This is a genomic window from Micromonospora sp. NPDC007271, assembly GCF_040634005.1.
Lineage (GTDB): Bacteria > Actinomycetota > Actinomycetes > Mycobacteriales > Micromonosporaceae > Micromonospora.
On sequence record NZ_JBEYER010000057.1, the window covers coordinates 1 to 47,216 of the forward strand.

Annotated in this window: 34 protein-coding genes and 1 pseudogene; 20 read left to right on the forward strand and 15 right to left on the reverse strand. The window is 69.6% G+C overall.

Annotated features, from left to right (window positions below):
- Positions 1-51 precede the first annotated feature (51 nt).
- Entirely contained in the window at positions 52-477 is a 426-nt protein-coding gene (locus ABZ570_RS20690) for a hypothetical protein (protein WP_358065807.1), read from the reverse strand.
- Between the two features lie 263 nt (positions 478-740).
- On the opposite strand from ABZ570_RS20690, the gene ABZ570_RS20695 reads away from it, so the two are divergent.
- From ABZ570_RS20695 to ABZ570_RS20720, 6 genes are all read left to right on the forward strand, one after another.
- Positions 741-1,298 carry a maleylpyruvate isomerase N-terminal domain-containing protein gene (locus ABZ570_RS20695; RefSeq protein WP_358065810.1) on the forward strand — a complete coding sequence of 186 codons (558 nt, stop codon included), beginning with the start codon at positions 741-743 and terminating at the stop codon, positions 1,296-1,298.
- A 230-nt stretch (positions 1,299-1,528) separates the two neighbouring features.
- Positions 1,529-2,152 carry a hypothetical protein gene (locus ABZ570_RS20700; RefSeq protein ID WP_358065813.1) on the forward strand — a complete coding sequence of 208 codons (624 nt, stop codon included), beginning with the start codon at positions 1,529-1,531 and terminating at the stop codon, positions 2,150-2,152.
- Positions 2,149-4,659, forward strand: coding sequence for a hypothetical protein (locus ABZ570_RS20705; RefSeq protein WP_358065816.1), 2,511 nt, complete (start codon positions 2,149-2,151; stop codon positions 4,657-4,659). Before ABZ570_RS20700 ends, ABZ570_RS20705 begins: the two co-directional genes overlap by 4 nt.
- A 46-nt stretch (positions 4,660-4,705) precedes the next feature.
- Positions 4,706-5,281: a hypothetical protein gene (locus ABZ570_RS20710; protein WP_358065819.1), complete on the forward strand. Its 576-nt coding sequence runs from the start codon at positions 4,706-4,708 to the stop codon at positions 5,279-5,281.
- Between the two features lie 165 nt (positions 5,282-5,446).
- Complete coding sequence (locus ABZ570_RS20715; RefSeq protein ID WP_358065822.1) at positions 5,447-7,201, forward strand: DHA2 family efflux MFS transporter permease subunit; 1,755 nt, start codon at positions 5,447-5,449, stop codon at positions 7,199-7,201.
- Between the two features lie 382 nt (positions 7,202-7,583).
- Entirely contained in the window at positions 7,584-8,813 is a 1,230-nt protein-coding gene (locus ABZ570_RS20720; RefSeq protein ID WP_358065825.1) for an SGNH/GDSL hydrolase family protein, read from the forward strand.
- Here the strand turns inward: ABZ570_RS20720 and ABZ570_RS20725 are convergent.
- The 5 genes and pseudogenes from ABZ570_RS20725 to tnpA form a co-directional block, all read right to left on the reverse strand.
- Entirely contained in the window at positions 8,759-10,249 is a 1,491-nt protein-coding gene (locus tag ABZ570_RS20725; RefSeq protein ID WP_358065828.1) for a PQQ-binding-like beta-propeller repeat protein, read from the reverse strand. The two genes, ABZ570_RS20720 and ABZ570_RS20725, sit on opposite strands and share 55 nt — an antisense overlap.
- Before the next feature lie 212 nt (positions 10,250-10,461).
- Complete coding sequence (locus tag ABZ570_RS20730; RefSeq protein WP_358065831.1) at positions 10,462-11,259, reverse strand: SAM-dependent methyltransferase; 798 nt, start codon at positions 11,257-11,259, stop codon at positions 10,462-10,464.
- Positions 11,260-11,484: 225 nt separating this feature from the next.
- Entirely contained in the window at positions 11,485-12,168 is a 684-nt protein-coding gene (locus ABZ570_RS20735) for a HEAT repeat domain-containing protein (RefSeq protein WP_358065834.1), read from the reverse strand.
- Positions 12,169-12,225: 57 nt separating this feature from the next.
- Entirely contained in the window at positions 12,226-13,443 is a 1,218-nt protein-coding gene (locus ABZ570_RS20740) for an RNA-guided endonuclease TnpB family protein (RefSeq protein WP_358065837.1), read from the reverse strand.
- Positions 13,444-13,842: pseudogene (gene tnpA, locus ABZ570_RS20745) on the reverse strand (IS200/IS605 family transposase). It lies immediately after the preceding gene.
- A 233-nt stretch (positions 13,843-14,075) separates the two neighbouring features.
- Between tnpA and ABZ570_RS20750 the strand changes: the two are divergent.
- From ABZ570_RS20750 to ABZ570_RS20760, 3 genes are all read left to right on the forward strand, one after another.
- Entirely contained in the window at positions 14,076-14,291 is a 216-nt protein-coding gene (locus ABZ570_RS20750) for a hypothetical protein (RefSeq protein ID WP_358065840.1), read from the forward strand.
- A 397-nt stretch (positions 14,292-14,688) separates the two neighbouring features.
- On the forward strand, positions 14,689-16,323 hold the full coding sequence (gene abc-f, locus ABZ570_RS20755; protein WP_358065843.1) for a ribosomal protection-like ABC-F family protein: 1,635 nt from the start codon (positions 14,689-14,691) through the stop codon (positions 16,321-16,323).
- Positions 16,324-16,402: 79 nt separating this feature from the next.
- On the forward strand, positions 16,403-18,046 hold the full coding sequence (locus ABZ570_RS20760; protein ID WP_358065846.1) for an ABC-F family ATP-binding cassette domain-containing protein: 1,644 nt from the start codon (positions 16,403-16,405) through the stop codon (positions 18,044-18,046).
- Between the two features lie 276 nt (positions 18,047-18,322).
- Here ABZ570_RS20760 and ABZ570_RS20765 read toward each other — a convergent pair whose 3' ends face one another.
- The 7 genes from ABZ570_RS20765 to ABZ570_RS20795 form a co-directional block, all read right to left on the reverse strand.
- Positions 18,323-24,334: a ThuA domain-containing protein gene (locus ABZ570_RS20765; RefSeq protein WP_358065849.1), complete on the reverse strand. Its 6,012-nt coding sequence runs from the start codon at positions 24,332-24,334 to the stop codon at positions 18,323-18,325.
- Positions 24,335-24,432: 98 nt separating this feature from the next.
- Positions 24,433-25,284 (reverse strand): sugar phosphate isomerase/epimerase family protein, encoded by an 852-nt coding sequence (locus ABZ570_RS20770; RefSeq protein WP_358065852.1) that lies wholly within the window; start codon positions 25,282-25,284, stop codon positions 24,433-24,435.
- Positions 25,281-26,456: a substrate-binding domain-containing protein gene (locus ABZ570_RS20775; protein ID WP_358065855.1), complete on the reverse strand. Its 1,176-nt coding sequence runs from the start codon at positions 26,454-26,456 to the stop codon at positions 25,281-25,283. The genes ABZ570_RS20770 and ABZ570_RS20775 overlap by 4 nt, the downstream gene beginning before the upstream one ends.
- 32 nt (positions 26,457-26,488) lie before the next feature.
- Positions 26,489-27,496: an ABC transporter permease gene (locus ABZ570_RS20780; protein ID WP_358065858.1), complete on the reverse strand. Its 1,008-nt coding sequence runs from the start codon at positions 27,494-27,496 to the stop codon at positions 26,489-26,491.
- Positions 27,493-28,518, reverse strand: a complete 1,026-nt coding sequence (locus tag ABZ570_RS20785) for an ABC transporter permease (RefSeq protein WP_358065861.1) — start codon at positions 28,516-28,518, stop codon at positions 27,493-27,495. Before ABZ570_RS20785 ends, ABZ570_RS20780 begins: the two co-directional genes overlap by 4 nt.
- Complete coding sequence (locus ABZ570_RS20790) at positions 28,515-30,017, reverse strand: sugar ABC transporter ATP-binding protein (protein ID WP_358065864.1); 1,503 nt, start codon at positions 30,015-30,017, stop codon at positions 28,515-28,517. Before ABZ570_RS20790 ends, ABZ570_RS20785 begins: the two co-directional genes overlap by 4 nt.
- The gene (locus ABZ570_RS20795) at positions 30,014-31,141 is read right to left on the reverse strand and encodes a Gfo/Idh/MocA family oxidoreductase (RefSeq protein ID WP_358065867.1); all 1,128 of its coding nucleotides are present in this window, start codon (positions 31,139-31,141) and stop codon (positions 30,014-30,016) included. Before ABZ570_RS20795 ends, ABZ570_RS20790 begins: the two co-directional genes overlap by 4 nt.
- Before the next feature lie 132 nt (positions 31,142-31,273).
- On the opposite strand from ABZ570_RS20795, the gene ABZ570_RS20800 reads away from it, so the two are divergent.
- The 3 genes from ABZ570_RS20800 to ABZ570_RS20810 all read left to right on the forward strand — a co-directional run bounded on the left by ABZ570_RS20800 (position 31,274) and on the right by ABZ570_RS20810 (position 36,383).
- The gene (locus ABZ570_RS20800) at positions 31,274-32,446 is read left to right on the forward strand and encodes an ROK family transcriptional regulator (protein WP_358065870.1); all 1,173 of its coding nucleotides are present in this window, start codon (positions 31,274-31,276) and stop codon (positions 32,444-32,446) included.
- 224 nt (positions 32,447-32,670) lie between these two features.
- On the forward strand, positions 32,671-34,149 hold the full coding sequence (locus tag ABZ570_RS20805) for a hypothetical protein (protein ID WP_358065873.1): 1,479 nt from the start codon (positions 32,671-32,673) through the stop codon (positions 34,147-34,149).
- Positions 34,050-36,383, forward strand: a complete 2,334-nt coding sequence (locus tag ABZ570_RS20810) for an NPCBM/NEW2 domain-containing protein (protein WP_358065903.1) — start codon at positions 34,050-34,052, stop codon at positions 36,381-36,383. The genes ABZ570_RS20805 and ABZ570_RS20810 overlap by 100 nt, the downstream gene beginning before the upstream one ends.
- A 146-nt stretch (positions 36,384-36,529) precedes the next feature.
- On the opposite strand, the gene ABZ570_RS20815 is transcribed toward ABZ570_RS20810, so the two are convergent.
- Positions 36,530-37,969, reverse strand: coding sequence for a Gfo/Idh/MocA family oxidoreductase (locus ABZ570_RS20815; RefSeq protein WP_358065876.1), 1,440 nt, complete (start codon positions 37,967-37,969; stop codon positions 36,530-36,532).
- A 237-nt stretch (positions 37,970-38,206) separates the two neighbouring features.
- On the opposite strand from ABZ570_RS20815, the gene ABZ570_RS20820 reads away from it, so the two are divergent.
- The 7 genes from ABZ570_RS20820 to ABZ570_RS20850 all read left to right on the forward strand — a co-directional run bounded on the left by ABZ570_RS20820 (position 38,207) and on the right by ABZ570_RS20850 (position 45,026).
- Positions 38,207-39,085 (forward strand): sugar isomerase, encoded by an 879-nt coding sequence (locus ABZ570_RS20820; protein ID WP_358065879.1) that lies wholly within the window; start codon positions 38,207-38,209, stop codon positions 39,083-39,085.
- Positions 39,082-40,041: a hexose kinase gene (locus tag ABZ570_RS20825; RefSeq protein WP_358065882.1), complete on the forward strand. Its 960-nt coding sequence runs from the start codon at positions 39,082-39,084 to the stop codon at positions 40,039-40,041. The genes ABZ570_RS20820 and ABZ570_RS20825 overlap by 4 nt, the downstream gene beginning before the upstream one ends.
- Complete coding sequence (locus tag ABZ570_RS20830) at positions 40,041-40,937, forward strand: class II fructose-bisphosphate aldolase (RefSeq protein ID WP_358065885.1); 897 nt, start codon at positions 40,041-40,043, stop codon at positions 40,935-40,937. Before ABZ570_RS20825 ends, ABZ570_RS20830 begins: the two co-directional genes overlap by 1 nt.
- A gap of 20 nt (positions 40,938-40,957) precedes the next feature.
- The gene (locus ABZ570_RS20835; RefSeq protein WP_358065888.1) at positions 40,958-42,322 is read left to right on the forward strand and encodes an extracellular solute-binding protein; all 1,365 of its coding nucleotides are present in this window, start codon (positions 40,958-40,960) and stop codon (positions 42,320-42,322) included.
- A 36-nt stretch (positions 42,323-42,358) separates the two neighbouring features.
- Entirely contained in the window at positions 42,359-43,285 is a 927-nt protein-coding gene (locus tag ABZ570_RS20840; RefSeq protein ID WP_358065891.1) for a sugar ABC transporter permease, read from the forward strand.
- Positions 43,286-43,407: 122 nt separating this feature from the next.
- Positions 43,408-44,196, forward strand: a complete 789-nt coding sequence (locus tag ABZ570_RS20845; protein ID WP_358065894.1) for a carbohydrate ABC transporter permease — start codon at positions 43,408-43,410, stop codon at positions 44,194-44,196.
- 41 nt (positions 44,197-44,237) lie between these two features.
- A complete protein-coding gene (locus tag ABZ570_RS20850) occupies positions 44,238-45,026 on the forward strand; it encodes a DeoR/GlpR family DNA-binding transcription regulator (protein ID WP_358065906.1) in 789 nt (262 codons plus the stop codon).
- Positions 45,027-45,035: 9 nt separating this feature from the next.
- Here the strand turns inward: ABZ570_RS20850 and ABZ570_RS20855 are convergent, their stop codons facing one another.
- Entirely contained in the window at positions 45,036-45,224 is a 189-nt protein-coding gene (locus ABZ570_RS20855) for a hypothetical protein (protein ID WP_358065897.1), read from the reverse strand.
- Between the two features lie 297 nt (positions 45,225-45,521).
- Here ABZ570_RS20855 and ABZ570_RS20860 point away from each other — a divergent pair, with 297 nt between their 5' ends.
- Positions 45,522-46,862, forward strand: coding sequence for a phytase (locus tag ABZ570_RS20860; protein WP_358065900.1), 1,341 nt, complete (start codon positions 45,522-45,524; stop codon positions 46,860-46,862).
- The last annotated feature ends 354 nt before the right edge of the window (positions 46,863-47,216 follow it).

The following is a 47,216-nucleotide window of genomic DNA, read 5'->3' on the forward strand; positions in this document are numbered from 1 at the left end:
AAAACCCGAGGGCGACCAAGGGAATCCCCGTCCTTTAGGGCGGGGAGGATGTCAAACGGGTACCAGTGCAGTCTGGGACGTGTAGGGCTCGAAGACCTCGAGGTTCGTCATGGCCCCGATCTCGGGCGGGATGCGAACCAGATTTGTACCGTAGAGCACCAGATGCTTGACGGCGGTCAGCTGCGCGATCGTCGGCGGTAGCGTGACAATCTGCCGCCGCTCGGGAGCGCTCAGCTCCACGAATGGCTTGAATACCGTCCGCCCATCCGCGGCCGCCTCGTCGATCAGCGCAAGCAGATGCTGCCAGCCCGCCGCCTCGGTGTCCTGCCGGTCCCCGTGGAAGGAGACGGTCGCAGGCCGGGTCGCCGCCGAATAGCCGACGCACCGGCAATGATCGCGGGCAGGCCCGCCCGGGCCAGGCCCGACCGCATCCGCAATACGGTTCGGAAACAGCTGCGGTGTGATCTCGTCTGCCACGCGCCGAGCCTATCGAGATTCCTCGACCTGCTGCACACGCTCATCAACAGAGTCGCTCGTCGTCATCGTCACGGTCTGGAGGCCAGGTCCGCGGCGAGGAAATAGTTGGGATGCCGGTCGAGGTTCTTGCGGGCGCGGTAGCGGTCGACCACCACGGACCGGCGGCGGGAGGCGGCCGAGGGCTGGAAGCCGGCGTACGTCCTGCAGCCAGCGCACGTACCGCTCGATGTCTGCGCGCCTGCCCGGCTGCCACAATCCGGGGCGTGGATGCTGATGATCTGGAGCGGGCCGTACGGCTGATGAGCGAGGCTCTCAGGCCGCTGGTGGCCCACGACTGGTCCGCCGTCGCGGGCACCCTCGACTGGAGCTGCCGGGAGACACTCGCCCACATCGGCCATGACCTGCTCGCCTACGCGGCTCAACTGGCCGGCCGGGCACAGGACGCATACCTGCCACTGGATTTGGTGATCCGCGACGACGCCGCAGTGCCGGCGGTGCTGATGGTCGTAGAAGCATGCGGCGGACTCCTCGCCGCGGCGCTGCGAGCCGCAGGGCCGGATACCCGAGCGTGGCACTTCGGGCCGTGCGACGTCAGCGGCTTTGCAGCGCTTGGCGTCGCCGAGATTTTGATCCACACCTACGACATCACCCAGGGCCTGAAAGCGAAGTGGTGGCCGCCCGCGGAGCTGAGTGCGGCGGTTCTGGCTCGGCTGGCTCCGGACGCTCAGACGGAGCGGCGGCATCCCACGGGTGTTCTGCTACGGCACACCGGGCGGTTCGGCGATGTGGGCCCGTGGCGGTGGCGCATCAGGCCGGAGTAGCCAGACCGGCGCCGGCCTTGAGGTTCTTGGCAGCAGCGGGCGTTTCGGCCAGTTCGCGACGTCGATGTCCGCGTTCGCGATGGAGTGGCCGAGTTGTTCGGAGGCGACCTTGATGTCGACGCCGGCGTCGAGGAGGCTCGCGGCGTAGGTCGTGGTGCCGGATCGGGGGCAGCTCGGGTTTGCGGCTGATCTTGTGGAAGTGCTGGGTGACCAGGGCAGCAGGCGGCGGAGTGCTGGCGCTGCCCGACGGTCCGCGATCGCACGACACCTTTGTCGCGTCCGGGACCCGTCCCGGTCAGTCGACGTGGCCAAAGTTCTCCTGGCACCCAACTGAACGGCTGTACCCGGAGCGTGAGCATCCGACTACCTTCGAGACCCACCCTCGAGGAGGTGCCGGTATGCCGCAGCTGCGCCGTCACGTGCTCGTCGCGATCATCGGTGCCGTCCTCGCGGCAGCCCTGGGCGTCGGGGTGTGGCTGCTGTGGCCGGCCACCGCGGCACCGCCGGCCCCGACGAACGCAGTGGTGGTCCGCAAGCCGGCCGACCCCGGTGAGCAGGCGCGCATCGCCGCCGTCGCCGAGCTCGCCGAACGTCTGCCTGCGGCGGTGGCGCGCGGCGATACGAGCGTCTGGTCCGCCGCGACCCGGGAACGGTTCGCGGATCTGTCCGCAACGCTGCCAACGGGTAGCACGGTCACGGTCGACCGCGCGACGTGGCGGCGGACCGGGGCGGTTGCATCTGTGGAGGTCACCGTGGCCGGCGGGGATCAGGCTCCTCGCCGGTACACGCTGGTGGTCGTCCATGAGGACGGCACCTGGCGGGTGTCCGGGACGTTCCGGTTGGAGCAGCCGTGAGCCGCCCGGCCGCGGCATCCGCGGCGCTCCTGCTCGTCGCCGCGTTGGCCGCGCCGCCGGCGGCACATGCGGCAGCGGACGCGGCCCCGCCGAGAGAGTGCGGCACGGCGCGCCTGGCGGATCCGGAGCGGGGCAGAGACGGGTCGATACCGGGGCTGCGTCCGCACGCCGACGGCCGGTTCACCCCGGTGCTGCTCGTCCACGGCTGGAACGGCAGCCCGGAGACGTGGTCGCAGCCGATCACCTACTCCACCCTGCCGAACAAGCCGTCGGTCAACCACAGTCTGCTCGGCAACCTGCAGGGGCTCGCCGGCGCCGCCGTCTACACCCTGGACTACCACGACGTGGCTCACCGCTGGTTCGCGCTTCCCGGCGCAGGGGGTGAACTGTTCGTGGAGGCGGAGAACTGCCTGGCCGGGCAGGAGGCGTTCCAGGGCCACAAGACCATCGTGATTGCCCACTCGATGGGCGGCCTGGTCACCCGTTGGGCGGTCAGCGACGCGGCACCGGACGGCGCCCAGCGGCGGGGCCGGATCGGGCTCGTCGTGACGCTCGGCACGCCCTACGAAGGGTCCTGGCTCGCCGAGCTGGGCACCAGCCTGCTCGACACGGCGACGGACATCGGGGCTCTGCGGGACAAGCGGGTCGCCGCGCTGCTCGAGGTGATCCATCTGTTGCTGGTGCAGTGCGAGGGCGTGGATCTGCCGGGTTGCCGGGAGTTGACAAAGCTGGCCGACCAGCTGGCCACGGTCCGCGCCTTCGTTCCCGGCAGCCCCGAGCTGGCCGCCCTGAGCGGCTGGCCGGCCGGCATGCGAGTGCACACGCTGACATCGCGGACGGTGCTGGAGGATGCCGCCGGCGGGCTCTTCGCGCTACGGTCCCCCGGCGAGCTCGATCTGGGCGACGTGGTCGTCGGCACCGACTCGGCAACGGCGGGCGACTTTCCCGAGCGGATCGGCGAGTGTCGGCTCACGATGTCGCTACTGCGCAACTGGGTGAACGACCGCCTCGTCGACACCGGCCGGCTTGCGAAGATCGACGCGCCGTCGCACATGTTCCTCGGGCTGTTCGCCGACTGCTTCCACGTCAACGAGGCGCGCATCATTCAGCTCACCAACGAGGCACTCGGCATTGTCGCCGACGAACTGGCCGCACAGGGCCCGCTGTACGCGTACCGCGCCGTCGGCGAGCTCGGCATTGTGCGAATGGACCGGGTCGCGCACCGCGTACGCGGCACTTTCGTCGACGCCCAGTTCACCGACGATGGCCGTTACCTCGCGGCGGTGGAGAGGGCCGGGCGGCCGAACGCGCGTGTCGTCACGATCTCCGTTGCCGATGGTCACCGCGCTGACCTGCCCTGCGGCGGCTGCACTTCGGTAGCGCCTGCCGGGCAGGACCGCGTCGCCTGGCTGGACCGCGCCGGAAAGCTCGTGCAGGCCAACGCTGCCGGCGGTCCCGGGTCAGCGCCGGTCGCGCTGCGCCTGCCGAAGACGGCCGAGTTCACCGAGCACCAGCGGCAGGGCATCACCGCGTCGACGGTGCGCATCCACGCCGGCGTCCATGGCCGGTTCCTGGTCAGCCGCCAGTACCACGAGGCGACCGACACCACGGAAACCTTCCTCGTCGACGCGGACGGCTCCGCTGAGGCGCTCGACGACAACGGCTTCGTGGGTGCCACGGCGGTCACCCCCGGGGGCACCAAACTGGCATACGCGCGTGGCTACCAGTACGAGGCCGCGTCAGCCGACATCGACGTGGCGGTCGTCGATCCAGACAAGGCCACGCGGACGGTCGTGGACTCCCAGCAACTCGCCGCCGGGATCTACCACGCCGGGTACGGCCCGGCCGGTGAGGTGGTCGCGGTCCACGACCTGTGGTGGGGCTACGACGGCAAGCTCTACGCCACGATCGGGTCGCAGAGCTTCCTGCCGTGGACGCAGGACATGGAGACGGTAATACCGAAGAGCCTGTGGCGGCTCGACGGCCAGCGCTGGGTGAGCGTGGACGCCGGCCCGCTCCTCGCCGTCCGCCAGCTCACCCGCTCCACGAAGGCCGTCGTGACTGCGGACGGCACCCTCTACACCGAGACGGACGGCCGGGGCGTGAAGGTTGCCACCAAGGTTGAGGCGATCCTCGTGCCGCCACGGGCCGGTGATCCCCAAGCCGCACCGAGCGGGAAAAAGCTCACTAGACCGAAGGAGCCGTGCCTGTCCAAGGCCGACTTCAACCGGACCGCGAGCCGGCTCGGCAGTGGCATCTTCGAGGGCTCGAAGGTGACGGTCACCGCCGACCGGGCGGGCGTCACCTGCCAGGGCGGCTGGGCGGGCGCGTGGACGACCATCGCATACGGCAGCACAGGCGTCGGACGCGAAAGCTATGTGATCCTGCGGTACGGCAACGGTAGATGGAGCTGGGGCGTCGACACCTACTGGCAGCAGCTCGGTGAGCCGACCGAGATGTGCCAGCAGATCCCGCCGAAACTCAAACCGACGGTGCACTGCCCCTGACGCAGTCACCTTCCTCGTTCATGATCGAATGAGACAGGAGAGACCCATGGCGCACGATGTCGAAAGCCAAGGGACGAAGACGTCGGTGAGCACGGGCGGTCGTAAGCCTCGGGCCTTACGTATCGCTCTGGCGCTCGCGCTGGTCGGGTCGGGCATCGCGGCCGGCATCGGCGGCACAGTAGCCGCACGGCACTTGACTCAACAGTCCATTAGCGAGATCGCTGTCGGTACGTGGACGTGCAACAGATCCGGAGGCACGGACAGCGACAGGCCCATCAGGGCCAAAGTCTTCGTCGGCAGCGACAGCTGGGCCCTGGTAGAACTCGGCGACAACCAGACCAGCCCGGGGGGACGCGAGTTCCCTGTTGGCATGCGGGAGGGCGGAACCTGGCGGTTGACAAACGGCAGGCTGGAGGTTCACTCGTCGGGAGCGAACTTCACCATCGAAGAGCTACCGAAGGATCTGAGTAGCAACAGGGCCCTGGTCGCCAAGGAAGCCTTCCCCTTCACGAGAAGCGGCGACGGCGAACGGCGTGACAGTTCCGTGTCCTACAACGATGGAACCCTGACCCTGCACTGGGAGGAATACACTTTCCACTGCAGCAAGGACAGGGCCGAATGATTGCCGCTCTTCATCGCCATCGAGCGTCGTTTGAGGCCCGCGACGCGGGCCACGGACCAGTGCTGCTTGCGGACAGCGTGCCAGCAGGACTGGGCGTAACACCCGAATCGGTTAAATGCTCATCAAGATGCATATAACGCTACACGTATCGGTACTCTCCTGGCTATGACCGAGCCAAGCCGGACCGGCGCCGGGTCGCCACATGCAGGAGCCGACCCGAAATGGTGGACCCTCACGGCGGTCTGCGTGGGCACGTTCATGCTGTTGATCGACCTGACGATCGTGAACGTGGCGCTGCCCGACATCCAGGCGTCGCTGCGAGCGTCCTTCTCCGACGTACAGTGGGTCGTCGACGCGTACGCGCTCACCCTGGCCGCTCTCCTGCTGACCGCGGGGTCGCTGGCGGACCTTTACGGCCGCCGCCGCATCTACCTGGTCGGCCTGGTCGTCTTCACCGCCGCGTCCGCGCTCTGCGGCATCGCGCAGTCCCCGCTCATGCTCGAACTGTCCCGTGGCCTGCAGGGCATCGGTGGGGCCATCATGTTCTCCGTCTCACTGGCCCTGCTGGCCAACGCGTTCCGTGGTGCCGAGCGCGGCGTGGCCTTCGGCGTCTGGGGCGCCCTGGCCGGGCTCGCCGCGGCCGTCGGTCCCATCATCGGCGGCGCGCTGGTGTCGGGCCTGTCGTGGCGGTGGATCTTCTTCGTCAACGTGCCCGTGGGTGTCGTCGCGCTGGTCCTGACCATGCTGAGGGTTGTCGAGTCGCGCGACGAGCAGGCCAAGCGGCCGGACTGGCCGGGCTTTGTGATCTTCTCCGGGGCACTGGCCGCCTTGATCTACGCCCTGATCGAAGCGGGACGCAGTAGTTTCACGGCGAGGGTTGTCATCGCATGCTTCGCCGCGGCCGCTGTGCTGCTCATCGCCTTCCTGCTGGTCGAGATCCGCAGTACGCACCCGATGTTCGAGCTACGGCTGTTCCGGGTGCCCACCTTCGTCGGTGGCGACATCGCCGCGTTCGGCCTTTCCTTCAGCATCTTCGCCATGCTGCTCTACGTGGTCCTCTACCTGCAGAACGTGCTCGGTTACAGTGCGCTGCAGACCGGCGTGCGGCTGCTCGTCCTCTCCGGCGGCGTCCTGGTCGCCAGCGCGGTGGCGGGGTGGCTGAGCAAGAAGGTGCCGATCCGCACCATCGTCGGCCCAGGGCTGGTGCTGGTCGGCGTCGGGCTGCTGCTCATGCGCGGCCTGACCGCAGCCTCGTCGTGGACACACCTGATCCCGGGGCTGATCTTGGCCGGCGTGGGCGTCGGGTTCGTCAACCCACCGCTGGCCTCCACCGCGGTCGGGGTCGTGGAGCCGCGGCGATCCGGGATGGCCTCGGGCATCAACCTGACGTTCCGGCAGGTCGGGCTTGCCACCGGCGTCGGACTGTTGGGCACCCTGTTCGCCAACCGGCTGACCACCGTGGTGCAGACCCAGACCGCTGGAACGCCGTTGGCCGGGCACAGCGCCGACATCGCGGCGGCCCTGCGCAACGGCAGCGTGAGCCGACTGTTCGCCACCGTCCCGCCACAGCAGCGCGGCCTGCTCGTCGAAATCGCGCGCGGCAGTTTTGCCAGCGCCCTGAACGAGATCCTGTTACTCGCGGCGATCGTCACCATCGTCGCCGGGGTGCTGTCCTTCGTCCTGATCCGCTCCAAGGACTTCGTTTCACCCCCCACAGGGGTGATCCGCCGGCTATGGATGACGGCACCCATTGTCGGGCCGGTGAGACCGGAGAACTCAAGGCCACCTGGTAGCCGGGAAGGTCGCGCCCGCCACTTCTTGTCCGGTCAGCCGCGGAGGTACCGCTCGAACACCATCCGCTGCTCGCGGACGTACTCCGTATCCTTCAGGTACTGGAGATGGTGCCCTGCGGCGAGGTGACCGGCGAACGCCTCGTTGCCGGCAGCGGCCTGAGCGCGCATGAAGTCGACGACTGCGGTCAGCCGCGCGGCAACGGCGTCGATCAAGTCGCCGCGCCCACCGACGAGGATCCGGCTGCGGCCACTTGTCGGCACGCGAGAACCGCTCATCGTCCAGTAGGAGCCGTTCACCTCAATTGCAAGACCAGATGGCTGTGCGTTATCACTCGAGCACTTAGCGTGGCCCATGCGTTGGCAACAGACTAACGACCGGCGATCCCGGCGCCTGACTGCCGAACGCACGGTCCCAGCTCGACCGGTCGCCTCGGGGACCCTTTCTGCCCGGCCAAATGCCGTCACGTAGAACAACACTGAGGGAGTCATTCCTGATGAAGCAGCCACGCATGCCCATAGTCACCACCGGGCTTGCCATCGCCAGCGGCCTGGCAACGGTCGCCGCCCTCGTCGGACCAGTCGCCGCCGAGCCGAACTCCGACGCCTCCACACAGGCAACTTCGGTCACCACCGACCAGGTCGTGACCTGGGGCGCCAGCGCGGACCGTGTCGGCGGGTCGTTCACCGACCAGACAGTCCGCAACATCATCCATACCAGCATCGGTGGCAGCAACCTGCGCATCTCATTGTCGAACGCGTTCGGTGACCGCATCGTGACCTTCGACTCCGTCTACGTTGGCGTGCAAAGCGAGGGCGCCGGGGTCGTACCGGGCACCAACCGGCAAGTCACCTTCGCCGGCAGCAAGACGGTGACTGTTCCGAACGGCGCCGAGGTCCTCAGCGACCCGCTGCCAGGCGACGTGCCGGCCGACACCAATCTCACGGTCAGCATCCACGTCAAGGGCGCCAGCGGCAGCCTGACAGGGCACAACCTGGCCATGCAGACCAACTTCATCTCCGGGGCCGGTGATCACGCCGCGGACACCGACGGCACGGCCTTCACCCAGCAAGCGACGCGCTGGTACTGGGTCGATGCGCTGGTCGTCGACACCCGGCAGCAGGTCGACACCGTGGCCACGCTCGGCGACTCCATCACCGACGGCTACGGGTCCACCCGCGACGCCAACCACCGGTGGCCGGACTACCTCGCCCGCCGCATCGCGGAACAGCCCCCGGCGCACCAGTTCGGCATAATGAACGAAGGCATCTCCGGCAACAGGGTTCTCACCGACGGCGCCGGAGTGAACGTCCAGGCCAGATTCGACCGAGACGTGCTGTCCCAGCCCGACGTGCGCACCATCATCCTCATGGAGGGCATCAACGACATCGGCGGCGGTGTCGCGACATCAGCCGACCAGCTGATCTCGGCCTACCGGATCCTGATCGCCCGCGCCCACACCAACCACACCTGCATCCTCGGTGCCACGCTGACCCCGTTCGAGGGCGCCGGCTACTACAGCCCCGCCAAGGAGGTCATCCGCGAGCAGGTCAACACCTGGATCCGGACCAGCGGCGAGTTCGACGGGGTCATCGACTTCGACCAGGTCACCCGCGACCCCGCGAACCCCAAGCGGTTCCTACCGGCCTACGACGTCGGCGACCACCTGCACCCCAGCGACGCCGGCTACCAGGCGATGGCCAACGCCGTCAACCTCAGCCAGCTCGAGTGCAACCGGTAGCAGCACCAGTCCTCCAACTCGGGCAGCTCTTCGCACCCAGCCCAGCGCTGAGGGACGACCATTGCAGGGCCCGCGCCAGTCGGCGCGGGCCCTGCAAGCGGGCCCCGGCGCCTGACTGCCATGCCCCCGCAATCGCACAGCGACCCGCGCGGTCGCCCTCCGACGGGTTTAGCGGCCCGTGGCGACGAGGAGCACCGGGCGGGCGTCCCGCGGAAGGGACCAAGCTGCGTTACGGTCGGTGAAGTCGAAGTTCGACCGGTCGACGACAACGTATCCGCCGCTTGCGTAGACATGGAACGAATCGTGTGCGCCGGGGGCAGTACAACGCTGGAGATCAGATTTCCGGACCGCGGATCCAGCCGGAGAAGCTGATCAGTACGCGTGATCGCGTACACACCGTGCTCGTCTGCGGCGAGGTCGACGATCTCCTCCGCCGAAGGCCACTGCCAAAGTTGCCTGCCATCGTGGACGGATACGGCACGAATCGCGCGCCTACCGTCGTCAACTCGTACGACGGCCTGTTCGACCAGGACCGATGGCCAGCCGACATCGGATACGGCAACGACTTGTCCGTCCCCGTCGAGCAGCCAGGAACCGCCGTCGTCGCTGATGACGAAGCCAGCGCATTCGGACAGAGCCACCCGGCAGCCCACACGCCAGATCACGATCCACGAATCCTGGGACGCCGTCGTATCCGCGTCCGGACGCCAGGTGCCGACCACCCGCCCCGTCCCGGCGTCGTAGAGATGGATGCTCTTGGGCTGATCGCAGGCCACCACCACGGCGAAGACCCTCTTGCCAGTCCACTGCACTCCCGTGCAACCGGGCAGCTCGACGCGCCACAGTGATTGCCCGGTCGCCGGATGGAATGCCTCGACACTTCGCTCACCCGCGCTGACAATAACCGGCTCCGCCTGCGCATTCTCAGCGGTGAACAGCCCGAGAAGAGAGTCCCCGTAGAGCGTGGCAACGCCGGTAGGTCCGCCAATCCAGTGGTCCCCACCCAGATGCTTCTCGACCATGCGGCGCCAGGCAACCCGACCCGTCCGGGCGTCAATGCCGATCAGGCTTCCCGTGGACCACTTGACCGCGATGACCGGCGGCTGCTGGCCATACGCCGATGCCACCACCACTCCGGTGACCGTCGCCGGGAACCGGTGAAACGACCAGAGTGGCTTCGTCCCGGCCGGTGCCGTCAGCGGCTCGGCCCAGACGTCGTGCTCGCTGGCGAAGACCCGCAGCCGCCCATCGACGATCAAGGGAGCGGCCGACAGTTCGGCCACGACACCGGGAGACGCGGCGTCCAGTGAAGGATAGGGACCGGACGCCACGCTGATCCACTCACCGGGCCGCACCCACCGGTAGACGCCTACTCCGGCTGCAACCACGAGCGCTGCTACCAAGACCAGCGGCAAGACGATCTTCCACCAGCGCACCAGGCCTCCCACCACGCGCAAGTGCCGGACACCCTACCGCTGCCGATGGTGCTCTGGCGGACCAAGGCGCCAGCTGCAAAGCCACCGCTGGGAAGCCCTGGGCCGAAGGCGCCGAGCTTGGGGTCGCCCCTCCCGCCGAGGCCGAGCGGCTGCCCGTTCGGCATCCGGCAGGCGACCATTTGGGAGGGGAAGAGCCAGCCGTGCCGCAATGATCAGGGCTTGCGGGCTACTGCACCGTACGCGTCGATGCCCTTGGCGTTGGCGTCGTCCGGACGCCACAGCGGAATGGGAACCAGGCCGGGCTCCACCATCGTGAGCCCCGCAAAGCAGGTGGCGAGGTCCTTCGGGCTGCGCAGGATGTACGGGACGCCGCCGTTCTCGGTCAGCCGCTCGGCGCCGTCGACCACGGCTGGGCTGGTGTCAGTGCCGTCCCACAGCACCAGGTGGCTGCCGGACGTGGTTGCGTTCATCGTCCGCTGGACGATCGAGCGCACGATGTCCAGGTCGGGTTCGTAGCCCATCACGCCCATGAACATCACGGCGATGGGCTGGTCGAAGTCCAGCGTTTGCGCCGCCTCCGCGAGAATCTTCTCCGGGTCGTGGTAGTCGGCGGGCACGTACGTGGTGACGCCTTCAGCGGTCGTGCTGGTCAGCAGGGCCCGGGCGTGCACGAGGACCATCGGATCGTTGTCCACGTAGACGATCCGCGACTCGGGCGCGACCTCCTGGGCGACCGCGTGAGTGTTCTGCATGGTGGGCAGGCCGGTGCCGATGTCCAGGAACTGCCGGATGCCGGCCTCGGCTGCCAGGAAACGCACGGCCCGCACCAGGAACCGGCGGGACTGCTGCGCCATGACGACAATCTCCGGGTAGACCTCGGCGACCGCGTCACCGGCCGCCCGGTCGGCCTGAAAGTTGTCCTTGCCGCCCATCCAGTAGTTCCAGATCCGCGCCGCGTGCGGCACATCGGACTGGATCTCCGCGGCGAGTTCGGCATTCGGGCCAGCCATGCCAGGCTCCTATCGAGGGGATCGTCGAACTGTGGGCCACCTCTGCGGCACGAGGGGCATCGTACCCGGCAGCGTCCACTGTCGACGTCCCCCGACGAGGGCGGTCGCGGTGCCAGCGCGACCGGGCGAAACCAATGGAGAGCCCGACGCGGTGGTCGCGATATCCAAGCAGGCACCGCGCTCGAAACGGACGTCCGGGCCATCCCACCTACCGCACGAACGCGGTCACGCCGGCCCATCGTTCTGTTCCCGCAGCCAATGGGCGGCGACCTCACGGACGTCTGCGGCGGGGTCGTTGAGCGCCTCGCGCACCACGTTCCCATACCGCTGGGAGTCCTTGCGCCACCACAGCAGGGACAAGATTGCCAGCCGCCGCACGGTGACGTCCGGATCCTGGCTGACGATCTGCGCGAGTACCGGCAGGGCTCGTCGGGCGACGGCGGCACCGAGACGTCGCTCGCCGAGAACGCAGACCGCATGCCGGCGGATGACGACGTGCGGCGAGGCCAGCCCCCGGATCGCATCGTCTACCTCGTCGACGGTGACGTCGCAGTACCCCCGCCCGGGCTGGAGTTCCTGGGCCAGCGCCGTCGCGTACGCCGGCCGGCGCTCGATGACGTCCTGCAGCGGCCGGTAGTCCAGCCGCGGTGCGGTGACCGCCTGGTTGCGGAAGCTGGTGTACGGAGCGGCGACCGCACCGACCACGACCTCCCGCGGAAGACGATCGATCTGGGCGAGCACAAGGTCCAGCCGGCCCAGCCGCGACAGCGCACGAGCCACCCACGACTGGTCCGGCCCCGAGGAGCGGGTCAGCGCCGCGTGCAGCGCCTGCACGACGTCGTCGTCGGGTCGGCCGATGTCAGCCAGCAGTTTGGCGGCCTTCCACGCCTGGCCCTTGACAGCCAGCACGGGGTTGACTTCCTTTCCACGCCTGAAGGGCGGGGGATTCCCGTGGCTGGGGCGTATTCACGCCGCGAGCCTTGCGGGTGGTTGGCGCTTCACGGACCGCCCTACGGCGAGGTCTCCACGCCCGGTTACCGCCAGCCCGGCGGCGAGGATGTTCTTGGCCGCGTTCACGTCAGCGTGGTCCTCATGCCCGCAGGCCACGCACCGGAAGACCGCTTGGCTCTCGCGGGATTCCGGGGCGATGTGCTTGCAGGCGTGGCAGGTTTGCGACGTGTACGCGGGGTTGACCTTCTCGATCTTGGCTCCGTGGTAGCGGGCGGCATGCTCCAGCTTGCGCAGGAACCCACCCCAGCCCTTGGACAGGATGGCCCGATTCAGGGCAGCCTTCTGACGCACGTTACGGCCGGGCTGCTCAAGCGTGCCCTTCGCGCTGGCAGTCATGTTCTTGATCCGCAGACCCTCGACGACGACCATGCCGTGCTCGCGGACCAGGCGCACGGCGGTCTGCGCGGCGAAGTCAGCCCTCCGGTGCCGGATACGGGCGTTGAGCCGGCCGAGTTGCGCGCGGGTAGCGTCGCGGCGCTTCGACCCGCGGTTGCGGCCATGGACCCGTAGTGACCGCGACAGGCGTTGCTGTAGCCGCTTGAGCCTGGCCGCCTCGCCCGGGGTGACGAAGTTCTGGTCATCCAGGCCGCCGTCAGATGTCGCGATCGCCACGGCCACACCCCGATCCACACCAATCGGCGGCTTACCGTTCGGGGCCACCTCGGCCACGCCGTCCTCGACACAGAACGAGATGTACCAGCGCCCACCGTCACGGCAGACCGTGGCGTTACGGACAGCGCCACCCAACGGCCGGGTCCACCGGAACCTGACCGGCCCGAACTTCGGCAGCCGCACCTCACCCCACCGCCGGTTCAACCGACGCACCGCAATCTGCTTCGCGTCCGGAAACCGGAACGACGGCGCAGTGCGCGTCTTGGACCGCCACCGCACCTTCCACGTCCCATGCGTCTTACACGCCCGCTCCAGATCCTGCAGGGTCTGCTGCAGCACGTGCGACGGAGCATCGGCCAGCCACGCGCAAACCGGGTCCTTCTTCGCCTCCGCCACCTGCCGGGCCTGCTCGTTGTAGCCCATGAACGAGCCGCGGCGACGGTACTCACGACGCTGCTCCAACCCCGTGTTCCACACCGCCCGACAGATCGCCCCCACCGTCCCGGCGTAGACAGCCTGCTCCGGTGTAAAGGCGAGCAGATAGCGGCGACCGGTCAGCACTCAACGGCCCTTCTGCTGCTCGACATACTCCTTCACCGCCGCCAACGGAGCGCCGCCAGTGGTCGCCACGAAATACGAGTTCGTCCACAACGTCGGCAGCCGCGACCGCAGCGACGGAAACTCCTCACGCAACACCCGAGACGTCCGTCCCTTGATCGCCTTGACGAGCTTGTGAACGCCGAACTGCGGGTCCACCTCGACCAGCAGATGCACCTGGTCGGGCATGACCTCCAACGCCACCAGCCACGCCCCCTTCTCCTCCACCACCTCGCCGATGAGCTGCCTCAACCGCTCCTCGATCCGGCCGCCGAGCACCCGTCGCCGGTACTTCGGGCACCACACGACATGGAAAGCGCACTAAAACACAACGTTGCTGTTCGACCGCAAGGCAACGAACACCCGCGCAATACACAGCACCGAGCTATCTACTGTCCGTCCGACATTGACACGCTAACCCCACAGCTAAAGCCGGGGTCTACGCGCTACGCATTTCGATCAAGCAGATCGACCGCGACCAGTGGCACAACCACCCCTGGGACGCCGCGCCGCTCGGCAGACACCTGACCATCCTCGAGGGCGAGCCGGCCAGGGATCTGGTCTCAAAGCTTGCGCAGTTGCCCGAGGGCGACCGGATGCGCTGCTTCTTGCCCCGGTACGCGATGCGCGCCTGGGACCAGGAGGGCGACCTCACCGATGTCGCACTGTGTTTCCGCTGCCGCTGGATCAGCTACCGCCAGCGGGGCAAGGAGGTCAGCTTCGGCTTCGACGCCTACGCGACGGCCAGCAAGGCCCTCCTTGGCGCGCTGCGCGAGCACGACGACTCGGCGCATGGCGCGCATTCATCGTAGGAATGACGAGCGCGTCGAACATGAGGAGAATCTGCCCCGCTGGGTCCAGGGCGGCGTGATGATCTTCTTGTCGACCGGCGGCATGGAACTCCTGGAGGCCCCCTGGACCGGGGCGTCGCACACCTGCGCAGGCGGCTGGCCGAGATCCTGACCGGGTGGCCGGTCATGTCTCCGGTCCACGGTTCCCCTGCTGTTAGACTGGTACGACGTTGATCGTTTGTTGAGGAGACCAGACATGGTGGTGGACGACGACATCTCCGGGTGATACCCGGACCGACAGGCCACCGGCCGGTGCGTGGAAGCGCCGCCGACGTGGCCTCGCTGTCGTCCCCTCTTTCCCTTGTCTTCTGCCGGGGCAGAAGTGTCTTTCCTGCCCCCTCCTCACGAGGTTGCCTCCATGTCCGATGCCTGCATCGTCTGCTCGAACCTGTCCTTCTCCTGGCCCGACGACACTCCCGTCTTCCAGGACCTGTCCTTCACGGTCGGCTCCGGCCGTACCGGCCTCGTCGCGCCGAACGGCACGGGCAAGAGCACGCTGCTCAAGCTCATTGCCGGTGAACTGCGGCCCGGCACGGGGTCGGTCTCCGTGGCGGGCACCCTCGGCTATCTCCCGCAGAGCCTGCCCCTGGCCGGTGACCTGACGGTCGCCGAGGTGCTGGGCGTCGCCGCGATCATCCAGGCCATCGACGCCGTGGAGTCCGGGGACGTCGACGAGAAACATTTCACCACCATCGGCGACGACTGGGACATCGAGGAACGCACCCGGGCCGAGCTCGACCGCCTGGGCCTGGGCGACCTCACCCTGGATCGCAGCCTGAGCACCCTCAGCGGCGGCCAGGTCATCTCCCTCGGTCTCGCCGCCCAGTTGCTGAAGCGGCCCGACGTGCTGCTGCTGGACGAGCCCACCAACAACCTCGACCTCGAGGCGCGGCACAAGCTCTACGACGTGCTGGAGGACTTCACCGGCTGTCTGCTCCTGGTCAGCCACGACCGCGCGCTGCTCGACCGGATGGAACGCATCGCCGAACTCGACCGCAGCGAAGTGCGGTTCTACGGCGGCAACTTCACGGAGTACGAGGAGGCCGTGCGGGCCGAGCAGGAGGTCGCCGAGAAGAACGTCCGCAACGCCGAGCAGGAGCTGAAGCGGGAGAAGCGGGAGATGCAGCAGGCCCGCGAGCGCGCCGACCGCCGGCAGAGCAACGCCGCCCGCAACCTGAAGAACGCCGGTCTGCCCCGTATCGTCGCCGGCGCCATGAAGCGGGGCGCGCAGGAGTCCGCGGGCCGGGCGGGCCAGATGCACGCCGGCCGGGTCAGCGAGGCGAAGGCCCGGCTGGACGAGGCCGGGCGTGCGCTGCGCGAGGAGCAGCGCATCACGCTGGACCTGCCGGACACCAAGGTGCCCGCCGGACGCAACCTGGTCCTCGGCGAGCGGCTGCGCGTCCGTCTCGGCGACAAGGAGGTGTTCGCCGGCCAGGGCGTCAACCTGACCGTGCGGGGCCCGGAGCGCATCGCGCTGGCCGGTCCCAACGGCGCCGGCAAGAGCACGCTGCTGCGTCTGCTCAGCGGCGACCTGACACCGGAGAGCGGCGAGATCAAGCGGGCGGACGGCCGCATCGCCTACCTCTCGCAGCGCCTCGACCTGCTGGATCCGGACCGTACGGTCGCCGAGAACCTCGCCGACTACGCCCCGGACCGGCCGGAGGCCGAGCGGATGAACCTGCTCGCCCGCTTCCTCTTCCGGGGGGCTCGCGCCCATCTGCCTGTCGGGGTGCTCTCCGGAGGCGAGCGGCTGCGCGCCACCCTGGCCTGTGTGCTGTGCGCGGAACCAGCTCCGCACCTGCTGCTGCTGGACGAGCCGACGAACAACCTCGACCTGGTCAGCGCGGGCCAGTTGGAGAGTGCCCTGAACTCCTACCAGGGGGCGTTCGTGGTGGTCAGCCACGACGAGCGGTTTCTGCGCGAGATCGGCGTGAACCGGTGGCTGCGGCTGGCCGACGGCGTGCTGAAGGAGACGGGGGCGCCCGAGGTGTGAGCCGCCGGCGTGTCGACCTGGCCCGTGTCCGAGGCATGTCGCCCCGCGGGCCCAACACCGATCACGTTGGACGGATTCCATGCCTCAGCCCGCTCTGCTCGCCCACGACCTCGTTCACACCCTCGGCGACCGACGGGTGCTCGACGGTGTCTCCCTGACCGCCTCGCCCGGGCACCGCATCGGGCTGATCGGGGAGAACGGCGTCGGCAAGTCGACCCTGCTGCGCCTGCTGGCCGGGATGGACGAGCCCGACGGCGGCAGCGTCACCCGCCCGCCCGACCTGGGTTTTCTTCAGCAGGAGATGCCGTACGACGCCGATGCGACGATCGCCGACGTGCTCGACGGCGCCCTGCGCGAGGCCAGGGAGGACCTCGCCGAGCTGGAACGGCTCACCGAGCAGCTCGCGCGGACCGCGCAGGACGCGCCCGCGTACGGCGGCCTGCTCGACGCGTACGGCGTCCGGCTCGAACAGGCCCAGGAACGGGAGGCCTGGGACGCCGACCGGCGTGCGGCGCTCGTGGTCGACGGCCTCGGCCTTGGCGCCGTCGGACGTGACCGGGCGCTCGGGTCGCTGTCCGGCGGGCAGCGCGGCCGGCTCGCGCTGGCCGCGCTGCTGGTCCGGCGGCCCTCCGCGCTGCTGCTGGACGAACCGACCAACCATCTCGACGACGGTGCCGCGGCCTTCGTCGAGGAGCAGGTGCGCAGCCTGCCCGGGGTCGTCGTGGTGGCCAGCCACGACCGGGCTTTCCTGGACGCCGTGTGCACGGATCTGATCGACCTCGATCCCGCGCTGGACGGGCCGGTCCGCTACGGCGGCAACTACAGCGCCTACCTGGCCGAGAAACGTGCCGAGCGGGAGCGCTGGGAGCGACGCTGGGCCGAGGAACAGGAGGAACTGGGGGCGCTGCGGGTCTCCGCCGGGGTCACCGCGCACCGCGTCGCACCGGACCGGGGGCCGCGCGACAACGAGAAGATGGGCTACGGCCATCGCGCTGGCCGGGTGCAGAGTCAGATCTCCCGGCGGGTGCGCAACGCCACCCGCCGTCTGGAGGAGCTGGAGCGTTTCCAGGTCGGCGAGCCGCCGAGGCCGCTGCGGTTCGAGAGTACGGCGCTCGCCGCACCGGCGGCGGAGGCCGACGGTCCGCTGGTGTCGCTGGCTGACGTACGGGTGCCGGGCCGGCTCGCACCGGTGAGCGTGGACGTGTCGGCGACCGACCGTCTGCTGATCACCGGTGGGAACGGGGCCGGGAAGTCGACTCTGCTGGCCGTGCTCGCCGGGCGGCTCGCACCCGAGGGCGAGGTGCGGCGGCGGCGTGGACTGACCGTGGGACTGCTCGCCCAGGACACCGTCTTCGACCAGCCGGACCGGTCCGTCCGCGACACCTACCAGCTGGCGCTGGGTGCCGAGCGGGCCGAGGCGGTGCCGCTGAGCTCACTGGGTCTGCTGCACGAGGCGGACCTGGACAAGCCGGTCGGCCGGCTCTCGGTCGGGCAGCGCCGGCGGCTCGCGTTGGCGCTGCTGGTGGCGCGACCGCCGCAGTTGCTGCTGCTCGACGAACCCACCAATCACCTGTCGCCGCGTCTGTGTGACGAACTGGAGGCGGCGCTGGGTAGCGGCCCCGGCGCGATCGTGCTGGCCAGCCACGACCGCTGGCTGCGGGAACGCTGGCAGGGCCGGGAGATCCGGCTCGGCTCCGACCAGGCGCGACAGGTAACGCCGTGATCATCGAGGTACACGGCGAGCGTGTTCTCCACCGCGGTCGTTGAGTCGAACCGGTGCTGGCCACCGTCGGGTGGGGCCGGCCACGTGCCAGAGGAACTCGACGTCCACGGTGGTCGATGTGAACCGGAACCGCCAGTCGACGGTCACCGGTTCGTCGCCGAGCGGGATCCTGGTGAGGGTCAGGTCCGAGCCGTCCGCAGACCGAGTGCCGGAGCACGCGTGATGTGCTCCGGCACCGGTTGGGAGCCGGCCGGCACGGGCTCCCCGACTATCGGGTCACAGCTTCGCCTTGAGGTAGCCGGCTACCGCGAGCAGCTGCGTGCGGGCTGACTCGTCGGTGGCGGTCCTGGCCGCCGCCGCGAACCGGTCCAGAGCAGCCTCGGCCTGCTCCGGTCGGCTTGCCGCCGCCGTGCGCTTGGCCGCCTCGAGCTGGCCGAACAGGCGGTCGGCGAGCTCGTCGCTGAGCAGACCCGCCGCCTGGTACCGCCGCACCAGCGCCTGGGCGTTGTCGTAGGTGGCGACGATCTCGAAGGCGATCTTCACCTCCTTGACGTTGCCGGCCAGATCGGTCGCGACCACGGTCAACTCGTGGCCGCCCGCCGTGGGCTCGACGCCCGCACCGCTCTCGATCGCCACGGCGTCCAAGCGGAGGGCAACGGAGTCGACGCCGGACGCGGCGTCCCGTGCCGTGGCGGCGACCGGCAGCGACTTGCCGAGGTCGTACTTGCCGCCGTCCGCTACACCGTCGACGGTCACGACCGGAGCCGTGGTGTCGACGGGCAGGGACGCCGCTTTCAGCGCGGAGACGTTGCCGGCCTCGTCGATCGCCCGGAACCGCAGCTCCCGCCGGCCGTCCTCGGTGACCTGGATCGGCTCGCGGTACTGCGTCCAGTCGCCGTCGCCCTCGACGAACTCGATCCGGACCGGGCCGCCACGGTCATCCTTCGCGGAGGCGGTGACCGTCGGTGGCGAGGTGTACCAGCCGTGCTGCCCGTTCGGCTTCGCCGGATCGATCGACACGGTCAGGCTCGGCGCCGTGGTGTCGAGAATCCGGAAGTGGTCGAACGCGACGGTGACCGGCTGCGCCTGCTCCGGACCCAACGCCATCAGGCCGAACGAGGTCATCACGGCGTCGTTGGTGACCGGCTGGCCGAGCGAGGTCCAGTTGACCCCGCCGTCGCTGATCTGGGCCGAGTAGGTGTTCCCACTGCGGCTCAGCCGCAGGTGGTACCAGCCGCTCTCGGACGAGTCGGCGATGTCGATCGACCGGTTGCCGCCGTTGCCGAACTGCGCGTTGCGTTCCGAGACGAGCTCGGCGCGCAGGTTGGTCGGCGTTCCGGCGTTGTTGTTCGCCACGACGTCGAACTTCACGTAGTTGTCGTCGTTGTTGTAGACCAGGAAGCCGGCCAGCTGCCACTTGTGCAGCATCGACGGGGTCAGCCTGGTCTCGATCGTCCAGTCGCCGGCCGCGACGTCCGCGGGGATCTTCTGCAGGATGAAGTTCCGCGGCGAGTCGTTGTTGGTGCCGTTGATGTCGCCCGGCTGGGTCTCGATGCGCAGCGCACCGCCGCTCACCGCAGCCTTGGTCGGGTCGTACCGCACCACCGAGTTCCACCGGCAGCCGTCGAGCGTGCTGCCGTCGAACTCGTCGCTGGGTGCGCGGACCCCGTCGTCCGTGCCGTCCGGCGTGATGGTGAAGTGGTCGAACACCGCGTTGACCCGTGCCGCCCCGGTGTCGCCAGCGGCCATGGGGCCGACGGTCGCGTTCGGGATGACGGTGGCGGAGCCGGCGAGCGCCGTCCAGCTCTGACCGTCGGCGGAGTACGCCGCGGTCAGCTTCTGACCGTCGTTGACCAGTCGCAGGTGCGCGGTGGCCGGGAAGTTCGCCGGCAGACCGACGTTGGCGTGCCAGGTCCGCGTCCCGCCGGCCTCGGTCTGGAACTCCAGGATCCGACCGCCGGACGAGGAGCGGGTGAAGGCCAGTTTGACGTAGTCGTTGTCGGTGCCGTGCATGAGCAGACCGGCGTGCTGCCATTCGCGGTCGTGCGGGATGGTCACCTTCGTGGTGATCGTCCACGGTCCGACCTTGGCGCGTTGGCCGGCGTAGCTGATCGGTCCGGTGTTCGCCTCGTTGATGTCGCCGTTGGTGACCGGCAGCACCAGCCCGCCGTTGGTGACCCGCACCGGCAGGTTCGGGGCGTTGCGCACGGTGGTCCACCGGTTGGTGTTCAGCGTGTCACCGTCGAAGGTGTCCGAGCCGCGGATCGCGCAGCCCGGAGCGGTCTCCGGCGGTGCCGGGTGGATGGCCTTGTCGACCAGGGTGAAGCCGGTGAACTTCACCTCGCTGGTGGCCGACGCGTTGTGCGCGGTGACCGCGAGGCCGATGTCCTGCGGGCTGGCCGCGCCGGGCAGCGTCACCGGGTCGCCGACCAGGGTGAACGACTTCCCGTCCTTGCTCCAGTACCCGTAGTACTTCCCGCCGTCGCGCACGATCCGCACCCAGGACGGGTAGCTCGTGTTGCTGGCGCCGGTGCTGGCGTCGAGCTGGCCGTTGCCGTCGGTGTCGCGCAGCCACTCGAAGCCGAGGCCCGCCCGCATCGTCATCGCCGCGTACCCGGGCGACCTGCCGGGCTGGGTGGCGTCGTTCCGGACGATCAGGCCGGCCTTGGCGGAGTTGTTCGTGTTCGTCTGGCTCTCGATCTTCACCGTGGCGGTCCAGGTGTTGCCGGCCGCCGCCGGCAGATACACCGAGCCGTACTGGTCGGTGCCCTGCCACATGTTCTCGCCGCCGGCGTTGATGATCCAGGTGTCCTGGTCCGGCCGGTCGAACGCGGCGGTGGTGTTGCTGTAGGTCTGCCAGGCTCCGTAGAGGTCACCGACCTCGACCTGCACGACGCGGGACTTGGCGTGGTAGCCCTTGTCGTTGGTCGCGACCGCGGTCAGCTGGTAGCGCTTCTGGGTGGACGCGTTCCACTTCATCGCGTACGGCGCCGTGGTGTCGACGCCGATCGACGTGCCGTCGACGAAGAACTCGACCTTGGTGATCGTGTTCTCCGCGTCGCTCGCGGCCGCGGTCACCTGGATCTCGCCCGGCTCCAGCTCGTCGGTCGGCGTCGGGGAGGTCACCGCGACCTTCGGCTTGCTCGTCGGCGAGACGCCCTTGCCGTCGGCCTCGATGAAGTTCAGGCGCCGCTCACCGGCACCCGGGAACACCGCGTACAGGGTGAACGTCTCGCCGGGGTCGGCCACCTCGACCGGGACGTCCACGTAGCCGCCGCCGCTGGTCGCCGGCACCTGCGCGGTGCCCAGCAGTGCACCGTCCGGCGCGCCCCGCCGCAGCTCGATCCGGCCCGCACTGGCGGCCGACGCGCGCAGGATCAACCGGTCGACGTTGTGCAGGTTGACCGGGTCGTACGACGCCCAGGCGCCGTTCTGGCCGGCGATGGAGTTCCCGTGGCCCTCGACGTCCCGCGACGAGCCGACCGTCACGTTCGACGAGTTGTCGAAGAACTCCGCCTCCCGCTGCTTCGGGAACATCAGGGTGGTGTCCGAGCCGGTCAGGCTGGGGATGCCCCCCGCGCCGCCCGAGTCGGCGTAGCGGCCGTCGAGCGCGTAGAAGACATTCATGTCCTCGCCGTGCCCGCCGCCGAGGTCGGCGACCACCTTGCCGGTGCGCCCGTGCAACGGTTCGGCCGGGTGCGCGTGCTCGTCGTGGCCCATCGCCGGCTGGATCACCACGTCGGCGTCGTCGATCTGGGTGTCCTCGGCGTCGCTGACCGACAGGTCCCAGCTCACCTCGTCGCCGAAGTCGAAGAACGCGCCGTTGGGCGGCAGGTTGAACTTCACCTTCGGCCGGGTGTTGCCGACCGTGATCGGCACCGTCGCCGTCCCGGTCTTGCCGGCCGGATCGGTCACCGTGAGGCGGGCGTTGTAGACGCCGTTCGCGGTGTAGGTGAAGGTCGGCTTCGGCTCGGTGGAGTCGGCGGATCCGTCACCGGTGAAGTCCCACTCGTAGCGCAGCTGCTCGTTCTCCGGGTCGGTGCTGCCCGAGCCGTCGAAGCGGACCTGCAGCGGCGCCTGGCCGGAGTCGGGCGACGCGCTGATCTTCGCCGTCGGCGAGCGCGAGCCGGAGATGTAGTCGACCCGGTACAGCCCCGAGTTCGGGTTGTCGCGGCCGAAGCCGCCGCCCCAGTCCAGCACGTACATCGAGCCCTCAGGACCGAACTTGGAGTCGATCGGCGCGAGGAACTGCTGCTGCGGCAGGAACGGATTGACCTTCTCGACCCCGCCCTGCCCGTTCGGGATGATCGAGTACATCTTGTTCCGCGACCACTCGTAGAAGAACGGCTTGCCGTCGTAGGACGCGGGGAACTTGGTGTCCGACTGCAGGTTCGGGTCGTACTGGTAGAAGGGCCCGCCCATCGGCGCCAGGCCGCCACCCTGCGGGATTACCGACGGCACCGAGGAGCGCTTGTAGCCGTACCACATCTTGGCCGGCTTGGCGGCCGGCAGCTCGGTCAGGCCGGTGTTGCGCACCGAGTCGTTGATCGGGTGGGCGCAGTCGAAGGGCGCGCCGACCGTCACCGGATTCGTCCGGTAGTCCACGTCCCGGAATGGCTCGTTGTTGCCCATGCACAGCGGCCAGCCGTAGAAGCCGGGCTCGGTGATGAGGTTCCACTCGGCGATGCCGGCGGGTCCGCGGTCCGGGTTGTCGTTGCTGTTGTCCGGCGAGTAGTCCGCCAGCCCGATGGCCCCGGTCTTGGGGTCGATCGAGAACCGGAACGGGTTGCGGAAGCCCATCGCGTAGATTTCCGGCCGGGTCTTCGCTGTGCCCGGCGGGAACATGTTGCCCGCGGGGATGGAGTAGGTGCCGTCGGCCTCGGGGCGGATCCGCAGCAGCTTGCCGCGCAGGTCGTTGGTGTTGGCCGAGGTGGCCCGCGCGTCGTGGAACGTGCCGTCCCGTTCGGACAGCGGCGCGTAGCCGCCGGACGGCTCGGAGTGCGGGTTCACGTCGTCGCCGACGCTCAGGTAGAGGTTTCCGTCCGGACCGAACGCGAGGCCGCCGCCGGTGTGGCCGGGCTCGTCGGGCAGCCGCCGCGCCGGCACGTCGAGCAGGACCTTCTCGGTGGCGCGGTCGATCTGGGAGCCCGGCCCGACGGTGAGCCGGGACAGGCGGTTGACGAAGTTCGCCGGGTCGCTGTCGTTCGTGCTGGCCGGTGAGTAGTAGACGTAGAGGTGGCCGTTCTCGGCGAACTTCGGGTCGAGCGCGATGCCGAGCAGGCCGTCCTCACCACCGGAGTACACCGGGATCGTGATCGCGGTGGAGGTGGTCTTCGTCCGCGGGTCGTACACCCGGATCTGGCCGCGTACCAGCTCGGTGAAGAAGACCCGGCCGTCCGGTGCGACGTCCATGGCGAACGGTGCGCTGGTGTTCTGGTCCAGCGGGACCCGTTCGAACTGGTCCCACACCGTGCCGCCGCAGTCACCCTCGACCATGCCGGCCGCCCACTTCACACCACCCACGATGTGCTGCACCAGGGCCGGCTCGCCGGTGTAGTGCGCCCCGAAGTGGCCCATGCCGGTCATCCAGGCGCGGCCGCCGTCGTACGGCTTGCACCAGGAGATCGGGTGGTCGTAGCCCATCGCGTTGTTGCCCGGGTTGTACGTCGTCTCGTCCATCGTGGCGAGCACGTGCGCGTCGCCGCGGACGTTGAGCGCGTAGTTGTACCACTCGTCGGCGCGGTTCCACCGCTGCGGCAGGTGCTTGGTCGACGGGTGGGAGTGGTCCTCGACGCGGACGGTGCCCGGCAGGCCGGGGCTCGTGCCGGTGGCGGCGTGGCCGGGCATCAGCGTGCCGATCATGTTGTCCCACCACGCGTAGTTCCCGCGCATGTCGGTCGCGTTGTGGATGGCGACGATGCCGTGCCCGGCCTTCATGTAGCGCTCCATCGCCGCCTTCTGGTCGGCGGTCCACGGGTCGCCGGAGGCCTGGAACATCACCAGGGCGTCGAAGTGCGCGAGGTCCTCGTCGTTGAAGATCGACGAGTCCTCGGTGTGCTGCGAGGTGATGCCGGCGTCGGCGAAGGCGGCCTGCAGCACGGGTACGCCCTGCTCGATCGCCTCGGTGTGCCGGAACTGGGTGGTCTTGGTGAAGATCAGCACGTGGGCTTGGCCGTGGTCGCCCGGGTGTGCGGCCGCCGGCGCTGGGCTGATCATGGACAGCGCGAGCGCGCCGACGACGGGTATCGCGAGCAATCGTCCCCAGCGGGGACGCCAGGTCACGTTCATGAGATGCGGAACCTCTCTGGGACGCGAGGAACTACTGGGGTGGTCATGACCGTGCGGCGTGCCGGCGCCGTCGGACTGGCGTGGAGGTGGCGGTCGTCCTAGGGCATCACCGCCCGCAGGAACTTCAGGCCGTCCACGGCGATCGCGTCCTGGGTGGGGGCGAGTGGACGCCAGATGGAGGCGGCGGTCGCGATCGTGGCGTTCTGCGCGGTGAACGACTCGATGCACAGCGGGCCGGTGTAGCCCGCCTCGTCGATCGCGGCGATGATCGCCGGCCAGTCCAGGTGGTCGGCGCCGGGCGTGCCACGGTCGTTGCCGCACACCTGGACGTGTGCCACCCGGCCGGCGGCCGAGCGGATCGCCGCCGGGATGTCCGCCTCCTCGATGTTCTGGTGGTAGAGGTCGAGCGCGACCCCGCAGTGCGGCAGGTCACCGATCGCCTGGAGGGTCTGGCCGATGGTGTTGAGCAGGCTCGTCTCGTAGCGGTTGAGCGGCTCGACGGCCACCGTGACGCCGGCCGCGCCGGCGTACTCCACCACGGGAGTGAGGTTGTCCCGCAGCTGCGCGTACGCCGCGGCCCGCTCGGCCGGTGACAGCCGCCAGGTCCGGCCGACCGAGGCGTACGCGGGCCCGGCGATCACCGGCGACCCGACCTCCGCCGCGGCGTCCACCACGCCGTACAGGTAGTCCTGGGTGGACCGCACGGTGGCGGAATCCGCCGCGACCAGCTCCCGCCCGGGCGGCATCACCAGGCACACGGTGGCGCCGAGACCGTGGTCGGCGAGCACCTGGGCGGCCTGTCCCGGCTTCCAGTCGCCCGGGTTCTCCACCGGGAGCTCCAGTACGTCGAAGCCCCACCCCGCGACCTTGGCCGCGAGGGCGGCCAAGGTCGCGTCGGTCAGCGGCGAGGCCCACACCCAGGTGTTGACCCCGAGCGGGTGTCTGCTCACCGCCACGGCCCCGGGTAACCCGGCATGGTCTCGCAGCCGCACATCGCGTAGTGCAGTGGCGGCATGTCCTGCTTGACGTAGTCCTTGACGTTGTCGCCGGTGATCCGGGGCTGCGGCAGCACCCACTCCTTCGGCACCTGCTCGCCCTTGAGGATCTTCAGCGCGGCGATGATCGGGGTACGCCACTGGTAGGTGGGATAGGTCGGGGCGACCGCGGTCAGGCCCTCGTCGACCCACAGCCGCAGGAAGTCCTGCTGGTCCTCGCCGACGATGGCGGGCACGTCGACGCCGGCGTCCTGGAACGCCTCGGCCGCGGCGACGGCGGTCGCGCCGGCGTCCATCCACACGCCGTCGATCTTGCCCTCGCGCTGGATGTAGTCGGCCACGATGCTCTTGGTCTTGGCCGCGTCGCCGTCGGTGAACTCCACCCCGACGACCTTGAGCCCGCTGCCGGCGAAGATCTCGTTGGCGGCGGCCCAGCGCTGTTCGAGGACGTCCACGCCGGGCAGGATGCGCAGGGCGAGGACCTTGCCGCCCGGCTTGACCTTCTCCTTCAGGAACTCCGCGCCGTCCGCGCCGAAGGCGAAGCCGCCGATGGGGTGGATGAAGGTGACCGGGCAGTTGGTGTTGACGCCCCGGTCGAACACGATCACCGGCACGCCCGTCGCGCACGCCTGCTCGACGGCCGGCGTCAGCGTGGCGGTGGTGTTCGGCGAGACGATGATCGCGGCACAGTTCTTGCCGGTCAGCGACTGGATGTCACTGATCTGCTTGTCGTCCTTGGCCTCCGCGTCCAGCACCGTGAACGTGGTGATCTCGGGGTGCAGCTTCACCTCCTGCTGCATGGTCTTGTAGCCCACCTGCCGCCACGGGTTGTTCACGGCGGCGTTGGAGAAGCAGAGGGTGTAGTTTCCGCCGGGCTTGGCGAACTTCGCGGTGTCGACCAGTTCCGGCTCGAGCATCTGCTCCCACGGCTTGCCGTCCGGGCCTTGCGGTGTGGCACTGCGGAACGCCAGCTGGCGGTTGTACTCGGCCTGGTCGAAGAACGTCGACTTGCCTGCGTCGGAACTGGGTGATCCGCCGGCGGTGGCCTTGTCGTCGGGCAGGTCGCTCGAGCATCCGGCGAGCGCCAGCGCGCCCGCCACGACCACCGTGGCCCATCTCTTGGTCATTATCGTTGTTCTCCTTACTAACCTTGGGGACTTCAGGAGGAGGCGGGTTGCGCGGGGGCCGCGCTGTTCCGCTGTCTCGGCCACCACCGCAGCCGCACGCCGCTGCCGAGGGAGGCGTAGGCGACGGCGGCGATGATGATCACACCCTGCACGGCCGACTCGAGGGCGCCGCTCACGCCGAGCAGGTTCAGCAGCGTGAACAGGGCCTCCAGGGACAGTGCGCCAGCGACGGCCGCGACCACCGATCCGCGCCCGCCGCCGAGGAGCACGCCGCCCAGTACGACGGCAGTGATCGCCCGGAACTCCAGGCCGTTGCCGACCTGCGCCGAGACGCCGGCGAACCCGCCGAGCAGGATCGCGGCGACCGCGGCGAGCAGCCCGGAGAGGACGAACGCGAGCAGGCGGAGCCGGTCGACCTGGCCGCCGGACAGTCGTACGGCGGCCTCGTTGTCGCCGGCCGCGACCAGCGCCCGGCCCGTGCCACCGCGCATGAACAGCGTCGCGGCCACCAGGATCGCCAGCAGAATGAACACCGACCAGGGGACCTCGCCAAGCACCGGGACGTCCACGGCACCGCGCCCGAACGTCCGGAACCCGGCGGAGAGCGCGCCCCGCGGGGCGCCGCCGGTCCACAGGAAGATCGCGCCGTCGAGCACGAGCAGCATGCCGAGCGTGACGATGAACGACGGCACCAGGAGCTTCGTCGTGACCAGCCCGTTGACCAGGCCGACCAGCAGGCCGAACCCGAGCACGAGCAGAATCACCCGCGCCGTTGCGGACTCACTGCCGTTGATGAGCCGAGCCGCGATGACCACCCCGGCGGTCACCAGCGCGCCGACCGACAGGTCGAACCCGCCGGAGACGATGACAAAGAACTGCCCGATCGCGAGGATCATCAGCGGCGCGGCCCGCTTGAGCAGCGCCAGGTAGCCGGACGGCTGGTCGTAGGCCGGGCCGGCGATCGCGAGGCCGATGAGCAGCAGGAGTAGGACGACGAGCACCGGCGCGGTACCCTCGGCCAAGCGGGGCCGCCAGGTCATGTCAACCTCCGTCGAGCGCGGTTGGCCATCATGTGCCGGGCGTAGAGTGCGACCGCGGCCACGAGTACGACACCCCGCACCACGTCCTTGAAGAACGGGACGACCTCGAGGTCGTCGAAGATCGTGTCCAGAGTGGCCAGGATGAGGACGCCGCCGATGGTGCCGACGACGCCGCCCCGGCCACCGGCGAGCAGCGTCCCGCCGAGCACGACGGCGGCGATCGACTCCAGGTCGTACCCGGCGTCGGTGCCGACATACGGGGCACCCGAGCCGAGTCGGCTGGCGAGGTAGATCCCGGTGAGGCCGGCGGCGACCGAGCACAGCACGTGCGCGGTGACGATGATCCGACGCGCCGGCACCCCAGACAGCCGGGCCACCTCGATGTCGCCACCGACGGCGTACATGTGGTAGCCGGGACGGGTCCGCGACAGATACCACCAGGCCAGCGCGGCGACCGCCAGCATGAGCAGCGCCGCGACCGGCACCGGGCCGATCCGGTCGTAGCCGAGATGCTGGAAGCCGCGCGGTACGTCGCCGGCCGGGCCGGTGTAGTTGTCCTCGAGGTAGCCACGCAGGATCAGCGCCACGCCGAGCGTCGCGATGAACGCGTTGGCCTTGAGGACGGTGATGACCAGCCCGTTGACCAGGCCGACCCCGGCGGCCACGGCGAGCGCGAGCAGCACGCCGGGCACGACCATGCCGTCTCGCCCGGCCATCGTCTCGGCCGCGATCAGCGAGGTGAGGCCGACCAGGTAGGCGACGGACAGGTCGAGGGATCCGGTGAGGATCACCATCGTCTGTCCGATTGCGACGACACCGAGCGCGGTGGCCCGGGTGAGGATGTTGAGGATGCCAGCCTGGTCGAGCAGGACCTCGCCGCGCAGCCCGACCAGGACACTGCCGACGACGAGTAGGGCGACGAGGGCGAGGTAGACGACGGCGGCCGGGGTGAGCCGCTGGCGCAACGCCGTCCGCGCGGCCATCTGCTTGACCGGTAGGGTGTTCTGCTGAAGGGTGCTCATGCCACCTCACCGATCCCATGCCCGGTGGCCAGCGCCATCACAGCCTCCTCGCTCGCGCCAGCCGGCAGCGCACCGGCCAGCGCACCGTCGTGCATGACGAGGATCCGGTCGCTCAGCCCGATCAGCTCGGGGAGCTCGGAGGAGATCATCAGCACCGCCACGCCACGCCGCGCGAGATCACGCAGCAGCACGTGCACGGTCTGCTTCGCGCCGACGTCGATACCGCGCGTCGGCTCGTCGACGACCAGCACCCGCGGCTCGACCGCCAACCACTTGGCGAGCACGACCTTCTGCTGGTTGCCGCCGGACAGAAACCGCACCTCCTGGTGCTCGCCACGGGCCACCACGGCCACCAGGTCGAGCAACGCCGGCACGTCCGAGCTCGCGCGGGAGCGCGCGCCGCGCAGCGCGGCACGGCGCACCAGCAACACGTTGTCGCGTACGGACTGACGAAGCGCCAGCCCATCGCCCTTGCGGTCCTCCGTGACCAGCGCGATCCCGAGGCGCACGGCGGTGCGGGGCTGGTTCACCCGCTGCGCCTCCCCGTCCACCTCCAACCTGCCGCGGGTGAACGGTTCGACGCCGAACACCGCGCGCGCGACGGCCGAGCGGCCAGATCCCTGCAGCCCGGCCAGGCCGACGATCTCCCCGGCGCGTACCTCAAGGTTCACGTCGCGGAGGCGGTCGTTGCCGGCGCCGCGCAACGCGAGGCGGACCGGCCCGAGGTCGTCGGGGACCGCCCGGTCCGGGTAGTATTCGCCCAGGTCGCGGCCCACCATGTGCCGGACGAGGTCCTCGGAGGTCAGCTCACCGGTCGAGGCGCAGGTGACGAGCCGGCCGTCCTTGAGCACGGTGATCCGGTCGGAGAGGTCGAACACCTCGCGCATCCGGTGCGAGACGTAGAGGATCGCGATGCCCCGCTCGCGCAGCCGGCGCACCAGGTCGTAGAGCAGCTCGACCTCGTGATCGGCGAGCGCGGCGGTCGGCTCGTCCATGCCCAGCACCCGAGCGTCGGTCGACAGCGCCTTGACGATCTCCACGACCTGCTGCTGGGCGACCGACAGTGAGGCCACGGTGTCGGTCGGATCGATGCCGTCCTCGCCGAGCCAGGTCAGGAGCTTTCGAGTGTCGGCCACCATGCGCCGCCGGTCGACCTGCATCCGCCGCACGGGCTCGCGGCCGAGGTAGACGTTCTCGGCGACGCTGCGATGCGGCAGCAGGGTGAACTCCTGGTGGATGATCGCGATGCCGGCCCGCTGCGCGTCGGTGGGGCCGGCGAAGGACATCTCGGCGCCGTCGACCTCGATGGTGCCCCCGTCCGGCCGGTGTACCCCGGCCAGCACCTTGAGCAGTGTGGACTTGCCCGCGCCGTTCTCGCCCATCACGGCGTGCACCTCGCCGCCCCGCAGCTCCAGGTCCACACCGTGCAGCACCGGCACGCCGAGGAAGGACTTGCTGATCCCGCTCAGCCGCACACTCGTCGTTGTGCCAGGCGTCATACCGGCACCTCTGTCCACGCGCCGTCCGCCGCCGCGGAGGCCAGCACCGTTTCGGTGATCCGGACGGCGCGCAGGCCGTCCGCGAACGTGGGCAGCCCGTCCGGGACGTCCGCGCCACGCACCGCCCGGTAGGTGTCGGCGACGAACGCGTCGAAGCAGTCCTGGTAGCCCTGCGCGTGCCCGGCGGGCAGCCGGACGTAGCGCGCGGCGGAGGGGTGCAGCGTTTCAGGGTCGCGCAGCAGCGTCTGGCCGCCCTCGCGCCGGCCGACCCACAGCCGCTCGGGGTCCTCCTGGTCGAAGCCGAAGCTCGCCTCGGTGCCGGAAAGCTCCAGGTGCAACCGGTTCTTGCGGCCGGCAGCGACCTGCGACACCACCAGCGTGCCAATCATCCCGCCGGCGGTGGTGAAGTGCACGGCCGCCAGGTCCTCGGTGGGCTCACTGTTTCCGCGGACGCGCTGGTGCACGGCCGCGGTGCGCGCGGACAGCCGGGCGATCCGGTCGCCCGTGACAAACTCGAACAGGTCGCACCAGTGCGAGCCGATGTCGGCGAACGCCCGCGACGGCCCGCCGAGCGCGGCGTCGACCCGCCAGTCGTCGTCGGACGGGCGGGACAACCAGTCCTGGAGGTAGCCGCCGGTCACACTGGCGACGACGCCCGCCTCGCCCGCGGCCAGCCGGGCGCGCAACTCGCGCACCATCGGGTGGAAGCGGTAGACGAATGGCACCGTGGCCACCCGATCACCAGCCGCCACCACCAGGGCCCCGGCCTCAGCGCTCCCCGTGGCGAGCGGCTTTTCGCAGATGATGTGCACGCCAGCGGCGAGCGCGGCGGCGACGACGGGGGCGTGCGACGCGTTGGGCGTGCACACGTGCAGCACGTCGATCTCGGTGTCGTCGAGCAGGGCCGCCAGGTCCGGGTAGCCCTCGTCCGCGCCGACGGCGCGCGCCGCGGCGGCGGCCCCCTCGGGACGCGACGCCACCGCAGCCACGACGGTCGCCCCGGCGCGCCGGGCTGCCTCCGCGTGCACCCGCCCCATGAACCCGGCGCCCACAACCGCCACGCGTAGCGTCCGCTGCTCGGATTCGAGCCCACCAGACGCGGTTATGAGATCGGTCACAGACATGCGACGACGGTAGCGTCGACTTATGACGATGGTCAATCAAAAGATGCATGTCGATCATAAATTTCGGGATGATCAACATCTCAAAGGCTCGTGTCAGGCGACGGAAGGCGGCCGCTTCGGTTTAATTGAGGGATGAACCACGGGCAAAGCGCCGCCCCGACGTCCCCCGGCGAACTGCTTCGTCTGCTGCGGGACGGGCATGCGCGCACCCGTGCCGAGCTGGCCACCGAGACCGGACTGGCCCGGTCGACCGTGCGCCTGCGTCTCGACGCGCTCATGGACGCCGGGCTGGTGACCGACTGGGGCAACGACGCAGTCACTGGTGGCCGCCCCGCGAGCAGGTTCGTGTTCAACGCCCGTGCACGGATGGTGCTGGCGGCCGACGTCGGGGCCACCCACGCCACCGTCGCGATCGCCGACCTGACCGGTGAGCCGGTGGCCATCGAGAGACTCGCGCTGGACATCGCCGACGGCCCCGACGCGGTGCTCGGCCTGCTCATCGACACCTGGCGACGGATGCGTGCCAACCACGCCCCCACTGCCCCGGTGGCAGGCATGGGCATCGGGCTGCCCGGCCCGGTCGAGCACTCAACCGGCAAGCCGAACCACCCGCCGATCATGCCGGGCTGGAACGGATACGACGTGCCCGCGCGGATCGCCGCCGACTTCGCCGTGCCGGTGCTGGTGGACAACGAGGTCAACCTGATGGCGCTCGGCGAGCATGTCCGCTGCTTCCCCGACGAGGCGCACATGATCTTCGTCAAGGTCGCCACCGGCATCGGCTCCGGCCTGATCAGCAACGGCCAGCTGCACCGAGGCGACGTCGGTGCGGCCGGCGACCTCGGGCACATCCTGGCCCCGCACGCGGGCGACGTGGCCTGCCGCTGCGGCAACAGCGGGTGCCTCGAGGCCGTGGCCAGCGGCCCAGCCATCGCCGCGAAGCTCCGCGCCGCCGGCCTCGACGCGATGACCAACGCCGATGTCGTGGCCCTTGTGCAGGCCGGCAGCCCGATCGCCGGCCAAGCCGTCCGCCAGGCCGGCCGGGACATCGGCGAGGTGCTGGCCGCGTGCGTCAGCCTGTTCAACCCATCACTGATCGTGATCGGCGGGGCGCTCGCGCAAGCTGGCGAGATGCTGCTCGCGGGCGTACGGGAGTCGATCTACCGTCGCTCGCTGCCGCTGGCCACCGAACGCTTGCGCATCGTCACCTCACAGGCCGGCGCGAACGCGGGCGTCATCGGCGCCGCGGCGATGGTTGTCCAGCATGCCCTTTCCCCCACCGTGTTGGACCGCGAGTTGGCCTGAACCATGGCGGGGGGGGCGACCGCTCACGTCGGACTCACGGATAGGCGCCAGCACCCCGACGGCAACTGCCACCCGCAGCGCCACGACGAGCGCGGCCGACAGGACCTGGTCCTCCGCCATCCCCGTGACAGACAAGCCATAGTGATGTATGAATGGCATGTCTGACTGTTCCTGATCGATGCGAGGCTCAAATGCGCATATTTGTGTGCTCGATCCGGCGTTCAGTGGCCGCGGTAGCCGTGGTGCTGATGCTCGCCGCCAGCGTCCTGATCAGCCGGCCGGCGATGGCCGCCGAGCCCCGAGAGCTCGGTGCCGTGACCGGCTTCCAAGCCCACCAGGCGACCTACACCCTCATTGCGGGCAACGCCCGGGTCCGGGTGGTGTTCCTCGCCGACGACGTGTTCCGGATCTGGCTCGCGCCCGACGGGCAGTTCATCGACCCGGCCAACACCCCGCCCGGTGACCCCGGTGCGCCGGACGCCAACATCGTGGTGAAGTCCGACCACCCGATGCCGCAGACGTCGTGGTCGGACGCTGGCGGCTATTACGCGCTGCGCACCGGGGCGATCGAGGTTCGCGCGTACAAGTCGCCGTTGCGGTTCGCGCTGCACCGGGCCGACGGCAGCACGGTGTGGTCGGAGACGCGGCCTCTCCGGTGGACCGACACCACCACGTCGCAGACGTTGCGCCGTGGCGAAACCGAGCAGTTCCTCGGCGGTGGCATGCAGAACGGCCGGTTCAGCCACCGTGGGACGACGATCCAGGTCGCCCGGAACTTCAACTGGGAGGACGGTGGCAACCCGAACTCCTCGCCGTACTACATGAGTTCGGCCGGGTACGGCGTGCTGCGCAACACCTTCGCACCGGGTACGTACGCCTTCGACGACCCGGTCGTTGCCACGCACAGCGAAAAGCGCTTCGACGCCTACTACTTCGTCGGTGACTTCAAGACCGCGCTCGATCGGTACACCGAGCTGACCGGACGGCCCTTCCTGCCGCCGATCTACGGCCTGGAATACGGCGACTCGGACTGCTACAACCGCGGCCACTACGGCGTGGACCCGGACCCGGGCAACGACGGGAAGAACCACCCCGACAAGCAGACCACGCCGGACGCGGTCAAGATCGCGCAGAAGTTTGTCGACCACGACATGCCAGGCGGCTGGATGCTGGTCAACGACGACTACGGCTGCGGCTACTCCGACGACCTGGGCTACGAGCTCGTCGGCGGTACGTACTGGGGCAAGCGCGAGATCGATCCGTTGCGGCGCACCGGTGACGAGCTGCGCAGCCGCAACATTCAGATGGGGCTGTGGACCCAGTCCGCCCTCGACCGGCAGCCCGCGGAGGTCGGTGAGGCCGGCGTCCGGGTGCGCAAGCTGGACGTCGCCTGGGTCGGCCCGGGCTACCGGCACGCGCTGACCGCCTGCGACACCGCGCACGACGGCATCGAGCAGCACAGCGACGCCCGCGGCTACGCCTGGATGGTCGAGGGCTGGGCCGGCGCGCAGCGCTGCGCGGTGCAGTGGACCGGCGACACAGCGGCAGCCTGGACGCGATCCGCTGGCAGATCCCGGCGATCCACGGTTCCGGCAACTCCGGCATCGCCTACACCGCCGGCGACGTCGACGGCATCTTCGGCGGCTCCGGCCGCAGCTACGTACGGGACATGCAGTGGAAGGTCTTCACGCCGGCGCTCATGACGATGAGCGGCTGGGCCACCCCGGCTTTCAAGCAGCCATGGGCGTACGGCGAGCCGTACACCTCGATCAACCGCAGGTATCTGAAGCTGCGCGAGCGGCTCCTGCCGTTCTTCTACTCGTACGCCGCGGAGGCCCACCGCACCGGCGCACCGATCAACCGGTCGCTGCCGATCGAGTACCCGGACGACCCGACGGCGTACACCGACGCCGCCAGGTACGAATTTCTCGCCGGCCGCGAGTTCCTGGTGGCGCCGATGTGGGGCGGGGACGAAACGAAGAACGGCATCTACCTGCCGGCCGGCACCTGGGTCGACTACTGGACCGGCCGGATCCATCGCGGGCCGATCACGCTGAACGGCTACCGCGCGCCGCTGGACACGTTGCCGCTGTTCGTCAAGGCCGGTGCCGTGGTGCCGATGTGGAAGGCCGGTATCAACCGGCACGCCGAGCAGGCACCGGGCGACCGGGTGACCCTCGACCTCTACCCCCGTGGCACCTCGTCGTTCCAGCTGTACGAGGACGACCGGGTGACTCGCGAGCACCGGACCGGCAGGTCGGCGACGCAGCGGTTCGATGTCGCGGCGCCGGTCGACGACCGCGGCGACGTCGTCGTCACCATCGGCGCGAGCGTCGGCTCCTACACCGGCAAGCCCGCCCAGCGTCCGTACGAGGTGACCGCGCACACCGGCACCAGGCCGCACGTGGTCAAGCTCGGCGACCAGCCGCTGCCGGAACTGGCCGACAAGGCGGCGTACGACGCGGCGGCCTCCGGCTGGTACCACGCGGCCGGCGACCGCGCCGGCGTGGTGTGGGTGAAGACTCCTCCGATCTCCACCGACGCCAGCGCCACGGTCACCCTCGCCGGCACCAGCTCCGTGGGCGGCGCCAAGCCGGCCGATGCTCTCGGAACGGTCGAACTGACCGGCCCGAAGCTGTGGAACCCGCCGGGCCAGGCGACCGAGGTCACCGCGACCTTCCGCAACGGCGGTACGCACGCGATGACCGACGTACGGCTTTCCGTCGCGCTGCCGGACGGCTGGACGTCGGGCGGCCACGCCGACTACCCGCGCGTCGAACCCGGTCAGACCGTCACCGCCCGGCTGAACGTCACACCCGGACGCGAGGTGCGGCCGGCGTCGTACACGCTTCAGCTCGACGCCGCCTACACCGCCCGGAACACGCCGTATCGCACCAGCGCGGTCACCACGGCCGAGCTGCCGTACGCCTCGGTGTCCGCCGCGGCGAACGTGGTCGGCGTCGCCGACGCCCAGACCTTCGCCAAGGGCAACTTCGACGGTGCCGGTAACAGCTTCCACGGTGAGGCACTGGCCGCCGCGGGGTTCCGGACCGGCGCGACGGTCACAGTCAACGGGGTCGAGTTCAGCCTGCCGGCCGGCGCCCCCGGAACACCGAACGTGGTGAAGGATCTCACCGCGCCGATCCTGGTGACCGGGACGGGCAGCCACCTTCACCTGCTCGGCGCCGGCGCCAGCCTGAACGCCCGCGGAACCGTCACCGTCCTCTACGCCGACGGCACCGAGTCCCAGCACACGTTGCAGTTGCCGAACTGGTGCTGCCAGGACCCGGGCACCGGCGGAGCAAAGGCGGCGGTCACGGTAAAGGGCCGCTACACCCCGGCGGGCCTGGCCAACACCACGACCGACTACCGGATGTTCTACAACGCACTGCCGCTCACCCCGGGCAAGGCGGTCCGCGCGATCCGCCTCCCAGGTGGCCCACTCGGGTTCTTCGCCGCCGCGGTGGCGGACAAGCCGTTGCCGCCGGCACCGAAAGGCGTGGCCTGGGTCAGCGACCTGGAGTGGATCGATTCGACGAACGGCTGGGGGCCGGTCGAGCGGGACCGCAGCAACGGCGAGAGCGCGGCCGGTGACGGCAAGCCGATCACACTGGACGGCGTCGTTTACGCCAAGGGGCTCGGCGCCCACGCCTCCTCATCCGTCATGGTCAACCTCGACGGCCGGTGCACCCGGTTCACCGCGAAGGTGGGCGTGGACGACGAGATGGCCGATCGCGGCTCGGTCGCCTTCCAGGTGAAGGTCGACGGAACGACGAAATACGCCTCGCCGGTCCTGACCGGGGCCGCCGAGACCGTGAGCGTCGATGTCGACGTGGCCGCCGGGAAGGTGCTCGACCTGGTGATCACCGATGGCGGCGACGGCATCGGCAGCGATCACGGCGACTGGGCGGAGGCCAAGCTGTCCTGCGACCCGTGAGCCAGCTTGGCTGTCGTGGGTTGATCCCGCTGATGCCGCGCGGCGCCGGCGCCACCTTCCGACCGGAGGTGGTGCCGGCGCGGCGATGCCCACACACGCCGCCGCGCCGGCCGGTGGACCGGCCGGCGCGGTGGCGAGGTGGATCCTCAGTTCTTCTCCAGCACCGGGTCATCCGGCTTCGGCCGGTCGAACGTGGGCCGCGCCTGCTGCCAGTGCCCGCGGGTGAAGTCGGGCACCTTGACCGGGTGCATCCGGCCGGTCTTCAACGACTCGTGGCTGAGCGGGATCACCGAACACCACGCCGCCGAGTCGTAGACGTCGATGTCGGGAGTCATGCCGAGCCGCATTGTCTGGACGAGCCGCCAGATGGAGATGAAGTCCCCGCCGCCGTGGCCGCCGTACTGGCCGGCCAGGTTCTCCAGCGTCGGCCACAACCAGTGGTCGTGCTGCCGCAGGATCGTGTTGTACGCGGTGCCGGTCCGCCAACTGTGGTTGGCGTGGCCGAGCGACTCGAGGTAGACCCGGCCGTTGTCGAGCTCGATGCTCCCCCGGGTGCCGGTGAGCGTGGTCTCCCGACTGTAGGGGTGTGGGGAGTTCACGTCGTGCTCGACCCGGATGAACCGGCCGCTGCTCGTGGTGATGAAGCAGGTGTGCCGGTCGCCGGAGATGTAGGGCGCGTCGTCCCACGACGAGTGGTCGGCGCCCACCCGCGGGTCCTCGGCGCGGAAGAGCGCCAGCGCCTTGGGCAGGGACGCGACGGAGATCAGTTCCTCGAACCGGTCGCCCCGGTTGATGCCCAGGGTGGCCGAAACCGGCCCCAGGCCGTGGGTGGGGTAGTGCGAGGCGTTCATCCTGGTCTGCCAGCGGCGCCGCCAGTGCTCGGGGTAGTAGGCGCCGCCGAACAGGTACGGCCAGCGCAGGTCGTGGACGTATCCGCCGGAGGCGTGCTGCAGGTCGCCGAAGAGCCCCTGCCGGGCCATGTTGAACATCGCCATCTCGGGCCGGAAGTAGTTGACGTTCTCCAGCAGCAGGCAGTGCTTCCTGGTTCGCTCCGAGGTGCGGACCAGGTCCCAGATCTGGTCGAGGTACGGCGCGATGGGCACCTCCACGGCCACGTGCTTGCCGTGCTCCATGGCGGCCTTGGCCATCGGGTAGTGCCACTCCCACGGCGTGGCGATGTAGATGAGGTCGATGTCGTCGCGCCGGACGAGGTTGAGGAAGTCCTCCTCCCCTGCGGAGTAGCCGGCCGGTGGGGTGTCCTGGAAGCCCTGCTGCATGATCCGGCCGATGGTGCGGTTGACGCGCTCGGGACGGATGTCGCAGACCGCGGTGACCGTGCCGACCGCGGCGAACCGGAGGTCCTGGTCGCCGCCGCGGTTGCCGAGGCCGATGAGCCCGATGCGGACCTGGTCGTAGCCTTCGAACGGCACGCTGGTCATGCTCTTCTCGTCGCTGCCGCGCTGTGGTTCGGCGCTGGCGGCGGCGGGGGCAGCGACGGCGCCGCTGAGGCCTGCGGCGGCGCCCAGCACGACACCGGATCGAAGCAGGTCACGACGGGACGGATTGAACTGAGCGGGTGGGGTCACGCTGATCACTCCTCTGTGGCGGAGACTGATCGAACTTGCCTACTTGCCCTGATAGTTGAGCAGTGTCGATCAGATATCCATCGATGGCAAGGGGTGCCGGCAGGTCGTGCGGTGCCGCCGCGAGCCGGGCAGGACGGGATTGCTCAGTCGGCAATCGTCGATTTATGCTCGGATCGCTGCCGACTCGCGCGGTTTCGCGCTGACGGTCGTACGTCGTGAGCAGCAGGTCGGAGCGTCATGACACACGTCGAAGAGGAAATCGCCAGCCAACCCGAGTGCTGGCAACGAGCTACCGCGCTGGCGAGCTCGCTCGCCGGCCAACTGCCGCGCCGCGGCGAGCGGGTCGCCGTGGTCGGCTGCGGCACGTCATGGTTCATGGCGATGGCGTACGCCGAACTGCGCGAACGGGCTGGCCTTGGCGAGACGGACGCGTTCGCGGCGTCGGAGTTCCCGAGGCAGCGCCACTACGACCGGGTGGTGGTGATCAGCCGTTCCGGCACGACCAGCGAGGTGCTCGACGTCCTGGGCGCCATCGCAGGGAACACCCGCAGCACGGGTATCGTCGGCGACCCGCGGTCCCCGGTGGTGGCCCTCGTGGACGATCCGGTCTGCCTGCCATTCGCCGACGAGAAGTCCGTGGTGCAGACCCGGTTCGCCACGACCGCGCTGGCGGTGCTGCGCGCGCATCTCGGCGAGAATCTCGACCAGGCTGTCCGCGACGCGGCGGAGGCCCTGACGGCACCGCTGCCGCTGGATCCCGCGGCGCTGGAACAGGTGACGTTCCTCGGCCGCGACTGGACCGTCGGTCTCGCCGAGGAGGCGGGGCTCAAGTGCCGCGAAGCCGCCCGATTCTGGGCGGAGGCGTACCCGGCCATGGAATACCGACACGGTCCGATCGCCATTGCCGGCCCCGCTCGAGCGGTGTGGGCGTTCGGGGAGGTGCCGGCGGGGTTGACCGACGAGGTGACGCGCACCGGTGCCACCTTCGTCCACTCCGCACGTGACCCGATGGCCGATCTGATCCTCGCGCAGCGGCTGGCCGTCGCCCTGGCCCACCACCGGCGGTTCGACCCCGACGTGCCACTTCACCTCACCCGCTCGGTGGTCCTGCCGTGACCGGTGGCGAGATCGGCGGTGGTGATCGACGGGTCGGCCCGATGGTCCTCACCGTCACGCTGAACGCCGCGCTCGACGTGACCTACCGCGTCCCTACGCTCGTGCCCGGCGCCACCCATCGGGTCACCGAGGTGGCCGAGCAGGCGGGCGGTAAGGGCGTCAACGTCGCCCGTGTGCTGCGCGCCCTCGGCGCCCCGGTCATCGCCACCGGGCTGGCTGGTGGTGCCGGTGGCGCCAGGCTCCGGTCCCTGCTGGCCGAGGAGGGGGTACGGGAGGCGTTCGTGCCGATCGCGGCCGAGTCGCGGCGCACGGTGGTCGTGGCCGAGCCGGACGCGGCGACCGGGCTGTGGGAACCCGGGCCGACGGTCACCCCGGACGAGTGGACCGCGTTCCGCAGCCGGTTCGCCGACCTGGTACGCGGCGCGGAGGTGGTCGTGCTCTCCGGCTCTCTGCCGCCCGGGGTTCCGGTCGACGCGTATCGTGCCCTGATCGAGGCGGCCCGCGAGGCCGGCGCCCGGACGATGCTGGACAGCAGCGGCGAGGCGTTGCGTCACGGCCTGACCGCAGGCCCGGACCTGGTCAAGCCGAACGCCGAGGAACTCGCCGGCCTCCTCGGGCGTGCGCTCTCCCGGCCGGCCGAGGCCGTCGGCGCGGTACGCGCGCTCAAAGCGCGTACCGTGGTGGCCTCGTTCGGCCCGGAGGGCCTGCTCGCCGTGACCGAACGGGGCAGCTGGCACGCGTTGCTGCCACATCCGGTCGCCGGCAACCCGACCGGAGCGGGGGACGCCTGTGCGGCCGCGCTGGCCCACGGCATGATCCACCACCGGCCCTGGCCCGAACGGCTCGCCGACGCGGTGGCGCTGTCCGCAGCGGCGGTCCGGGCGCCGGTGGCGGGACGCGTCGACCTGTCCGACTACCGGCGGCTGCGCCGGGACGTGACGATCAAGGAGCTTTGATGCCGCTGGTACCGACGGGACAGATCGTCGCCGCGGGTCCGGTCTGCGCGTTCAACGTGATAACCCTTGAGCACGCCGAGGCGATCGTCGCCGGCGCGGAGGCTGCGGGGCGACCGGTCATCCTGCAGATCAGCGAGAACGCCGTACGGTTCCACGGCCGCCGGCTCCCGCCGATCGCCGCCGCGACCCGGGCCGTCGCGTCGACGGCCATGGTCGACGTGGCGCTGCACCTCGACCACGTCGTCTCCCCCGACCTGTGGCGCCAGGCCCCGGAGCACGACTTCGGCTCGATCATGGTCGACGCGTCGGCGTTGCCGTACCAGGAGAACGTCGCGGCCACCCGGGCGGCGGCCGAGTTCGCCCATGCGCGGGGACTGTGGGTCGAGGCCGAGTTGGGCACGATCGGCGGGAAGGACGGCGAGCCGCCGGTGGACCCGCACGCCCCCGGTTCGCGCACCGATCCCGGCGAGGCGGCGTCGTACGTGGCGCAGACCGGTGTGGATGCCCTCGCCGTCGCGGTCGGCTCCACCCACGCCATGACCACCCGCAGCGCCGTACTGGACCACTCCCTGATCGGGCGGCTGCGGGCGGCTGTCGCGGTGCCGCTGGTGCTGCACGGCTCGTCCGGGGTGCCCGACGAGGAGCTGCGTCGGGCCGTCCTCGCCGGCATCGTCAAGGTGAACATCGGTACGGCGCTGAACGTGGCCTTCACCGGCGCCGTGCGCGGCACCCTGGCCCCGCGCCCCGGGTTGGTCGACCCGCGCCGGTACCTGACGCCGGCACGCGAGGCGATGGCCGAGACGGTGACCCGCTTCTGTCGAACCGTGGCCGGCGAGGTCGGTCCACGGGGGGCGGTGTCAGCGGCTGGCTTGACATCGGCCGTGACCGAATCGTGAGCAGTTGGTCTTGACGTTGATTGATCGGCGTCGCAGAATCCCAAGAGCAGCACAATCGTGAACGATTCATGGGCCAATCGGTCAAGAACGAGCAGCCACCGCGCGGGTCTGATCAGGGTGCTGTTCATGTTCCATCCACGATGGAGGCTAAGGTGAAACGGTCCCTGCGCCTGACGGCGGCATTCGCGCTCGCCGCCCTGACAATGACCGCCTGCGGTTTCGGCGGCAAGGATCAAGCGAGCGGCGACAGCAAGACCTTGTCGCTGCTGGTCCCCAGCTACAGCAACGGCACCAAGGCCCTCTGGGAGGGCATCATCGCCGACTTCAAGGCGAAGCACTCGGACATCACCGTCAACCTCGAGATCCAGTCCTGGGACAACATCAACGACGTCATCCGCACGAAGGTGCAGGCGAAGGCGGCACCGGACATCCTCAACATCGACGCGTTCTCCGGCTTCGCCTCCGATGACCTGCTCTACCCCGCCGCCGAGGTCGTCTCCCCCGACACCCTGACCGACTTCCAGGATTCCTTCGCCAAGAACGCATCGATCAACGGCACGATGTACGGCCTGCCGATGATCGCCTCGGCCCGCACCCTGTTCTACAACCAGGAACTGCTCGACAAGGCGGGCGTGACCAAGCCCCCGGCAACCTGGCAGGAGTTGTACGACGCGGCACAGAAGATCAAGAACCTCCACGCCGGCGTCTACGGCTACGGCATGCCGCTGGGCAGCGAGGAGGCACAGGCAGAGACCTCGATCTGGATCTTCGGCAACGGCGGCGAGTGGAACGAGGGCGACAAGATCACCGCCGACAACCCGCGCAACCTCGAAGCGGTGCAGTTCATGAAGCGGATGATCGACGCCGGGCTGACCCAGCCCGACCCGGGCGCGAGCGATCGCACGCCGATGCTGGACGTGTTCATCCAGGGCAAGATTGCCATGACCGTGGGGCTGCCCCCCACGGTCGGGCAGATCGCGCAGAAGAACCCCAAGCTCAAGTACGGAACCGCGCCGATACCCACCCGCGACGGCCAGCCGATGACCCTCGGGGTGGCCGACCACCTCATGGCGTTCAAGAACGACGGCAGCAAGAAGGAGGCGGTCAAGGCCTTCCTCGACTACTTCTTCAGCGCCGAGGTCTACAAGAAGTTCGTCGACGCCGAGGGATTCCTGCCCACCACCAAATCGGGGGCGGAGGCGCTGAAGGACAAGAAGGAGATCGGCAGCTTTCTGGAGGTCCTGCCGGGCGCCAGGTTCTACCCGAGCACCAACCCCCGCTGGGCGGCCACCCAGGGCGCCATCCAGAGCCAGATCGGCCAGATCGGGCAGGGCAAGGATCCGAAGACCGTGCTCTCCGCCATCCAGGCCAAGGCCGACGCCTAACGGCGCTCGCCGTATGCATCTCCAGTCGAGGAAAACATGAGCGAGCACACCAGGCAGGTGCCCACGCCGACCGGCAGGTCCCCACGACCGGCGCACCGGGAGTTGGTGAGGGCCCTGCCCTGGCTGCTGCCCGCGCTGACCCTGATCCTCACCATCGTCCTGTTCCCCGCCGCCTACATGGTGTGGACGTCCTCCCGGGACGTTTCACCGGCCGGAGTCGACCGCGGACCGGCAGGGCTGGACAACTATCAGGCCCTGCTGCATCTCCCCGCGCTGGGCAGAGTGTTCGGGAACACGGCGGTCTGGGTGGTCGGCGTGGTCCTGGTGACGCTGCTGATCTCCCTGGCCCTGGCGCAGTTCCTGAATCATGCCTTCCCCGGCCGGCGGCTGGTCCGGCTGGCGGTGATCGTGCCGTGGGCGGCCAGCGTCGTGATGACCTCGACCGTCTTTTACTACGCGCTCGACCCCTTCTACGGCATCTTCAACCAGTTCCTGGTCGACCTCGGCCTCCTCGACACCGGGTTCGGCTTCACCCGCCAACCCGTGCCCGCGTTCGTGGTGTCCATGGTGGTGGCGGTGTTCGTGTCCCTTCCGTTCACCACCTACACCATCCTCGCCGGGCTGCAGATGGTGCCCGACGACGTGATCGAGGCGGCCCGGATGGACGGCGCCGGGCCCGGGCGCATCTACCGCACCGTCGTCCTGCCCATCCTGCGGCCCGCGATCGCCGTCGCGGTCCTCATCAACATCATCAACGTCTTCAACTCCCTGCCCATCCTGCGCACGATGACCGGCAGCATCCCCGGGTACGACGCGGACACCACGACGACACTGATCTTCAAGTACATCCAGCAGGATCGTCAGGTCGACCTGGCCAGCGCGCTCAGCGTGGTGAACTTCCTGATCGTCCTCGCGGTGATCGGCATCTACCTGGCGGCCCTGCGGCCGATGAGAGACGAGTAGCCGTGGTCACGACGACTTCAGAAACGACCGGCAGGCGAGCCGGCGCAGGCGCGGCGGGTAGCCGCCGGGGCACTCGGCACCGGGGCCGCCGCGGCCGGCGCTGGCTGAAGACCACCGCGGGCGTGCTCGTGGCGCTGGTGTTCCTGGCGCCGTACCTGGTGATGCTCATCGGGTCCTTCAAGCGGCACGCGGAGATCCTGCGCATTCCACCCACATACCTGCCCACGGAGTGGATTCCGTCCAACTACGCCACCATGTGGTCGACGCCGGAGACGCCGCTGCCGTACAACCTCGTCTCCACCCTCATCATCTCGTTCTGCGGGACGATGCTGGTGCTCGCGGTCGCCCTCCCCGCCGCCTACTACACGGCCAAGCACCGGTTCCCCGGCCGCGGAGTGTTCCTGCTGCTCGTGCTGGCCACCCAGATGCTCCAGCCGACCGTGCTGGCGCCAGGGCTGTTCCGGCAGTTCCTGGCGGTCGGGATCGATGACACCTGGCTGGCGATGATCCTCGTCAACGCCGCCTTCAACCTCAGCTTCGCCGTCTGGATCATGCACAGCTTCTTCGCCGGGCTGCCGAAGGAGATCGACGAGGCGGCAATGATGGACGGGGCCAGCAAACTCCAGGCGCTACGCCGGGTGACCTTGCCGCTGGTCTGGCCCGGCATCGTCACCGCCATCATCTTCACCTTCGTCGCCTGCTGGAACGAGTTCGCGGCAAGCCTGGTCATCCTCACCACGACGGAGAACCAGCCGCTGTCGGTGGCGATCACGAAGTTCGTCGGCCAGTACGACTCCGCCTGGCATTATGTGTTCGCCGTCTCGATCGTTAGCATCCTACCCGTGGTCATCCTCTTCGCGGCGGTCGAGAAGCGACTGGTCGCCGGCCTGACGGCCGGAGCCGTCAAATGACCGCGACCGATACCGCGACCGGAGCCACCGCCGGGGGCGGGATGGCCGATCGGGCTCGCCGGTTGCAGGCACTGCTGGAGATCCTGGCCGCGCGAGGTGGGCGGCTGTCCGTCACCGAGGCCGCCAACACCCTGCAGGTTTCCGAGGCAACCGTCCGCCGTGACTTCACCGCCCTGGCCGAACAGCATCTGGTGACCCGCACCCACGGCGGCATCGTGGCCAGCTCGGTCGCCTACGACCTGCCGGTCCGTTACCGTCACCGCGGCGACCACAGCACCAAGGAGCGCATCGCCCTCACCGCTGCCGGGCTCATCGAACCCGGCAGCGTGGTGGGCTTGAACGGGGGCACCACCACCTCGGCCACCGCCCGGCACATCGCGGCGCGGCCCGACCTGGCGAAGGCCACCCACCGACCGGCCCTGACGCTGGTGACGAACGCGCTGAACATCGCCACCGAGATGGTGCTGCGGCCGTCGCTCCGCACCGTCATCCTCGGCGGCGTCGCCCTGCCCCAGTCGTACGAGCTGACCGGGCCGCTGACCAGCATGGTCATGCAGTCCCTGTGGCTGGACATCCTCATCCTCGGCGTCGACGGCTTCTCCGTGGAGGGCACGTCCTGCCACGACGAGAGCGAGGCGGGCATCGACGCCCTGATGGTGAGCCGGGCCCGCCGGGTGGTTGTCGTGGCCGGCTCGGAGAAGCTCGGATGCCACTCCTTCGCCAAGATCTGTGACGCGTCGGCCGTGGACACCCTGGTCACCGATGACGCCGCCGACGAGAAGGTGGTGGCCGATCTGCGGGCTGCCGGCGTAACGGTGCTCCTGGTCTAGTGCCTCGCGTCAGCTGAGAGCGAGCACGTCGGGCCGGTCACCGGTGACCGCCTCGACGAGGTCACCCACCCGGTCCAGGGACAGCGGCCGGGTCGGGGTCGACGCGAACACGCACACGCCCGGCGCGTCCAGGCCCGACCACAGGGCCATCGGCACCGCGGCCCGTTCCACATCGATCTCTCGCGTCGGACGGGGCACCCGCACCCCAGAGTGACGGGGACTGCGGCGAGCAGGGCCGCCAGCGCGGCACCTGCGGCCACGAGCGCGGTTCGGTGGCGTCGGCGATTCCGGCCTGGCACCGAGGACGCCGCTTGGCTTCGTGTTCCACGCCAGCGCCGTGGCGGCCGAGCCCGCCACGGCCCGCTCCCACGTGATGCGGCGCCACCGGGCCGGCAGCCCGCGCATCGGGTTGGCGGAGGGCAGTATCCCCCGAGTTTCACCTACGGCAACCGCCGGTCAGACCGGCGTCAATCTCCGTCCCGGAGGGTTGCTGCCGTGACGTACACATGGAACGCCGCACTGACGGTGGGCGCAGTCGTCGCCGCATTGCTCGCTCCTCCCCACGGGGACGCCGACGCAGCCACCGCGCAGCCCGCAGTGGTGACCACGGACAACGAGACGCCGATCCTGTACGACGACGAGGCCGGCGGGAACGCTTCCGGTGACGATCCAGCCATCTGGGTCCACCCGGCCGACTCCCGGAAATCGCTGGTGATCGTTACGGCCAAGGAGGGCGGCCTCCGCGTCTACGACATGGGCTCGCGCGAGCTCCAGTCGCTGCCCGCCACCGAGGCGCCGCGGGTGGATACCGCCGCGGGTCGCTACAACAACGTCGACATCGCGTACGGCGTCCGCCTGGCGGGTCACCCGGTCGACGTCGCCGTCGTCTCAGACCGCTACAACGACCAGCTCCGGTTCTTCGTCATCGACCCGGCTGGCGCGGCAGCGCGTGCTCCGCTGACCGAGGTCACCGCCTCCGATCAGAGCTTCCTGTTCAACCCCGACCGTCAGGCCGTCGACGAGGAGCAGACCGCTTACGGCCTCGCCATCTGGCAGCCGCGGCCCGGCGAGACGTACGCCGTCGTCACCCAGGAGGGGACGACGACCATCGCGACCGCCCGCATCCTCGAGATCGGCGGCAGGCTCGGCTACACGGACATCCAGCGGCTCGCCATGCCGAGCACCTTCCGGCTGCCGGACGGCACGACCTGGGTTCCCTGCGAGGAGCCAGGCGTGTTGCCTCAGCTCGAGGGCGTCGCGGTCGACCAGGCGTCGGGCGTGCTCTACGCCGCGCAGGAGGACGTCGGCCTGTGGCGGCTGCAACTGCCGCTCGGCTCGGGCAGCCAGCCGAAGCTCATCGACCGGGTCAAGGACTTCGGGGTCCACGATGTCTACGACAGCGAGACCGAGGAATGCCAGCCGCTCGAGCCGAACGCCAAGGGCTACGGCGGAAACCTGCTCACGGCCGACGCCGAAGGCGTCGACATCTACTACGGGGCCGGCGCGACCGGGTACGTGCTCGTGTCAAGCCAGGGCGACGACACGTTCGCGGTCTACGAGCGCCAGGGCGCGAACCAAGCGTTGGGGAGCTTCCGGGTCAAGGGTGTTGACGGCGTCGACGACATCAACGGTTCCGACGGGCTCGCCGTGACAAACCGCCCCGTCGGCAACTACCGGCAGGGCCTGTTCGTCACGCACGACGAGCCCGAGACCGGGCCCGACGTGGACGACGAGCGCGACGCCACGAACTTCTCCTACGTCTCCTGGTACGAGATCGCCCGCGCGATGTCCCTGTCCGTCGACACTCGGGCCGGGAACGACCCGCGCTTCCGCTGACCCGTCCTGCGATCGCGAAACGGCCTGCTCAAGGGCATCTGGAGCAGGCCGTTTCGCGTGCGACGCGGTGTTCCACGCGGAGGGCAGATGGTGCCCGTCACCGATCTCATGCGGTGCGGGTGCGACTCGATGGGTCGCCGCCGCCTGGGCACCGCGAGCGCGGCGATCTCGTCCCGAAGAGACGAGCCAGCCGGAGTGCCCCGAGGGGGCTTTCCGGCCCGGGCCGGGATGCCCTTCACGACCCCGAAGGCAGCGGGCAGGCAGAGCAGCGCGATCGAACCCACGGGCCGGATCGCAGAGGGCGACGACCGTGGACGTGACGGCCGCCTTACCCGTGGATCTTCGTCGACCCGC

Bases quoted from the DNA above. Each gene is read 5' to 3' on its own strand.
- ABZ570_RS20710 (WP_358065819.1), top strand. From the start codon at position 4,706: ATGGCGCACGATGTCGAAAGCCAAGGGACGAAGACGTCGGTGAGCACG.
- ABZ570_RS20715 (WP_358065822.1), top strand. From the start codon at position 5,447: ATGACCGAGCCAAGCCGGACCGGCGCCGGGTCGCCACATGCAGGAGCC.
- ABZ570_RS20720 (WP_358065825.1), top strand. From the start codon at position 7,584: ATGCCCATAGTCACCACCGGGCTTGCCATCGCCAGCGGCCTGGCAACG.
- ABZ570_RS20730 (WP_358065831.1), bottom strand. From the start codon at position 11,259: ATGGCTGGCCCGAATGCCGAACTCGCCGCGGAGATCCAGTCCGATGTG.
- ABZ570_RS20750 (WP_358065840.1), top strand. From the start codon at position 14,076: ATGCGCTGCTTCTTGCCCCGGTACGCGATGCGCGCCTGGGACCAGGAG.
- abc-f (WP_358065843.1), top strand. From the start codon at position 14,689: ATGTCCGATGCCTGCATCGTCTGCTCGAACCTGTCCTTCTCCTGGCCC.
- ABZ570_RS20760 (WP_358065846.1), top strand. From the start codon at position 16,403: ATGCCTCAGCCCGCTCTGCTCGCCCACGACCTCGTTCACACCCTCGGC.
- ABZ570_RS20765 (WP_358065849.1), bottom strand. From the start codon at position 24,334: ATGAACGTGACCTGGCGTCCCCGCTGGGGACGATTGCTCGCGATACCC.
- ABZ570_RS20775 (WP_358065855.1), bottom strand. From the start codon at position 26,456: ATGACCAAGAGATGGGCCACGGTGGTCGTGGCGGGCGCGCTGGCGCTC.
- ABZ570_RS20780 (WP_358065858.1), bottom strand. From the start codon at position 27,496: ATGACCTGGCGGCCCCGCTTGGCCGAGGGTACCGCGCCGGTGCTCGTC.
- ABZ570_RS20785 (WP_358065861.1), bottom strand. From the start codon at position 28,518: ATGAGCACCCTTCAGCAGAACACCCTACCGGTCAAGCAGATGGCCGCG.
- ABZ570_RS20790 (WP_358065864.1), bottom strand. From the start codon at position 30,017: ATGACGCCTGGCACAACGACGAGTGTGCGGCTGAGCGGGATCAGCAAG.
- ABZ570_RS20795 (WP_358065867.1), bottom strand. From the start codon at position 31,141: ATGTCTGTGACCGATCTCATAACCGCGTCTGGTGGGCTCGAATCCGAG.
- ABZ570_RS20800 (WP_358065870.1), top strand. From the start codon at position 31,274: ATGAACCACGGGCAAAGCGCCGCCCCGACGTCCCCCGGCGAACTGCTT.
- ABZ570_RS20820 (WP_358065879.1), top strand. From the start codon at position 38,207: ATGACACACGTCGAAGAGGAAATCGCCAGCCAACCCGAGTGCTGGCAA.
- ABZ570_RS20830 (WP_358065885.1), top strand. From the start codon at position 40,041: ATGCCGCTGGTACCGACGGGACAGATCGTCGCCGCGGGTCCGGTCTGC.
- ABZ570_RS20840 (WP_358065891.1), top strand. From the start codon at position 42,359: ATGAGCGAGCACACCAGGCAGGTGCCCACGCCGACCGGCAGGTCCCCA.
- ABZ570_RS20850 (WP_358065906.1), top strand. From the start codon at position 44,238: ATGGCCGATCGGGCTCGCCGGTTGCAGGCACTGCTGGAGATCCTGGCC.